The following is a 51,281-nucleotide window of genomic DNA, read 5'->3' as shown; positions in this document are numbered from 1 at the left end:
CGGACGCGGGATGGAGCAGTTTGGTAGCTCGTCGGGCTCATAACCCGAAGGTCGTCGGTTCAAATCCGGCTCCCGCAACCACATTACAGTTAAACGCGATAGCGGTTAACTTATGCGATACTAGCTCAGTTGGTAGAGCGCAACCTTGCCAAGGTTGAGGTCATCGGTTCGAACCCGATGTATCGCTCCAGCTTTCTTCTAAAAAAGCTAATAAGTACTTTAAACCTCTGTGTTTAAAGGCGACCACAAAGGTCACGCTCTTTCTTTAATGCTGCGAAGCATAATCCCCCAAAAAAGCAAATAATCCTCCATCATGGTGGATATTTTTTTGTCTTAAATTTTTCTTAGCAACTGAAATGCTAGTAAATATCAGGTCTCTGAAGCAGACACTTGAGGTTTTTCACATCTATAAACAGACTTATCCACAAAATGTTAGGTGTGGATAACTTGGTTGATAAAGTTGTTTCAGGCTTAATTCTTTACCTATCCCTAAAAGATCTTTCTTGTTTTCAATATATTAGATGAATTGCAGCGATCGTAACTTGTTGTTTTTTATCAAGTTGGATGCCTATCTTGGATTTAATAAAAGATCGTTAACTTGTTGTTTTTTGATCTTAATCATTTATCGGTACTGTGTTTAACTTTGCTCGGGTGTCGGAAGTTTACGAGAGTTCTGAATTTTTTCCACATTGTTAGAATTGAGAACAAGGTCAAACATTGTTCTAAAATTATGTGCAACGAGTTGTCTTAAATGTTGGACTGTTAGTGGGGGCTCGCTTGCCATATATTGGTATATAAAGCGTTAAGCGTCTCTTGGTAGTCCTTTCTCTACTATACGTATCAGTCTGTGCTTTTTGGTGGAGATTTTGCTGTTACTTTTTTGCACACAGCTATTTTTCTGCGTAGAGCTATCTTCTTGCACACTGCTAGCGTTGGGTAACTGCTGTAGTTGTTTATTCAAAGCCCACTCAATATGCACATCAAGCATTTCGTTTTTGCCTTGATGAGACTCCAGGGTTTCAATAATGCGTTGTTGAAATGGTGCATTGCCCATCGCAACAAAGATATTGCGTAACCACTGGGTGTGGCCGATACGTCTGATTGCTGAGCCTTCCATTTTCTTTAGGAAGGTTGCTTCGTCCCAACTTGAAAGTGAAACCAGATCGGCTTCTTGGAAATCTTCTCTGCGGTGAAAGTCTGTTTGCTCTGTGAGTTCGGCATGACGATTCCACGGGCAAACTAACTGACAATCATCGCAACCATAGATACGGTTACCAATGGCATCTCTATACTCTTCAGGGATCACACCATCATATTCAATGGTTAAGTACGAAATACATTTGCGCGCATCAACCACGCCATCAGCAATAATGGCACCCGTTGGGCAAGAAGTGATACATGCGGTGCATTTGCCGCACTCATCAACACTGGGTTCATCCGTGGGAAGAGGGATGTTAACTAACAGCTCCCCTAGAAAGAACCAAGAGCCAGCGTCTTTATCAAGAATTAATGAGTGTTTACCTGTCCAGCCCAACCCTGCTTTTTGAGCGAGTGGTCTTTCCAAAATGGGCGCTGAATCGACGAAAGGGCGTGAGTCTAAACCCTCGACCTCTTTTTCAATTCTTTGTCCTAGCTTTTTCAACTGGTTACGGAACAATTTGTGATAGTCGCGGCCTAAAGAATAGCGGCTGATGTAGCCTTGAGTGGTATCGCTTAGGTTAGAGGCGAACTGAGCTTCTGGTGGTAGGTAGTTCATTCGAGCGCTGATCACTCGAATTGTGCCTGGGTGAAGTTCATCAGGACGTGCACGCATCATCCCATGTCGAGCCATCCAATCCATTTCGCCGTGGTTGCCTGCATCTAGCCATGCTTGAAGAGGGGCTTCGTGTTCACTTAAATCAACATCGCAGATGCCAACTTTTTGAAAGCCCAGCTCTTTTCCCCAGATTTTAATTTTTTCAGCAAGATGGTCTAGATTCATGGCTTATTTCTTATTTTCTCTGTTTTACAATTAGAGATAAGGCTAATTAAAATTAGGTTCGGCAAAAATGGGGGCGGATCTTAACGGATCTTAGTGGTGTTGACCAGAACAGACGCGTTTTGAGCAGTATTTTTCATAGAACTTACACTTGAGTGCTTGTCTCCCAAAAGCATCACAGTTTACTATTCTTGTTCTTTTGATTTTTATATAGTCAACGATCGATTTTTAGAGAACGTATTCATGAGCACGAAACAATTTACTTTGAAAGATGAACAAGCAACGATTCAATTAGGAACGGAGCTTTCTAATCTTTGCTCACAGCAGACGACTATTTATCTGCATGGTGATCTTGGCGCAGGTAAAACGACTTTCAGTCGTGGCTTTGTAAAAGCACTTGGCCATCAAGGAAATGTAAAAAGCCCAACGTATACTCTAGTTGAACCTTATCAACTTGCAGATTGGCAGGTGTACCACTTTGACCTTTATCGCCTAGCCGATCCTGAAGAGTTAGAGTTTATGGGAATTCGTGACTATTTTACGCCGGATGCTATCTGTTTGGTTGAGTGGCCTGAGAAAGGTTATGGGATGCTACCAGAAGCCGATTTGGATATTGATATTCGTTACCAAGACGATCACCGTGTTGTTTCTTTAACCGCTAATAGTGAATACGGACAGCGCTTACTTAGTCAGTTGGAGTTATGTTGATTTCTAAACGCCTTATTTCAACAGTGGCCATGATGGCTGCTGTTTTTTCTATACTGTTTTCTTCACTTGTTTCTGCAAACTCACTGAAAAGTTTAAGGGTTTGGCCTTCTCCAGAAGAAACTCGTGTGGTTATCGACTTAAAATCAGAAGCGGACTTTAGCTATTTCACCCTGAGTAGCCCGAGTCGCTTAGTGGTTGATTTAAAAAATACCAGTCTTGCGACTAAGTTACCGGTCGAGGTGAAAGACAGCCCTGTTCTATCTAAGATTCGTAAGAGCTCACCGCCAGACAAAAACACCTATCGCTTGGTTTTTGAGTTAAAGAAGTCGTCTAAAGCAGAATTATTCAAACTGAGCCCGACCCCAGGTGGTCAGTATGGACACCGTTTGGTGATCGACTTACCTCATGGTGCGGCAAGTAAAGCGACATCGACACCGAGTAAGCCAACGGTAAGTAAGAACATTAATCAGGTTAAGCGCCAGAAAGATATTCTAATTGTGATTGATCCTGGCCACGGTGGTGAAGACCCAGGTTCGATTGGTCCTACGCGTAAATACGAAAAAGACGCGACTCTGAGTATTTCTAAGAAGTTAGCAGCTCAACTGAATGCGGTCCCGGGGATCAAAACTCGTATGACTCGTAATGCTGATTACTTTGTGAACCTGAATCGACGTGTTGCGATTGCTCGAGAGAATGAAGCTCACCTGTTGATCTCTATTCACGCCGACGCCTTTACGACGCCTCAACCAAGAGGTGGTTCAGTGTTTGTATTGAACACTCGACGCGCAAATACAGAGATCTCTCGTTGGATTGAGAATAAAGAGAAACAGTCTGAATTGCTTGGTGGTAGCGGTGCAGCGTTCACAAGCAATATTGATGATAAGAACGTAAACCAAACCCTGCTTGATTTGCAGTTTAGCCACTCTCAAAAAGAGGGCTACAAACTGGCAACGGCAATTCTGTCTGAAATGGGTAAGGTTGCGAAACTGCACAATAGCAAGCCGATTAACACCAGCTTAGCAGTATTACGTTCACCACAGATCCCATCAGTACTGGTAGAGACAGGTTTTATTTCGAATCCGACGGAAGAGAAGCTTCTTTTCCAACGTTCGCACCAAGATAAATTGGCACGAGCAGTGACTAAAGCGGTGGTTAAGTATTTGAAGGCTAACCCGCCTGAAGGGATTATCTTGTCTAACGCAACGTCATCAACGGGCAGCGTGAGCCAACATAAAGTCTCTCGTGGTGAGTCTTTGTCTGTGATTGCGAGCAAGTATGGTACGTCGACACAGACGTTGATGAAGTTCAACAATCTGAAATCGAGCAGCCTAGCAATTGGTCAAGTACTTAAGATTCCAGGCAGTGCTTCAACTTCATCATCAAGCAGTGCGGTTAAAACTAAGACCATCACTCACACGGTTAAGTCTGGAGAGTACCTAGGTAAGATCGCCAGCCGCTATAAAGTGTCGGTGGCTGATATTAAACGTGAGAACCGTTTGAAATCAGAGACGGTGAGAGTAGGCCAAAAGTTACGTATTACGGTTGAAGTTAAAGATGTTCCTCTGCGCAAACACAAAGTTGCAAGAGGTGATTACCTTGGCAAGATAGCTTCGAAATACGGCGTGAGCGTCAACAGCATTCGCCAAGCGAATAAGCTAAGATCTGACAGTCTAGCTATCGGCCAAGTGTTGATTATTCCTCACAAGTAGTCTTGGGAATGCTAAACAGCTTCAGGTATATCAATGATAAAAAATAAGAACTAGTGCAAACGTAGCAGCGTTTCCATCAATGGCAGTAAGGTAGCTATAAATATGACGATCAAAATACTGCCAGCTCGGTTAGCTAACCAAATCGCAGCGGGTGAGGTGGTAGAAAGACCCGCTTCTGTTGTAAAAGAGTTGGTTGAGAACAGTTTGGATTCTGGTGCGACACGTATCGATATTGATATCGAGAAAGGTGGCGCCAAGATGATCCGCGTTCGTGACAATGGTAAAGGCATCGTAAAAGATGAGCTTGCCTTGGCACTGAGTCGTCATGCTACCTCCAAAATCCACACTCTTGATGACCTAGAGGCGATCGTCAGCCTCGGTTTCCGTGGTGAAGCGCTGGCGAGTATTAGCTCGGTTGCGCGCTTAACCATGACGTCACGCCCTGCCACTCAAGATCAAGCTTGGGCAGCACACAGTGAAGGTCGTGATATGCAGGTAAAACTGCAGCCAGCAGCACACCCAATTGGTACTTCGGTTGAGGTGTTGGATCTGTTCTTCAATACACCAGCGCGCCGCAAATTCTTACGCACCGAGAAGACTGAATTCACCCATATTGATGAGTTGCTCAAGCGTATTGCATTAAGTCGCTTTGATGTGACGATCAACCTTCGTCATAACGGCAAGATGATTCGTCAGTACCGCGCTGCCAAGACAGAAGTTCAAGCAGAAAAGCGAATCGCTGCGGTATGTGGCAATCCTTTTGTTCGTCATATGCTTAAGATCGAACTTGAGCATCAAGGCCTAAAACTTCATGGCTGGATCACCACGCCAGAAGGAGCAAGACAACAAAGCGACCTGCAATACTGCTATGTGAATGGTCGTATGATGCGTGACAAGCTGATCAATCATGCGATTCGTCAAAGCTACGAAACCAGCCTGCGTCCAGACCAATTCGCGACGTATGTGTTGTTCATTGAACTCGACCCACATCAGGTGGACGTGAATGTCCACCCTGCAAAACATGAAGTGCGTTTTCATCAAGCGCGCCTTGTGCATGACTTTATTTACCAAGCATTGAGCGATGGTTTAGCGCAGAGCAAGCAGATCGATGCTGCACCAATCAATCAGTCGGCTTTTCATCAGTCAGAAGTGATTCATCATCAGCAAGATAGTACGAGCTCTGCAGTTGATGGTGTTGCAAGTTTCGCTGAGCCAGAAAGCGTAATGCCTAGCAGTTCGGATCAAACCCAAGTTTCGGATAGGGTGCGACACGCTATTGAGCAAACGCCTGCCTACCCGAGAAAAGCAGAATCAGAGCACGCTTTTGATAAGCCTCAACACAGCGTTAATGATGGTGGGCGACATTATGTTTCATCAATTAGCCCAAGCTCATCAACCAGTCCAAGTTCATCTGCTGGCCGCAGCTCGGCTACTAGTGACAGCAGTTTTACCGGTTCCTCTCGCCAAGAGTGGATAGAGTCTCGACCTGAACCTAAAAAAGAGAAAGAGCCACACCAACATCATGGTGAACCCGCGCCATCTAAGCGAGAAGTGAAAGCCTATAAAGAGCTTCTGAAAACGCCAGATTTTGATGAGCAAGTTGTACAGCCTTCACTTTCTCAAGAGCATGTGGCACCAGTAGAAACCAGAGACAACTTAGAAAATAAAGAAAATAAAGAAGCTAAGCCTGCTCAACAGAATCCTGTTCATTTAAAGCCAAGAGCACCTGTAACGGACTTGGGCAAAGCGGTCTCGATTGTGGAACGTCAGTATCTGGTAATGGGCAATAAGAACGGCAGTGTGCTGGTTTCCTTGGCTAAGGCTGAGTTATTGCGTGTTGTTGGTCAGCTTGATACTCGAGGTGGCGCGTTAAAAAGCCAACCGTTATTGGTTCCGTTATCTATCAAGCTTGGTAGCGAGCTGGTTGAGGTGGCGAAGGCGCTAAGTCAAACTCTGGCATTACTGGGGATTGAGCTTAAGGCGCGAAACAGCGAGGCGGTAATGGTGATGGGCGTGCCTTCTCCTTTAAGGCAGCAAAACTTACAAATTTTGATCCCAGATCTGTTATCTTACGCGGCTTCAATAAATGCCCAGGGTGCAGTGAAGCAACCTAATGACATGTTGTCAGCTTTGGTTAACTGGATCGGGATTCAAACCGCACAAGTAAAAAGCGACTACACTTTATCTGAAGCGGTTCAACTAGTTGGGGAACTAGAACAACTTTGGCATGGTCTACTTCCATTAGATGATCCAGAGTTTGTTAATCCTATCGACTTTTCAGCGACTATAGCCGCGTTTACGGTTTAATTTTTTCGCGACGACCTTTGTCTTTTTAGCTGAATACGTCGCGACACAAAGCCCTTTGCTAAAAAGCGCTAAAACAGAGAAGCAAATACAAAATATCATGACTGAAAAATTACCTTTAGCGTTGTTTTTAATGGGCCCAACGGCGTCAGGAAAAACAGATTTAGCTATCCGCTTACGTCAGAAATACCCTGTAGAGATCATCAGCGTCGATTCGGCATTGATCTACAAAGACATGGATATTGGTACCGCTAAACCGGATGCGGAAGAGCTTGAGCTCGCGCCTCATCGCTTGATTGATATTTTGGATCCAAGCGAAGCGTATTCTGCGGCAGATTTTCGTCGTGATGCGATCAATGAAATGAATAAGATTGTAGCGGAAGGCAAAATCCCGTTACTTGTTGGTGGCACAATGCTGTACTACAAAGCATTGTTGGAAGGTTTATCGCCATTACCAGCCGCGGATCAAGAGATTCGTAAGCAGATTGAAGCGGAATCTATCGAACAAGGTTGGCAGGCATTGCACGATCAATTAAGAGAGATAGATCCCGTATCCGCTGAAAGAATACACCCAAATGATCCACAAAGGCTTTCAAGGGCATTGGAAGTTTACCGAATTTCGGGTAAAACATTAACAGAGCTAACTCAAACGAAAGGCGATAGCCTGCCATTTCGTGTAAAACAATTTGCAATAGCTCCCAAGGAAAGGACTGAACTCCATCGCCGCATTGAGCTGCGTTTCGAGAAGATGATAGAAGCTGGGTTTGAAGATGAAATGAAGGCGTTGTACGCCAGAGAAGATCTTCACCCTGAACTGCCATCGATCCGATGCGTTGGTTATAGGCAGATGTGGGACTATTTAGACGGTAATTGTGATTTAGACGAAGCGGTTTTCCGTGGTGTCTGTGCAACCCGTCAGTTGGCCAAGCGACAAATCACCTGGTTGCGCAGTTGGGATGATTTAACTTGGTTAGATAGCGAAAACATTGATCAAGCGTTAGAAACTCTTTCAGATGCAATAGCATCTGATTAGTATTGCTGTGTATAATGTGATCGCTTTTGCGTGAATATACTCTGGAAAGGATCCGTTATTGAGGCTTTTAAAAATCACAGCCTTTCAATAACAACGGAGTTTTTTTATTCATTTAGCTCAGATGCAAAGGCCGCACCTTTTTGTGCACCACTAGCTAAATAATTACAACAAAATACAAATAAGGAAAATAAAATGGCTAAGGGGCAATCGCTACAAGACCCATTCCTAAATGCACTCCGTCGTGAGCGCATTCCAGTCTCTATCTATCTTGTTAACGGCATTAAGCTGCAAGGTCAGATCGAGTCTTTCGATCAATTCGTGATCTTATTGAAGAACACAGTAAACCAAATGGTTTACAAGCATGCGATTTCTACTGTGGTACCTGCTCGCGCAGTTAGTCACCACAGCGGCGAGCAACGCACGCCATCTGATCGTCCAGAGAAGACTGAAGATTAATCGTTCAATTTGTACAGCTTGCGCTGTAATAAGGAGTTGGTTGCTTGTTTGACCGTTATGAATCCGGCGAGCGAGCCGTACTTGTTCATATCAACTTCACGCAAGAGGGAGAATGGGAAGATCTAAGCGAATGTGAAATGCTGGTCTCCTCAGCGGGGGTAGAAACGCTACAAGTGATTACTGGTAGCCGACAATCCCCACTCCCTAAATACTACGTTGGAGAAGGTAAAGCCCTAGAAATCGCACAAGCTGTTCAGCTGACCGGTGCTGAAATTGTGATTTTTAACCACTCCCTCTCTCCTGCCCAAGAGCGCAACCTCGAGCAATTGTGTAAATGTCGTGTGATTGATCGCACGGGTTTGATCTTAGATATTTTTGCACAACGTGCGCGAACTCATGAAGGTAAGCTACAAGTTGAGCTCGCTCAGCTTCGTCATATCTCTACCCGATTGATTCGTGGTTGGACTCACCTTGAAAGGCAGAAAGGTGGTATTGGTCTTCGTGGTCCAGGTGAAACTCAACTGGAAACCGATCGACGTTTGTTGCGTGACCGTATAAAGGCAATACTACGTCGTTTAGCGAAAGTTGCTAAACAGCGTGAACAAGGACGACGTGCTCGTAATCGAGCTGAAATCCCAACAATTTCTTTGGTTGGTTATACCAACGCAGGGAAATCAACACTTTTCAATCGCATCACAAGTGCTGGTGTTTATGCGGCAGACCAACTGTTTGCAACCCTAGACCCAACACTACGTAAGATTGATTTGGCAGATGTCGGGCCTGCAATTCTCGCAGATACCGTAGGTTTTATCCGTCATCTACCACACGACTTGGTCGCTGCGTTCAAGGCAACATTACAAGAGACGCAGGAAGCTGACATTTTGTTACATGTTGTTGATGCCAGTGATGACCGTTTTCGTGAGAACATTCAGGCTGTTCATGAAGTATTAGAAGAAATCGATGCTCATGAAGTGCCAACCCTTGTAGTCATGAACAAAATTGACTGCATGGAAGACCAAAAACCTCGAATTGAAAGAGACGAAGAGGGCGCACCTCGCGCTGTTTGGGTTTCTGCAATGGAAGGAGAAGGTATTGAACTGCTGTTTGAAGCTTTAACTGAGCGTTTAGCTAGCCAGATGGTTCAATTCCGGTTGTGTATTCCACATCAACATCAGGGTCGCATTCGCAGCTTATTCTTCGAGATGAAATGTATTCAACAGGAAGAGTATGATGAAAATGGTAACTTGTTGATAGATATCCGAATGCAACAAATAGATTGGTCTAAACTTGAAAAAAGAGAAGGGGCGCTCTTAGGTGACTTTATCGTTACCAAAGAGACTGCTACAGTATAACGTCATATCAAATGATGGAGCTTTCTAATGGCGTGGAATGAGCCTGGAAATAACAACAACGGCGATAATAACGGCCGCGATAATGACCCTTGGGGTAATAAAAATAATCGCGGCGGCCGAGATCAAGGACCGCCAGATCTAGACGAAGTGTTTAATAAACTAAGTCAAAAGTTAGGTGGCAAGTTTGGTAAAAAGGGTGGCAACGGTAACGGGCCATCTATTGGTGGTGGCGGTGCAATTGGCTTTGGTGTCATTGCCGTTATTGCTATTGCTATCTGGTTCTTCGCTGGTTTCTACACCGTTGGCGAAGCAGAAAGAGCAGTAGTACTTCGACTGGGTCAGTTCGACCGTATAGAAGAACCTGGTCTTAACTGGCACCCACGCTTCATCGATGAAATCAGTGATGAGCAACTAGTAAACGTTCAAGCGATTCGTTCTCTACGTGCTGCTGGCACGATGCTAACGAAAGATGAAAACGTTGTGACCGTTGAAATGGGTGTTCAATACCGTGTTTCTGACCCATACAAGTACTTGTATCGTGTAACGAATGCAGACGACAGTTTACGTCAAGCAACCGATTCCGCGCTTCGTGCGGTAATTGGTGACTCACTAATGGATAGTATCCTGACAAGTGGTCGTCAGCAGATTCGTCAAAGCACTCAAGAAACGTTGAACCGTATTATTGATAGCTACGATATGGGTATTCTGATTGTTGATGTGAACTTCCAGTCAGCACGTCCACCTGAGCAAGTGAAAGATGCATTTGATGATGCTATCGCGGCTCGTGAGGATGAAGAGCGTTTCGAGCGTGAAGCTGAAGCTTACCGAAATGACATTCTTCCAAAAGCAACAGGTCGTGCTGAGCGTTTGAAGAAAGAAGCGGTGGGTTACTCAGAGCGCACAGTTAATGGTGCTCTAGGTCAAGTTGCTCAATTCGAGAAACTGCTACCTGAATACCAAGCTGCTCCTGAAGTAACACGTAACCGTATGTACCTAGATACAATGGAAAAAGTGTACTCAAGCACATCGAAAGTCCTGATTGATTCTGAATCAAGCGGTAACTTGCTATACCTACCAATTGATAAGCTAGGCGCACAAGGTGGTTCTCAGTCGGGCTCTCGCCCTGCAAAAGCATCATCAACTTACGATCAAATTGAGTTAGAAACTCAAGCGGATCCAAAGCCTAGCACTCAAACTCGTTCAGACAGTTCACGCCAAGGGAGATACTAATAATGCGTAAATTAATGATCCCTGTATTAGTTGTGACGATTGCCCTTCTATTGATGTCAGTGTTTGTGATTCAAGAAGGTGAGCGTGGCATGGTAATTCGTTTTGGTCGAGTTCTCGATGACAACGGCGTATCACGAATCTATGAACCAGGTCTGCACTTTAAACTACCGATGTTTGATCGCGTAAAAGTACTTGATGCTCGTATTCAAACGATGGATGGCCGTTCTGACCGTTTCGTAACATCAGAGAAAAAAGACGTTCTAATTGATACTTACGCAAAATGGCGTATTGCTGATTTTGGACGTTTCTATCTGAGTACCGGTGGCGGTAATATCATGACGGCAGAAGCACTTCTTGAGCGTAAAGTGACAGATGTTCTTCGTTCTGAAATTGGTTCTCGTGAAATTAAGCAGATCGTGTCAGGCCCTCGTAACAAGGACATCCTGCCAGACTCTGCTGATAGCGAAGTCGTCACAACGGTAGCGGCTGCAGAAGCACTAGAAGTTGATGGCGAACGCGATAAGATCATGGAAAACGTTTTGTCTGGAACGGCAGAAAGTGCGATGGCTGATTTAGGTGTTGAAGTTGTTGATTTTCGTATGAAGAAGATTAACCTTCCTGACGAAATCAGTGAATCTATCTACCGCCGTATGCGTGCAGAACGTGAATCGGTTGCTCGTAGACACCGTTCTCAAGGTCGTGAGAAAGCGGAAGTTATCCGTGCTCAAGCTGAGCTAGAAGTGGCAACAGTTCTTGCTGAAGCTGACCGTACAGCTCGAATCACTCGTGGTGATGCGGATGCAGAAGCAGCGAAGATCTACTCTGATGCGTTCAGCAAAGATCCTGAGTTCTACGGCTTCATGCGTTCATTGCAAGCTTATGAGACATCATTTAGCGATAAGAGCGACATTCTAGTACTGGATCCGAAGACTGACTTCTTCCAATACATGAATCAAGCAAGCGGCGCTCCAGCAAAATAAGCTGATGCGTTAGCGAATGCTTAGCTTAATAAGCAAAATACGTTAAAACTTAAAAGGCTCCCATTGTGGGAGCCTTTTTGTTTTCTATGATTTCTTTCAGGAGGAGACATGTTTGTGGATTCACTATTGGGGCGCGAGGGAAGGCGCTTAACAGAGTGGTACTTATAAACAGATTAGTACTTATAGAAACCTAGCGGTAGGTCATGAAAGCGATAACCGCTCCAGCCACCACAAGACAGCCTCCAATGCGGCGCAGTTGCGTGTCTGGTTGCTCGCTCAGTTGCGCGACCATGTTTCTCCAGCCATTGGGTGCAATCAAGGGGCCGAGCCCTTCCACAATAAGTACGAGCCCAATAGCGAGCCAAATTGATTGAGACATGGTTCTGCCTTTTGTCTGTAAAAAAGCAATGATATCAGTATCTTTACACATCTGCCCCCAGTTATGGCTGGTTTATTTTTGTACAGCGTTAACGTTTATGAACAAAAAGTGACTGCAAGAAGTGTGATTCAGTGCTAGAATCCATTTTTAATTAGCAACAGAAATTGGAAAGATGGGAAATAACGTAGTCGTTCTAGGCACCCAATGGGGTGATGAAGGTAAAGGTAAAATCGTTGACCTTTTAACTGAAGATGCAAAATACGTGGTTCGCTACCAAGGCGGTCACAATGCAGGTCACACACTTGTAATTGACGGTGAAAAAACCGTTCTTCACTTAATTCCATCAGGCATCCTACGTAATAACGTTAAATGTGTTATTGGTAACGGTGTAGTATTATCGCCTGACGCACTTCTAAAAGAAATGAAGCCTCTTGAAGATCGCGGTATTCCAGTACGTGAACGTCTTTTCATCTCTGAAGCTTGTCCTCTAATTCTTCCGTACCACATTGCAATCGACAACGCGCGTGAAATCGCTCGTGGCGCTAAAGCTATCGGTACAACGGGTCGTGGTATCGGTCCTGCTTACGAAGATAAAGTTGCTCGTCGCGGTCTACGCGTTGGCGACCTTTTCGATAAAGAAGCATTTGCTGAGAAGCTAAAAGAAGTGATGGAATTCCACAACTTCCAACTAGAGCACTTCTACAAAGCTGAAACAGTAAGCTACGAAGAAGTTCTTGAGCAAGCGATGAGCTACGCAGACATGTTAACTGCGATGGTTATCGACGTAACTGACGAACTAGACGCAGCACGTAAGCGCGGCGACAAGATCATGTTCGAAGGTGCTCAAGGTACGCTACTAGATATCGACCACGGTACTTACCCATACGTAACGTCTTCTAACACGACTGCTGGTGGTGTTGCTGCAGGTTCTGGTTTCGGTCCTCGTCACATCGGTTACATCCTTGGTATTACTAAGGCTTACTGTACTCGTGTTGGTTCAGGTCCATTCCCTACTGAGCTATACGATGGCCTTGAGAAGCAAGACCCAGTTGGTAAACACCTAGGCGATGTTGGTCACGAGTTTGGCGCAACAACTGGTCGTCTACGTCGTACTGGTTGGTTCGATGCTGTTGCTATGCGTCGTGCAATCCAAATCAACTCTCTATCTGGTATGTGTCTAACTAAACTAGACGTTCTAGATGGCCTAGAAGAACTAAAAATCTGTACTGGTTACAAGATGAAAGATGGTTCTATCCTAGAAGTTTCTCCAATGGCTGCTGAGTCATTCGAAGAAGCGACGCCAATCTACGAAACAATGCCTGGTTGGTCTGAAAACACATTTGGTGCTAAATCTATCGACGCGCTTCCACAAGCTGCTCTAGATTACATCAAGCGTATCGAAGACCTAACTGGCGTTCCAATTGATATCGTATCAACTGGCCCAGATCGTAACGAAACTATCATCAAGGTTCACCCATACGGCGCATAATGCCTGCTGAGTGATTACCAGGCACGAACAGTGCTTTGATAATAAAATAGTTTTCTAAAAGCCGACTTTATTAAGTCGGCTTTTTAATACCTGCAATTTAGCCGTTCACTCTTTGATGGTGATCTTTTAAGCGTCATCAGGCAAAATATTGCCCATTAGCGGCAAGTTTTGTCTAAAGCCGTCGGGGTTATTGCCGATACAGATATCATGGAAAGTGAAGTTCACACTGTTTTGTGCGTGTAGAAATCCTCTGCACCCCTCAATAGATAACTTTAGCGACAGATAATAGAGTGCAGGTATGAAGCTACGAATTGTGGCAGCTTCATTAATAATGGCGCTGAGCTCACCCTTGAGTCATGCTAATTTGGCTGATGTGGGAGAGCCCGTTCCAATATATACAGAAGCTGAACTGATTAATTTAATCGAGAATAATCAACACCTAGAGCGAGTGAAAGCTGATAAGTGCCAGTTAGTTGAAGATATCGTTGCTCGTGCAACGCGTATTAGCTTGCCTTCTTATGAGTTTTTATACGGTGATATGTTGGCTTGGGGCGTGTGTGTTCCACAAGATGTCGAGCTCGGCATTTACTATATGGAAAACGCGGCGCATCAAGGTTTACCGGCTGCACTAGAGCAGCTAGGTCGTTATTATTCTCGTGGAACCTTGGTTCAACAAGACAAAGAGCGCGCGATTCCGTATTTACGTGAAGCGGCCTCTATGGGTAATCTCAGTGCAAGCATTCACTTAGCGGAACTCTTGCTGCGTGATTACGGTAGCCCGTTAGATTATGAAGATGCTTACCGCTGGTTATACAACTCGGTGACTGCGGATGACAGGCAACACAAACGCATCACCGTGCTTCGTAGCGGTCTGGAACAGAGAATGCCGGACAATATTATCGCTCGAGCAAAACGTCGAGACGTGTTCTGGTAATTACGAATATTAATTAAGGTTAGATGGTGAACGACTGCACTCGTTAATCATCTAAAAAACTCGTATTAAAAAGGCCTCGCTGAGATTCATCAGCGAGGCTTTTTTTGATCTGAACGGAAAACCGTTTATCTAATTCGGTAGCGTTATTGAACCACCTCACCAGACTCAATCACCGTTTCACGAACAACCTTGGTGAAATCGAGTGCTTCTTGACGAATCTTATCTTCGTCTACCGTTAGCATGTCGCGATCTTGCATGATGATCTTGCCATCAACGATGGAGTGACGAACATTGCCTGAGTTAGCTGAGTACACCAGTGCTGAGTATGGGTTGTAGACTGGAACCATGTTTGGCGCCTTAGTATCGATCACTATGATGTCAGCCAGTTTGCCTGCTTCAAGAGAGCCGATCTTATCTTCCATGTGCAGCGCTTTTGCTGCACCCATGGTCGCCATGTCGATCACTTTGATCGGCGGCATCGCAGCACGATCTTTGTTAACTAGCTTGTGAACTTTAGCGACTTGGTTGAACTCATCAATGGTGCTCAGTGTGTTACCAGACATTGGGCCATCAGTACCTAAACCGATACGCACGTTCTCGTCATACATCTTAAGGGCAGGTGATACACCTTTTGCTGACTTGATGTTAGCACTCATGTTATGAGCCACGCCCATATCCGATTTCTTCACCAGTTCGATATCATGTTCGTCAACGAGGATCATGTGTGCACCCACCAAGTTCTTGTTGAGTGCGCCAATGCTGTCCATGTATTGAACCGGGGACAATCCATCAGAACGCTCTGCGATTTTCTCTTCTTCACGGTGTGATTCTGCAAGGTGAATCATTACTGGAACATCTAATTCTAGGGAGAGCTTAGATATTTTCTGCAGGATCTCTGTGGTGTTGGTGTAAGGCGCATGTGGGGCAAACGCTGGTGTGATGCGTGGGTGATCTTTGTATTCTTCAATGAAGTTCAACGCGTACTTAATGCCTTCTTCTGCGTTGGCCGCATCGGCGACTGGGAACTTAATCACCGTTTCACCTAGGATGGCACGCATACCGATCTTATCGACGGTTTTTGCGACTTCATCTTCGAAGTAGTACATGTCGGCGTAAGTGGTCACACCGCCTTTCACCATTTCAACGTTACCTAGGTTCGCACCAATGCGTACCATGTCTCGCGATACTAGCTTCTTCTCTAGCGGAAAGATGTAACGGTGCAGGCGATCTGGCACATCATCGGCTAACGAACGGAAAACTGTCATTGATACATGAGTATGGGTATTGATGAGACCTGGCATAACGATATCGCCATCAACGTCTAACACTTGCTTAGCTTGGTACTGCTTCTCTAGTGAAGCATCACCAACCGCAATGATTTTGTTGTCTTTGACCACAACAGTACCGCTTTCATAAACCGTTTTGTCTTGGTTCATGGTTAGAACCATCGCATCGGTAATCATCAGGTCAGCCTTTTCCATTGCCGAACTTGCGAATGGGAACAGCGCTAGGCTCGCCATAGCTGAAGCCAATAAAGTGCGTTTTAGTTTCATATCATACCCAGAACAGGAGTTGGTAAAGTGCGTGGATAATAGTGTATTTCATTCATGGCGCAAACGTTTGTTTTATCGTTTGCTTGAAATTTTGATGATAATCCACGTCTATGAAGCGATGTTTCACAAAGTGAAGATATGTATCAATCTGAGGTTATTTGAGTGTTTTCTAAAGCATATCTGTAGCTTACCCCTAGCATCAGATATACTAGGGGTATATACCTTCCTTGCTTAAGCAGGCCCGCCTATGTCAAAAAACACACCAACGTCAGAAAACACGACAGCGACAACCACTGTTGATCCTTTTGCCGACCGAGAGTCGAAAAATTACGATAACCCAGTACCAAGCCGAGAGTTCATTATTTCGTTTCTAACAGACGCGAATATTCCGATGAACCGCAACGATCTATTCGAAGCTTTGGGTCTTGCTGGAGAGGAACAATATGAAGGGCTGCGTCGTCGTTTGCGTGCAATGGAGCGTGATGGACAGCTTATCTTTACTCGTCGTCAGTGCTACGCATTGCCTGAGAAGATGGAACTGATCAAAGGCTATGTGATTGGTCATAAAGACGGTCATGGTTGGGTTCGCCCAGACGGCAGTGTGGGTAAAGACAATGATATCGTGCTGCCGCATCATCAGATGAAAACCATCATGCACGGTGATTACGTATTGGTTCAGCCTACTGACAACAGTAAGCGTGGCCGTCGTGAAGGTCGCTTGGTTCGTGTGCTTGAAGAGCGTAAAACGCCACTTGTTGGTCGCTTCTTCCTAGAGTACGGCCATTCTTACGTTGTTGCTGATGATTCGCGTATTAGTCACGACATCCAGATCCCTACTGAGCATAAAGGCGGTGCTCGAATGGGTAATGTGGTTGTGATTGAAATTACGGATCGCGGTGGTCGTTCTCGTAACATGATGGGGAAAGTAACCGAAGTTCTTGGTGAAAACATGGCGCCGGGTATGGAAACGCAGATTGCGATCCGTACTCACCAGATCCCACAAGAGTGGCCTGAAGCGGTAGATAAGCAAATCGAAAACCTAGGTGAGCATGTTCCTGAAGAAGCAAAAGAAGGACGTGTAGACCTGCGTAAACTGCCATTGGTTACCATTGATGGTGAAGATGCGCGTGACTTCGATGATGCGGTTTACTGTGAAGCGAAGAAAGGCGGCGGCTGGCGTCTATGGGTAGCGATTGCTGACGTAAGTTACTACGTTCGCCCAGATACCGCGCTAGACAAAGAAGCGATTAACCGTGGTAACTCGGTATACTTCCCGTCACAAGTCGTGCCAATGCTGCCAGAAGTGCTTTCAAATGGTTTGTGTTCATTGAACCCTCAGGTAGACCGTTTATGTATGGTGTGTGAGATGACTATCTCAGACAAAGGTAAACTGTCAGGCTACAAGCACTACGAAGCGGTAATGAATTCTCATGCTCGTCTTACTTATAACAAAGTAGGCGCGATCTTAGATGGCAATGAAGAATTACGTGAGCGTTACGAACCTGAAGTACCACATCTTGAAGAGCTTCATAAGATGTATAAGGTGCTTAAGAAAACGCGTGACGAACGTGGTGCGATTGAATTTGAAACGGTAGAAACTAAGTTTATCTTCAATGCGGATCGTAAGATCGACCGTATTGAACCAGTAATTCGTAACGATGCACACAAGATCATCGAAGAATGTATGATTCTTGCGAATATCGCATCGGCATCTTACGTAGAAAAAGCGAAAGAGCCTGCGCTGTACCGTGTTCACGAAACTCCGGGCGAAGAGCGCTTAATGGGCTTCAAGAGCTTTTTAAGTGAATTAGGTTTAACACTGGAAGGTGGTCTGTCGCCATCACCAGTAGACTATGCACAACTGATGCAACAGATTAATGAACGTGAAGATCGTGAATTAATCCAAACTATGCTGCTACGCTCAATGAAGCAAGCGGTATACAACGCGGATAACGCGGGTCACTTTGGTTTAGCTCTTAAACGCTATGCTCACTTTACCTCGCCAATTCGTCGTTACCCAGATTTGCTATTGCACCGTGCGATTAAGTACCTTATTGCGAAAGAAGAAGGTCGTAACAGCGAACGTTGGACGCCAACTGGTGGTTACCACTACACTTTCGATGATATGGACTTCTACGGCGAGCAGTGTTCAATGACTGAACGTCGTGCTGATGACGCAACGCGTGAAGTAAACGACTGGTTGAAGTGTGAATACATGCAAGACCATGTCGGTGAGGTGATGGATGGTGTGATTGCCAACGTGACTGGTTTTGGCTTCTTTGTTCGTCTAACTGAACTGCACATTGATGGCTTGGTACACATCTCAGCGCTAGCGAATGATTACTACCAATTTGATGCTGTTGGTCAGCGTCTAGTGGGTGAAAGCTCAGGTAATATCTACCGCTTGGGTGATTCGGTTAAAGTGAAGGTTTCTGCGGTTAATTTAGAAACTCGCCAAATCGACTTTGACTTAGAAGACACTGATCGTCAGCCGCGTGGCAAAGGCAAAACAGCCAAGAAGCGTGCAGCAGAAGCGATGAAAAAGGCGAAAAGCAAGAAGCGCTCAGCAGTGAAGAGTAATAAACCAGGTGTATCAGCGAAGCCTATGGTTGAGCCAACTAAGCGACCTGACGGAAGCAGCGAAGGCCCTGCTAAGAAGAAAAAGCCAGCGAATAAAACCGGTGCTGCTAAAGCTCGCGCTAAGAAAAAGCGTGCAGCAAGCCGTAAGCCAAAGGCTGATAACTCTTAAGACTGATAAATCTTAAGGCTAATAAGGCGCTCTGCTAATCAGGTTTAGCGCCTACTGATTTAGTGTGAAATGACTTTAATGCGAGAGTATCAGGCACAAGACGCATACTCTCGAAATGAACAACACAGAGGTGGACACATCGGCATTGATGTCATTCATCTCTGAGCAATAAGAGTAAGTTGAGACAATGAGTAACGAATTTATTTACGGTATTCACGCGGTGAAAGCCGTACTAGAAAAAGATCCTGCACGTTTTATCGAAGCGTATGTATTGAAAGGTCGCCAAGACGAGCGTCTTCTTCCATTACTGAACCAACTGCAACAGTTTGGTGTGTCGATTCAACAGATGGGTCGTAAGCCGTTGGATGAAAAAGCACAAGGTGCGAATCACCAAGGTCTTATTGCTAAGGTGAAGCCTGCTAAGCAGCTTAATGAAACTCACCTAGACGATATCCTAGCGCAGCACGAACAGCCTTTGCTGTTAGTTCTAGACGGCGTAACAGACCCTCATAACCTAGGCGCTTGTCTACGTAACGCGGATGCCGCAGGTGTCGCTGCTGTTATCGTACCTAAAGATCGCTCTTCGCCGTTAACAGCAACGGTAAGCAAGGTTGCATGTGGCGCAGCTGAAACGGTTCCTCTCGTGCGCGTAACCAACCTAGCTCGCACAATGCGTGCACTGCAAGAGCAGGGCGTATGGTTTGTGGGTACGGCAGGTGAAGCAACGCATGATATCTATCAAGCGAAGCTAACGGGTCCTCTTGCGGTAGTTATGGGTGCAGAAGGTGACGGTATGCGTCGTTTAACTCGTGAAACTTGCGATGATCTGATTAAGATTCCAATGGCAGGTAGCGTATCGAGCTTAAATGTTTCTGTGGCGTCGGGTATTTGCCTGTTCGAAGCGGTAAGACAGCGTTTAGCTCAGTAATGCGTTAACGCTGCTTTAAGTCTATGAATTTATTAGCGCTCACCACTTGCTGGTGGGCGTTTCTTTTTAGGCTGTTATAGCAAAATCCATCGGTTTGTCGGATGGCTAGATGGCGACAGAAAAACTGTTTCATTATTCACCAAATAGCGCTTGCCAATACCGGGTTCTTTCTATAACATTTGCCGTCCTTAAAACTCGGTCATTTATCTTTAGTTCCTTGCTTCCTCTGGACGACCGGGCCACTCGTGGAAGCTAATAATCCGTAAGGAGCAACCAAATGCGTCATTACGAAATCGTATTCATGGTTCACCCTGATCAAAGCGAGCAAGTTGCTGGCATGATCGAGCGTTACACTGGTTCTATCACTGAAGCTGGCGGTACTATCCACCGTCTAGAAGACTGGGGTCGTCGTCAAATGGCTTACCCAATCAACAAGCTTCACAAAGCTCACTACGTTCTTATGAACGTTGAAGCTGGTCAAGAAGTGATTGACGAGCTAGAAACTGCTTTCCGTTTCAACGATGCAGTTCTACGTAACATGATCATGCGCACTAAAGGCGCTGTGACTGAGCAATCTATTATGCTTAAGCAAAAAGAAGAGCGTGCAGAGCGTGCTCCTCGTCGCGAAGAGCGTACAGAAGCTAAACCAGAAGCAGCTGCTGAGTAATTCTTTTTTGGCTTAACGCCTTAAAAAATTCTCAACTTGTTTTAGGTCATTGATAGTTATTTCGATAATTGTGAAAGACCGCTTTACTAAATTTAAGATCAGGAGATAGCCCATGGCTCGTTTCTTCCGTCGTCGTAAATTCTGCCGTTTCACTGCAGAAGGCGTACAAGAGATTGACTACAAAGACGTAGCAACTCTTAAAAACTACATCACTGAAGCTGGTAAAATCGTACCTAGCCGTATCACTGGTACAAGCGCTAAGTATCAGCGTCAACTAGCTCGCGCTATCAAGCGTTCTCGTTACCTAGCTCTACTACCGTACACTGACAAGCATCAGTAATCGGTAATAGTTAATAATAGTTTAAGAGGACTAAGATAATGCAAGTTATTCTACTTGATAAGATCGGTAACCTAGGTGGCCTTGGCGACCAAGTAAACGTTAAATCTGGTTACGCTCGTAACTTCCTTATCCCACAGGGTAAAGCAGTTATGGCAACTAAAGACAACGTTGCTATGTTCGAAACTCGTCGTGCTGAACTAGAAGCTAAAGTTGCTGAGCAACTAGCTGCTGCTGAAGCTCGTGCAGAGAGCGTTAACACTCTAGAAGGCGTTACAATCGCTTCTAAAGCTGGTGACGAAGGTAAACTATTCGGTTCTATCGGTACTCGTGACATCGCTGACGCTATTACAGCGGCAGGTGTTGCAGTAGCTAAGAGCGAAGTACGCCTACCTGAAGGCGCTCTACGTAACATCGGCGAATTCGAAGTAAGCATCCAACTTCACTCTGAAGTTTTTGCTACTGCGAAAATCGCTATCGTTGCAGCTGAGTAATTTCAGTACCAAGACGAATTCTTTCTTTTGAAAGTTTTAAACACCAGCTTCGGCTGGTGTTTTTTTATGTCTGGAATATAGGAAAGTACAAGGAAGGGCTACAGTAGGTAAAAAGCTTACGGTGATCCATAAGCTGTTATTGCTGAACAAGTTGTTCTCAAGGTTAGAGGTGGCCTAAGATTAGAACTGGAAGAGCAAGTTGATCGATAGAACAGAGTCTTGTTTGCTTAAGCCTTCAGGCACTTTATCGTGGTACTGGCGAGAGTGAGCGATCTTCAGCGCGATATTGTCAGTAATATCGTTGATGGCTTCTAACTCAGTATCAAACTTTAGGTTACTGTGACCAGAGACAAGCGTCACGTCTGCCTTGAGCTGCAAATTCTTCAACACCTGCCATGACGTATTCACGTTGCCACGGAAAATTGCCTCTTCAACAATCTCTGGGAAGATGATGTCATCATCATCAATCTCATCAAGGTTCGGTTCTTGGTAACGAAAACCTGGTCCCACTTCGACTTCCAACACAAACTCTTCGGTATTCGAAAACTGGTAACCCAGACCACTCGAAATTGTGTAGTCCTTAAAGTAAGCACTGTATCTCGAGTCGACTCCTTTGAAACTGCCGTAAAGGTAGGTTTTAGGGCTTAACTTGTAGTCACTCTGAGCTGAGTAAGTCGATTGCCTTTTATCTTCTTCGCCATCTTTGTAGAGGTTGTAGTATTTCCATTCACCACTGGTTCTATGACGGCCAGCCGTGTACTCACCGTTCAGGCGTGCGTTAAGTGCTCGTGAATCAAAGTTACCAGTATGCGACTGATATCCAAATTCGACTTCCGTTTTTAGCGGGCTCGGCAGTTCTGTATCACTTGTATCACTCGGTGCGATATCCAACTCTTTTTCTTCAGGTGTCGGTGCAACGACGATCGGCTCAGCAGTAGGTTCTGAAACTACTATAGAGTCGAGGATTGCATCAACAGAGTCTTTAGCATCATCAGCTAAGGCCATCGGAGCGCTCAGGAGACCAGTGCTTAGAAGACCAGTGCTCAGAGCCAATAATTTGGACACGCATACCTCTAGTTATACAGTGAGTGAATGGCAGGATCGTAATGCTACCCTTGGTTAATTCCGTCAGCAATAGGTAAATTCTTCCTGAAGAATAAAACAAACTCATAGGATCGGATTACAAACGGATGTTCTTGGGTATAATGAACGATCATTATTAGTTATTGAGTGTAGTCATAGTGGATACCAAAAGTCAGAAATCAGCCAACGATCAGGTGGACGCCATCAAGGTCCCGCCACATTCATTAGAAGCTGAGCAATCTGTTATTGGCGGTTTGTTATTAGATAACGAACGCTGGGATACAGTTGCCGAAAAGGTTGTGGCCAAAGACTTTTATAGCCGTCCTCACCGTCTGATCTTTGAAGCGGTAAAGGATATCCTTGAAGAAAGTTCTCCTCTGGATCTTATTACACTCTCTGAACATTTAGAGCTGCGTGAGCAACTTGAAGAAGTGGGTGGCTTTGCTTACCTTGCTGACTTAGCGAAAAACACACCAAGTGCCGCAAACATCAATGCGTATGCGGATATCGTAGCGCAACGTGCACTTGTTCGTAGCCTGATTGGTGTCGCGAATGAGATTGCTGATTCTGGTTATGACCCTCAAGGTCGTACTTCGGAAGAGCTGGTTGATCTTGCTGAAAGTAAAGTCTTCGCGATTGCCGAAGGCCGTGCAAGTGAAAACGAAGGTCCACAAAACGTTGATAGCATTCTAGAGAAGACGCTAGAACGTATCGAGATCCTATACAAAACGCCGCAAGATGGTGTGACAGGTGTCGATACTGGCTTCAACGACCTCAACAAGAAAACAGCAGGTCTACAAGGCTCTGACTTAATTATTGTTGCTGCTCGTCCATCGATGGGTAAAACCACATTTGCGATGAACTTGTGTGAAAACGCGGCGATGAAGCAAGACAAACCGGTTTTAATCTTCTCGCTAGAGATGCCAGCCGAACAGCTGATGATGCGTATGCTTGCGTCACTTTCTCGCGTAGACCAAACCAAGATTCGTACTGGTCAGCTAGATGATGAAGATTGGGCTCGTATCTCGTCGAGTATGGGTATTCTGATGGATAAGAAGAATATGTATATCGATGACAGCTCGGGTCTAACGCCAACAGAAGTGCGTTCTCGTGCTCGACGTATCGCTCGTGAACACGATGGTATCTCTATGATCATGATAGATTACCTTCAATTAATGCGTGTACCTTCGTTATCTGATAACCGTACTCTTGAAATCGCCGAGATTTCTCGCTCATTGAAAGCGTTAGCAAAAGAGCTCAACGTTCCGGTTGTGGCACTTTCTCAGCTTAACCGTTCCTTAGAGCAACGTGCTGATAAGCGCCCAGTAAACTCGGATTTGCGTGAATCAGGTTCGATTGAGCAAGATGCCGATTTGATCATGTTCATCTATCGTGATGAGGTTTATAACCCAGATAGTTCCTTGAAAGGCATTGCTGAGATCATCCTTGGTAAGCAACGTAACGGTCCGATCGGTTCGGTTCGTCTTACGTTCCAAGGCCAACACTCCCGATTTGATAACTATGCAGGCCCTGCATTTGATGATGAGTAATCGCTAATGACTTACATGAAAGCGGCGACGGCGAGCATTGACTTAAACGCGCTCGAACATAACCTGAACCAGATAAAGTCGAAGGCTCCTCAGTGCAAGGTCATGTCTGTTGTGAAAGCCAATGGCTACGGACACGGCTTACTGCATATAGCCAAGCATTCAAAAAGCTCTGATGCTTTTGGTGTGGCGCGTATTGAAGAAGCGTTACAACTTCGTGCTGGTGGCATTGTTAAACCTATTTTGTTGCTGGAAGGATTTTACTCTTCGGGCGATTTGCCAATCTTGGTGACCAATAACATTCAAACGGTGGTGCATTGTGAAGAGCAATTAAGCGCGCTAGAGAATGCGGATTTGGAAACACCCGTTGTGGTATGGCTAAAAGTCGACAGTGGTATGCACCGATTAGGTGTTCGCCCTGAGCAATACCAAAACTTTGTTGAGCGTTTGCATCAATGTGCGAATGTTGCCAAACCTCTACGTTACATGAGCCACTTCGGTTGTGCTGATGAACTGGATAGAGCAACCACCGTTGAACAGACAGAGCTTTTCTTGTCGCTTACTGAAGGTTGTGAAGGGGAGCGTTCACTTGCTGCCTCTGCGGGTTTACTCGCTTGGCCAGATAGCCACCTTGATTGGGTTCGTCCGGGAATCATATCTTACGGTGTCTCTCCGTTTGTTGATAAATCAGCGCAAGAGCTTGGATTTTTGCCTGTGATGACCCTGACCTCACACCTAATTGCCGTTCGCGATGTGAAAGCCGGTGAAAGTGTGGGTTATGGCGGAAACTGGACCAGTGAACGTGATACCAAGGTTGGTGTTATCGCGATTGGTTATGGTGATGGTTATCCTCGTACTGCACCTAACGGCACTCCAGTGTTCGTTAACGGTCGAAAAGTACCGATCGCAGGACGTGTATCAATGGACATGCTAACGGTTGATCTAGGCCCTGATGCGGCAGATAAAGTCGGCGATGAAGCGACTCTGTGGGGTAAAGATTTACCTTCAGAAGAAGTGGCTGAACATATCGGCACTATCGCTTACGAGTTAGTCACTAAGCTGACTTCGCGTGTTGCGATGGAATATGTGAAGTAATCATGGATCTTGATAAGTAAATTATGTTCAAGCGAACGACTCGAAACTGGCTAATGTCTGCAATGACATTACTCGGTGTCAGCTTTTCTTCTTCCGCTGCGAGTGAAGAAAAAGATTCAGCTTTTGTCCCTTTCTACTTCAGCACCGAAACCATGGGTAACACCTTTGGGGTTGCGGGTGTCGCAAAGGGTGTTTGGCAACCTCAAGCCGCTCTGTTTGGTATGGCACTCTATTCAGACAAAGACAGTTACGTCGGTTTTCTATCGGCTTTTAACTATGCCTTGTCTGAGAACGTATTGTTTAGCACTCAGATGTATCAAGCGCGCTTCAACGACAACCCGTATTACATTGGTTCTCAAGGCGATAATGATTCATCTATCGATGACAAAACCATTGCTGATGGCTTAGAGCAAAACTATCAGTTTGAGTTTAAGTATTTGCTACCTTGGGGCAACGTTGCAGAACACGGTTTACTCGGTGCTTTTCAGCCAATCAAAGATGTGAGCTTTGCTTCGCCAATCGAATCGGGTGTCAGTTCGATTCTATTTACGCCTTTTTATACTGCTCGTGAGTTGGAAGGTTTAAATAATACCGAGGAGGCAACAGGCTTTAGTTTGGCGTTTGATTGGGATAACCGTGATAGCACACGCAACCCGACCAGAGGTTCTCACACTAACCTTGAGTTCACCACTGGCGCAGAGAGTTGGTCTAACGATGACTTGTGGCTTAAGTGGACCTTCCAAAATAGCCAGTACTTTGCTTTAGGTCCTTTAGGGGACTTATTCGATCAACAAGTTTTAGCATTCGATTTCTATACCGCTGACACGCCAACGTGGGATAACTGCTCTGGGCAAGATTGTGCTCGCCCACCAGAAACGGAGCAAGCTCGATTGGGTGGCTTGTATCGTTTACGAGGTTATACCGGAGGTCGTTATCACGGTCGCTCTGCAGTTCATTATTCTGCTGAGTACCGAGTACTTCCTGACTGGCAGCCACTCGGTGATATTCCGCTGATCAACTACTACGACCTGCCTTGGTGGCAATGGGTCGCATTCGCCGAAGTAGGGCGTGTGGCTGATGAGTACGATATCAAAGAATTGCACACCGATATGAAATGGAGCTTAGGCGGCGCGGTTCGTTTTCAAGTGGAAGGCATTGTTGTTCGTGCAGAATTAGCGCGAGGCGGTGATGAAGGAACCTTTAGGGTTATGATAAACCAGCCCTTCTAAACCTTTCGGCCTACAGTAGGCCAAATACTATTTTTATAAGAGTGGTCGTGGAAACACACCACTCTTTTTTATTAACAAGATATTGTTTTTATTAAGGAGATCTTGTTTTCAAGCAGTCTACTCACCTTGCATCGTAGCAATCACAGTTCGGCTTCCACCACAATCTCGGTGCTCTCCTAAGTAAATACCCTGCCATGTTCCTAAAGCTAAACGACCATTGCTAATTGGTATTGTCACACTGGTGCCAAGTGTCGATGCTTTAATGTGGGCAGGCATGTCATCATCACCTTCATAGGTGTGTCTGTAGTAGGGCGCTCGCTCTGGGACAAACTTATTAAAGTGCGACTCCATATCGGTACGGACGGTAGGATCAGCGTTCTCGTTTAGCGTGAGGCTGGCAGAGGTATGTTGGATAAAAAGATGTAATAAACCAACAGATAGAGAATTGATATCGTGTATCTGTTGTTCAATTTCATCAGTAATGAGATGAAATCCACGCTTTCTTGCATTTAGGTGTATAGTCTTCTGAATCCACATACGCCATCCTTTATAATGTGTTTGGAAAAAAAGTGGTTTAACGCTATCTTTTGAACTTGAATTTATCAGCTATCGCTCACATTTAATTATGTTAGAGCCTGAGTCAGCATCGATCTCTCTATCAGGAAATCGAATCCTGATTTATCTCAAGGTACAGCTCTTCATATGCGGCATAATACGTCGTGAAAAAAAATTACAAAGAATCTTTCAGTGGTGACGCGGTTTGGTCATCACAGAAAAATATAAACTTTCGCCTAATCGGGGGTTCTATTCATCACCCAGGTGACGTTTAGAATAAAACCTACAGTAACATCGGGATAGATACCATGTTGAAAAATATCAACCCAACGCAAACACAAGCGTGGAAAGCTCTAACGGCACATTTTGAGTCTGCTCAAGATATGGATATGAAAGAGCTGTTTGCTCAAGATGCAAAGCGTTTCGAGAGCTTTTCTACTCGTTTCGGTTCTGACATCTTAGTGGATTACTCTAAGAACCTTATCGATGCTGAAACTATGCAGCACCTATTTGCTCTTGCGAACGAGACTGAAGTTAAGTCTGCAATCGAAGCAATGTTCGGCGGTGATGCAATCAACAAGACTGAAGGTCGTTCAGTACTTCACACTGCTCTACGTAACCGTAGCGACAACCCAGTAATGGTTGATGGCAAAGACGTAATGCCAGCAGTGAACGCAGTACTAGCAAAAATGGAACTGTTCACGCACCGCATCGTTTCTGGTGAGTGGAAAGGTTACACAGGTAAAGAGATCACTGATGTTGTAAACATCGGTATCGGCGGTTCGGATCTTGGTCCATACATGGTGACTGAAGCACTAACGCCATACAAAACTCGCCTAAACATGCACTTCGTTTCTAACGTAGATGGCACTCACATCGTTGAGACACTTAAGCCTCTTAACCCAGAAACAACGCTATTCTTAGTGGCATCTAAAACATTCACGACTCAAGAAACAATGACTAACGCGCACTCTGCACGTGATTGGTTCTTGGCTGAAGCGGGTGACAACGCACACGTAGCTAAACACTTCGCAGCACTATCAACTAACGCAACTGCGGTCGCTGAGTTTGGTATTGATACTGACAACATGTTCGAATTCTGGGACTGGGTTGGTGGTCGTTACTCACTATGGTCTGCAATCGGTCTTTCTATCTCACTATCTGTTGGCTTCGATAACTTCGTTGAGCTACTAGAAGGTGCTCACGAGATGGATAACCACTTTGCTTCAACTGAGTTTGAAAGCAACATTCCAGTAATCCTTGCGCTTATCGGTATTTGGTATAACAACTTCCACGGCGCTGAGTCAGAAGCAATTCTACCTTACGACCAGTACATGCACCGTTTTGCAGCTTACTTCCAGCAAGGCAACATGGAATCAAACGGTAAGTTTGTAGACCGTGAAGGCAACCCGGTAGAGTACCAAACAGGTCCTATCATCTGGGGCGAACCTGGTACAAACGGTCAGCATGCTTTCTACCAACTGATTCACCAAGGCACTAAGCTGATCCCATCAGACTTTATTGCTCCTGCTATCAGCCACAACCCAGCATCTGATCACCACCAGAAGTTGATGTCTAATTTCTTTGCTCAAACTGAAGCACTAGCATTCGGTAAGACAAAAGAGACAGTGGAAGCTGAATTCCTAGCGGCTGGCAAAACAGCTGAAGAAGTGGCTGAGCTTGTACCTTTCAAAGTATTTGAAGGTAACCGTCCAACGAACTCTATTCTTGTTAAGCAAATCAACCCTCGCTCTTTAGGTAACCTAATCGCGATGTACGAGCACAAGATCTTCGTTCAAGGCGTTATCTGGAACATCTTCAGCTTCGACCAATGGGGTGTAGAACTTGGTAAGCAACTAGCAAACCAAATTCTTCCAGAGCTTGCTGACGATGCTCAAGTAACGTCTCACGACAGCTCAACAAACGGTCTAATCAACGCATTTAAAGCGCTTAAAGCTTAATTGAGTTGATAGCACCAAAAAAACGCCAACCTTCGGGTTGGCGCTTTTGTATCTGTATAGCAAGCATTGGTTAAATCGCAGGTAATAAAAAAGGCTGGCATGATGCCAACCTTCTTTGAGTTGATACTCAGTACTGCTAGAAATAAACAGCTGTTATTCGAAACAGATCTCGATGAAAGCATTACCCCATTGAGATGAGAAAGGCATGATGATGATTGCCCCATCACACTTGTGACGAATCGTATGACCTTTACCGGAAACCACGATTGGTGTTGCCATATCGAAGTCAAAACCGCTTTCCGCAAGAATACGTTTCGCACCGCCAGTCACCATGTTAGTGATTTCACCCACCATATCGGTCACTTCTTCGTTGAGGCCGTTTGGTCGTTCACCAAGCATGTTTTCCATGATTTCGAGAGCGAGACCTTCATCAAAGGTGATCGACATAGAGCCACGAGATTGTGTACCCACCATACCAATTAGGCCGGATACATCACCACGAGCGATTTCATCTTTCTTAACTCTCGGTTTTTGTGGCTTCAATTCTAGAGAAGCCATCGTTTTTAATACGTTCATCAAAGAAGCTAAAAACGGGTTTACAAATTCAGCGCGCATAATGTTCTTCTATAATCTTATTCTTTCATCTCGGAGGAGCAAGATTGGCAAATGCCATGCGATTCAATGACATGATTCGTCAATTGAAAGCCATGCTTCTCAGCGTTACTGGCGAGTAGGGTGACAAGCGCATCGTCCTGCAGTTCTATCACAGTGCCACATTTATCGCAGATCAGTAGTTGGGAGAAATGTTTGTTGGCATTGCAAGAGCAGCAGCATATGAAGCTATTGGTTGACTCAACTCTGTGAATGAAACCTTGTTCCAACAAGAAATCCAAAGCGCGATATACTGTAGGTGGCTTGGCTTGCGGTTCACTGACTTTCAACTGCTCTAATAATTCATAAGCACTGGAGGCTTTTTTATTAGAGAGGATGAGCTCAAACACTCGCTTTCTTTGAGGTGTTAATCTAACGCCTCGCGATGCGCATATCCCTTCAACTTGCTCTATTAATGTGTGGTCCAAATTTTTCACCATTCAATCGGACATCCCTAATCAAACCTTATTTCTAGGTTACTACGTTTTGGGAGCCAATGATTTCTATTAAAGTCAGGTACAGAGCGTATTGTGACCCACGACTTTGAATAAGACAAGGTAACTCAAAATGACAGTGTGACTCAAGGCATAACTGATTAATGAGGTTGAATTAGAGATCTGGTGAATAGGTTTAAATAAAAAATGTGAGGTAAAGTTCATATAGCACAAACTGGGCATAGCATTTACAATAGCCGACCTTGCCTTTGCTGGGTATTCCAGCATATTTTTTTGACTCGCTACCAGGGTACTTTACCATGACACATTCATGTAGATTGTCTGTCGCTCCAATGCTCGATTGGATTGATTAAGCAGCCTTAGCAAGGGCTGAGCTAGTTTGAGGGGTACTATAGGAGTACCGCACTCAATAAATACTTCTACGCGTTACATTCTTTGTCCTGACCAAACCACTTCGCCAATAATCTGAAAATCTTCATTTTTAAGATCATCTTTGAGTAGTTCCCAGTTTTCGTATGTAGGGTTATCGCTAACCACTTTGATTATTTTTGGCATGAACTGGAGTCTCTTAACCATCAATTGGCCATCGAAACGAAAAACGTAAACACCGTCTCCAGAAAACTCGTCAACCTTATGAACCATCACTAATGCTTGGTTCTTTAACGTTGGAGCCATGCTGTCGCCTCTAACAGGCATCAAGAAAACTTCATTAGGGTTTACACCAATACTTTTGCTAATGAATTTCTCACTAAAGACAATCTCAGTCGATTCTTCATACCTTTCTACAAGTGCACCATGTCCGGCACTAACTTCCACATCGTAAAAATTTAGAGTGACATATCCTTTTGGCGTCCCAAAACCGTCTCGCTCTTGTGCTATCTCTTCAGCTTTTAAAAAAATATTTTCAGGTATTTTTTCGCGTGATCGCCATGTCCGAACTGTCGATGGTGATACACCTAAAGCCTTTGATAAATCAGTGATTTTTGCTGTTTTTGTTAGCTGCTTAAGTTCTGTGATTTGTTCATCAATAGTTTTCAAAGGGCACCTCTATTAAAATAAAAGCGTTGCAATAGCGTCTCATCGTTAATATTATTCAATCGCTTTAGGGACGATTAGGACGGTTTTGAATCGCTTAGAGTCTCATTTTGTTGCTTAGATAATAGATTAATAGGTGAGCTATGAATACAAACTTTGCGTTATTAGCCCGTTTCGGAAACCCTACGGTCGAGTTGAAACAAGTCAGCCAAGAGTTTTTTGGAATCACTTCACGAACAGCTGAGCAAAGAGCGAAAGCTTGTGATTTTCCTGTTCCTACTTTCAAGTTGCGCGATTCAGAACGCAGCCCATCGTTAATTAAGATAGAAGACCTAGCAGCCTACATCGATAAACGTCACTCGGAAGCCAAGCAGGATTGGCTTTCAGTCAACGGGTAGGTGATTGCTATGAAAGTATCTGACCCTATCCACCTACCTTGTCCAGATATGGCAGGCATGGAAAACCCAGACCCTAAAAAATTGCAGCGTTCTCAGGTGTTTCTTCAAAAGCTGCGTGAGAAACATGGAATCAAGAAGCCCGTCAAAAGAAAACCAAGACCGATGAATTACCAGTGCACTGAAAGTGCATGTGCAGGGTGGTGATATGAGTCGTAACGCGAAGTATGAAGCAGCTAAGAAAGAACAAGGGCTTAAGAAGATCACGTTATGGGTTCCAGAAGATAGAGAAAGCGAGTTTCACATGTTGGCAAAAGCATGTTGTGAGTTTCGTCATTTCACTTTCAATACCCTCCGAGATACCAAGTCAGGCAAGTACGTTTCTTTAGAGCATTTATAACCCGTCACTGGTGACAGAATGAATCACTTATATGAGCCGCAAGGCGATCGTGAAATAACGAATATCTTGAGCCCACACGATGTGGGCTATGTAACTGCTTTGGCGCAAGATGTTGCGACAACTGAAAAAAATATAGCCGCTATCGAGAGCGGTTTTTTTAGTGCTCCAAATTCTGATTGGATGGAAAGTGAGCAAAACAAGCTGCATGCAATGGAGCAAGTTCACTTTCATAGAACGAAAGAATCTGCGGAAACTTGGCAGTTAGTTCAAGACGGGAAACTAACGTTAATCACCCCTGAGTATTTCAATAAAACTAAGCGCGGAGCGCACGCCGTAGGCGTGGGAACACTAGGCTTGTCAAAGGGCGGCAAAGTCCGACACGACAAAAGACGCCACTTGGATCGCTTTACTACCCGCTCACGCCGCCTAAAACCGCGCTCAAAGAGCCAAAGTGTTCATGTTGAGTCACAGCACTACGGAATTGAACAAAATGCGCCACAAGTCGGATGGGTGCGAGATAAAGACCGAAATCGTCTTGATTACATCCCAAAAGGGCAAAGTCGAGCTTACTTGCTTAAGCGAGAGTGGGCTCAACAGGTGAAATTGCAAGTCACTTACCACCCAAGTCCAAGCGATGCGCCGCAATCACCAACGGGTGAGCGTTTCACTGAAAAGTTGAGTTCAAACGCAGTTAAGAAAATCTTTGAGGCGGGGGCGTATGTCGCTACTTGCCATGGTGGTTTTACTACGTTTCTGACCTTAACTTTTACCGAAGAACAGCGAAAGCATTTGTTCGGCGGTGAAGCGCTGACCGATGAGGGTTTAGCGTATTGCCCCATTCAAACCACCATAGGCAAAGAAGTATCTCGTTTTCTAGATGGCCTTAAAAAAATGTATCAGCGCGGCTTTGAATATCAACCATCAGAGGTGGGTGAGCTTTCACTTACTGACAAAGTGGTTGTGCAGGGTAATCAAGGGCGACCATTGAAAGCTATCTGGAGAACGAAAGACGAAAACAAGCAGATTCGAACGCATATCCAAGAGCTACACGGAGCAACTAAAAAGCCTTTCGACTTTCATTATGTTTGGGTTGCTGAATGCCCCGCGAATGAAAACGGTGAGCCGAATCCACACGTTCATATTTTATTGAATTACCACGTACCAAAAGAACATTTTCAAGGGTGGGCAAAACGTGTTGAACGGCTTTGGGGTCATGGCATGGCAAATCTTCAACGCATTCAGCATAAAGACGCGGCGGCGGGTTACCTGATCAAGGCGATCGGTTATGCCGCGAAAGGTAGCAACGCTGACCAAGGTTTAATTAAAGGTAATCGCTATAACATCGCCCGTTGTAGTCGCGCCCCTGAGTGGGAGGCTCTCGCGAGTTTCGATGTTTCTAATATGACGGGAATTATCAAAGAGTGCGGGTATCGATTAGAGCAATGGAAAGCACCGATTAAGCGGGATATTGCTCGAAAGCAACTCAAATTAAATGAGGCTAAAAAGGCCGCAGATATAAATAAAAAACAACGCAAGTTTGATGCCGTTGGCAAGCTCAATCGGTTAATGAAAAAACTCGGTAGCGAAGTTAGAGAAGAGAAAGAGCGCTTGAGCAGTCGCGGCGTATTTGCCAGTTCGGATAATCAATTTTCTATCAGTTTTGAGGGGGAGACTTGTGAGCAAAAGGCCAATCAATTTTTAGAGTGGGCGGCAGGGGCTCGCGGTTGGAGTATGACGACTGAGGATGCGTATTTAGATGATATACGCCTTGAAGCAAAAGACCGCTACCGCCAAGCCTTTCAACGTTGGCAAGTCAATCAGGCCAATTGGTTAAGTCTGCTCAATCAGGATTTGCCACCAATACCACCTTACGAAATTCAACAAGAGCTACTCGGTCAGGCCATGAACGAAGTAGAGCAATATTATCAACAACAGGTAATCCAATGACGGAAAAAACACTGCAAAGCGAAACAACCCGTTTGCTTAATGAAATGGATTCGGAATCGCAAGCATATAAGCCCCCAATGGGATTTGGTTTTATCAAACCTTGGTTAGTGAAAACTATCTGGCTTTTTAAAGCCTTTAATCAACGTCTAGACGCATTAGAAAAGGAAAACAGCTAATGGAAAATGAAACCCAAATATTAGGTTATGTGCAATGCCGAACTTGCTCACAACCGAAAGCGATTAAGCAAGGCAAAGGAAAACGCGCGGCGTTTGTTCATGGCCGTTGTGAATGTGGGCCTGATACGCGAACGGGCAAAGCGGCTCAAGCCGAAATGAAAGCGTTTAAATCCTTGGAAGAAGTTCAGGCAGATATCGAAGCAATCAATAACCCTGTTGTGGAAGCACAACCAATGGCAATTGAACCGGAAAAAGAAACGGAATCTAAACCAAAAAATGAGACTGAGCCAAAGCCAATAACAACCGTTAAATGCGTTGGTATTGGTGCGGTGCTTGGCTTGTTCTTCGGTGGTGTAATCAAAACAATAAAAGTGGTGGCGTAAATGGAACAAACAGAACAACTAGACCAAATCGAAATTGAAGAACTAGAGCAGCATGACGAAAGTGAAGAGCTTGCTTTGTTGGCCGAACTTGGCGAAGAAGATTTCGACCCTTCCCAATCCGAACAAAAAACCGATGCTAAACAAGCAGCACTATTGGCAGGCGAAGCAACGGCAAGTGCGGTTCTTGGCGTGACAGAGCAAATGCTAAAACAATTCGGTCACCAAGAATTTTCTTTTGATGCTGAACAAGCTCAAAGCGTTGCAAGTGCAGCCGCTCCGTTGTTCGTTAAATATGGCGGTGAACTTCCACCGTGGTTAGCTCATTACAAAGAAGAACTGTCATTTGTGATCGCAGCTGGCGCACTCGGTTTTACTTCGTTTAACCAAATCCGAACCCTTAAAGCGATTGATGAAGCGAAAGAGGTAAACCCTCAAGAGACGGAATCAGAGGGAAAAGAGGAAGTGCAATAAATGCAACCAATTAACCCAAATAATGCCCTTAAGAATGGTCACGTGTTTGCGGTTGGTATGAGCGGCAGCGGTAAAACCTCTGCCGCCAAAAAGCTGTTTATCAAATCTACCGACCAAGTAGCCATGTTTGATCCAATGGGCGACTACAGCGGAAAGCTAGCAGGGCGAGTGGTGCGTGGTTATTCCAGTATTAAGGAGTTTGCCGCCGCACTGATTGCAGGGCGCAAAACAAAGCAGGGCTTTAAGATTGCGTATCAACCAACTCATGAAACCACATCAAAGGACTTCGATAAGTTTTGTCAGGTCGTTTGGGCTATGGGGAACGGAAAGCACACCAAGCCATTAAAAATTATTTGTGAAGAGGTGGCCGAGCATAGTGAAAATGCAGGTAAAGCAGTTGGCTATCATGGAAAGATATTGCGCTTAGGCAGGAAGTTTAACCTACACACTATCAACCTGTTTCAACGTGGTCAGGAAGTCTCGAAGACCATTATTGATAACTGTCAGCATGCTTGTGTGATGATGCAAAAGACCAAAGCCAGTGCGACCTATTTGGAAAAAATGACCGGAATCCCTGCTGATGCGATCGAGCAACTCGACCCGCTTGAGTATCTACTGCAAGACGGGAAAGCATTCAAAAAGGGCGTTATCCGGTGGTAGTTTGTGATTCAAGTCTCATTTAAACCAAACCTAAACCAAATAAGTATTAGGAATCCAAACCAAATCATTTGTTTAAGTAAAGGCCGTCCAATGTTGGGCGGTCTTTTTTATAGGAAAACAAATGGCAGGTTTTACACCAAAAAAATTAGCAGTCATTGCTGTGCTAGCAGGCATTGTGGCAGCGGGTGTTGTTTGGGCTTCAAACAACGTTGATGCTGTTGAAGACCAAATCGGTTAAGGGAGTTAGTTACTATGTCTACTCCAACTAAACTGAACTCTTTTACGGGTACGGGCTACGGTGAGAAAGCTACGTTAACCATCCCGATTGGTCCTACGTACGATGAGATTTTTCTCGAAACCAATCTTAGTGCGGCTCAACTTCGACGCGTAACCATCAGCTTGAATGCGGATGAAATTATCGTTCTTGATGGTGAGCTGATTAAAAAGATTGAAGCGTACAAAGGTCTTGCTCAAACGGATGGTTTTTTCACAATTCCATTAGCTGATATTTCTGCAAAAACTAAGAACGGGGTTCGTTACACGGGTCTTGTGACTGAAGCAGGTGACAATATCACTCTGGAAGTTGAGATTGCAGATTCTACTCAAGACAACGCGCCTGCTATCAAGCTTCAAGCGTGGGCAACAGTGTCAGCGCGTCAGCCTGCTCGTGTTGTTATCCCACAAATCAAAAAGCAGACGATGCAAGCAAGCTCAACAGAAAATGAGTTTCTTGATCTCGTTTCTGGCCCTCTTCATTTAGTGCGCCGCATGCACTTCATGAGTGATCAAATCCACTCTCTACAAATCTATCGTGATTTCGTGAAAGTGCATGATTCAAGCCGTGCGCTTGAAGATATGCGCGCCAAACGAAACCGCCGTTTTTGGCAGGCGGGTTGTTACCACTTTGACCCAATCATGCGCGGCTTTTATATCGATGAGCTGTTTCCTACGGCGCATGGTTCAGAGCTGAAATTTACGGTGAAAACCAATAAGCCTGTTGGCTCAATTCCAATCATTGTTGAGTCGGTGCTCGTTGTTCGCCCTGACTTAGTGTAGGGGGTGACTATTGGCTTTTTGGGATGACTTAACGGACTTCGGTTCTGGTCTGCTTGATGACGTTGGCGAGGGAATGGGCAACTTGATTGATGTCGCGACCAAAGACGACTCATCGAAAAATGCAGGCACAACGCAACAGCCACAACAGACAGTGAAAGATAACCACGGCAACGCGGTTACGGGTTCCTCTCTACAAAGTAACGACAAAACCCTTTTGTATGTGGGCGGTGGTATTGGTGCTGCGGTGCTTTTACTTGGTCTTATCGTGGTTTTGAAAAACTAACAGGAGGAAGAGTTATGCCATTAATTGTGGTTCTTCCTCTGTTAGCGGGTGGTCTTGGTTTTGGTGCGGGTTTCTGGTCTGGAAGTAGCGCAACCAAGCTATTAAAAATCGGTGCCATTGGTGGCGGTTGCTATGTGACTTATCGAGTCATTAAGGGGAACAAATGATACCAGGTATCGGTGGTGGTTTGAGTGCAGGCGGTTCTATGCCAATCAGTGCCGGAGGCGGCGCAGCTGGACCAAGTGAAGCAACGGGCACCAATTCAATTGGCGGGATTCGAAATGGTGCGATCAACTTTGGTGGTAGTGCGGGGCAAAAGCTTGCGCAAAACATACCGTTTGTGTTGTTAGCTGTTGGCATTGCGTGGGTGGCGTTTAAGAAATGAATTTTATGTTGATTAGACCCACTCGCGCAGATATTGCCGCTCAGTTTTCGCTAATTAAATCCGCGTTCAATGGGGTGTCACAAGCTAAGGCTGAATTTGATTTTTGCTGTGATGCGGTGAAAACAAAACGAGCCAGTTTTTATCACTTGAAAGGGGTAGGCGTTTCGGTTCGCTTTGTAGGCTTCGTCACCAGTGACAATGATTATTTGATTCTAGCAATGACAGGTAAGGGGCTAGTGAAAGCTGCACCTTGCATCATTGAAGCAGTGAAATCTCAAGGGTATCGCTCAATCAAATATCACACGGTTCGCCGTGGCATGGTGCGAATACTTGAGCGTTTCGGTTTTTCGGTTTCGGGTAAGTCAGGCCGTGAGTCTGTTTTATCCCTTGTTTTGGAGAATGACTAATGGGCGGAGGTGGTAGCAGTTCAAGTAAGAACGTAACCAACACCACGAACACGAGCGGCACCAGTGCCATTAGTGGGGATAACCTTGGTGTCGTTCTCTCTGGCATAAATGGCAACGTTGGCAATATATCTATGACTGATCACGGCTCAGTAAAAGCCGCGTCAGAAATAGCGAAACGGGCAATGGATAGCAATAGTGCCGCAATGGATAAAGCAGCGCGTTTAGGTTCGGATGCACTCCGCGCTAATGAACATGCGGTGGATGAGTCGTTTGATTTTGGTCGTGATGCGATCAAGTCAAACGAGAACGTCAGCAAAGAGGCGCTCAAGTTAAACGGCCAGATTGCCTCTGACTCGATTAAGGCAAATAAAGACTCGTTGAAATCGGCACTGGATAACGGTCAAGAATCGTTATCTAAGGCGTTTGTCTTTGGTGAGAAAGCGTTAGAAAACAGCCGTCGAACTAGTGAAAAGGCGTTAGACAATATGCGCTCGAACAGCGCGGATACAACGTCAGCCATTAAGTCTATGGCAGCACAATCGGGAGAAAACGCCCGAGCTGCTTTGGCTATGGCAGAAAACACCGCATCACGCAGTCAAACGGGTAGCTCTGGTGATATCAGCAAGGTGGCAATTGCTGTTGCTATTTCTTTTGCTATCGCAGGCGTTGCTCTTGCGTTTAAGGGGGACTAGATGAAAGCGATAACTTTAGAACCTAGTGCAGTAAAGCGTTTTGGTGTCGGTTCGGCTCTTTTACTGATAGTCCGTGAAGCTCAGGAATATTTGTACGTCCGAAGCGATAACGGCGAAAAAATTCGTGTAGATGCAGGCGATACGTTAGACGTTTCAAGCTTTAAAGAGCTTGAGATATCTAACCCGCACACTGCGCCTATCCGCGTTGTGTATCAGCTAACTAAGCAGGACTTAAAAACAACACCGCCTGCTCAAGTGAAATTCGCTGAATCTATGGCTATCAGTGAAGTGCGATCAGTTGTCACGACCCGACAAGAGATTGCACAACGCTTTATTAGCCGTGACCACATTCTTATTCAGCCAAACAACAAAGTTCGTTTAGTGAATGCTTCGGTTACACGACTAGAAGCGATTATTCAGAACATCAGTGATGCAGAAGCCGAGGCGATGCTCGGTGACTCGCATGTTTCTGCTGTAGTGGGATTACCCGTTTTAGGTGATCGCACGGCACCTGCAGGAATCACACTGACGGGAGGCGGTGAACTGTGGGCGTATAACAACAGCAATACACCATTAAAACTGGCACTGATGGAGGTTCACCGATGAGCCACTTCATGCCACGTCGAGCGGTCGTGACATACGACCCGCTCACCGAACACTTAAAGAACCTAAAACCTGAACAGGTAGACGCGTTGGAAATGATACGCGGCGTATACAGCAATCAGGTATCACTAAGCTCGGCGGTAGTCTCATTACAACGCCACGCTTTCAATTCAGATAATGACGTTCACGAACTGGCCGACAGTGTTGCAGCTAATACGTTGCCACGCCTGCAGAACGTAGCGGAAGAAATGGAGAAAGAACTCAATGAGTGATTTTACGGCAATCGGGCAACTGGTGACCGAAGCCCGAAACCTACTAGATAGCATCAAGGGTGGTGCTATTCGAACGATGCAGAACAGCTTTGATACTGCAATGAGTGGATTTACCCATACGTTTAATTCGAAACTATCCGGTTATCAAGGCCAAATGAACACTGTTACTAAGGCCGTGATGGAAGTGATTAACGGAGTGAACGTTTATCACGTAGCAGGAAAGAAGATGTACACCATCAAACATACAGTTGCTAATGGTGGTTACAAGAAAGATGCGAATTTAGACCCCGATTACCCAAACGTAGCTGATCCTACAATCCCTCCTACATATTTTAATTTGATTGAATTTGTAGGCCATAGCACTGGTAGTGGTGACTTGTTCAGAGTGGAGTTTTACCAAACTCACCGAGGCATGAATCATGGTGGCTATGTTGAGCATTTTGTTTTCACAGGTTCAACTTCTCATGATTCGGTTTCCGGTTATTTGGAAGTTAAAAAAACAACTGCTCGCGGTGGTATTTGTCTCTTTGTTTCTCAACCAAAAGGTGATCGTGAGATAGCTATCACCAAAGAAATGGAAGGGCAGATTATTCCAATTAGTCTTCGTGACATTGGTCAGCGTTATGACAATGGAATTGCTCGTTTAACCCTGAAAGTAGACACCCGACACCAAGCGGGAGCAACTCGCCAATTTTGTATTAATGGTGAATACACATCTAGTAAAGGTCGCCCACCTGTTTCGCTAGTTAACGATAAACCAGTTAATTGGAGTAAGTAATTATGGATGAAGTCACTCAAGAATTTACAACTATTGAGCTTGTTTCTATGACTCGATGGACTGAAGTTCGTGCTATTCGTGATGCCAAATTAAAGGCAGCAGATAAGCTTTTGGAAACCTCTATTGATCAGGGGGTAGATGAAACCTTATTTCGCCAGTATCGCCAAGCTCTACGCGATATCCCTCAAACGTTTACTAATCCGGAAGATGTGGTATGGCCTCAAAAACCATCATTGCCGCAAGCGTCTTCATAATTGGGGGGCTAGCCTACATGACATATAGAAAAACTCTGCCGCGTGGTGTGCGTAATAACAACCCGCTAAATATTCGTGAGTCCAAAGGTGATCGCACTCAGTGGGATGGTGAGCATCTACTTGACCTAGATAAAAGCTTCGAAGAGTTCAAGCATCCGGTTTATGGCTTTCGAGCGGGGGCGCGTGTTCTTCGTAGCTACTCACGACAAGGCTTTCAAACCTTAAGCGAAATGATAAACCGCTTCGCTCCGTCAGTGGAGAACGACACCGAGCTATACATCAAACACGTTAGCGAGTGGACGGGCATCGGTCGTAATCAGGTTGTCGATGTGAACAACAACGAACAGCTAGCTAAGCTATTACATGCAATGAGTCGTAAAGAAGTCGGGAGCTATTACGGTTTAAGCATGGCGCGTGAAGGGGTTGCCATGGCATGACCAAAGAAGACTACAAAAAAATAGCTATTACCGTAGTAGGTGGCGTTCTCGCCGCCTACACCATCAAGTATTTACGACAGAGCAAATTATTATGAAAAGCTTACTAGAAAAAATCGGTATCGACCTTGACCAACCATCAACCAAAAAGGGTTTAGCGTTACTTGGCGCGGGAGCTGCTTTGGTAGCTGGTCACCCTGAACTTATCACTGCTAGCGTATCGGCAGACGGTGTTCAATTCGGTGGCATTATTGGCGCAAGTGCTCCAATAGTATTTGGCCTATGGGAAACCCTACGCAATGAGTTCAAGTAATGGCAGAGTATCAAACATTAATAATCGCCGTTGTTAGTGCCTTGTCTAGCGGTGTCGGTGTGGGTATCACACTCAAAACCGATGTTAAGTGGCTGCGCTTGATGATGGAAAAGATGGATGAGCGTTTGACACGACTTGAAAGTAAAAGCCCAAACTGAGAGTGCTTTGTTCGAAGTAGAGGTCTCGTCGTGATTAAGTTGATTTGGTAAATGTTGTAGGCAAGGCTTGAATTATATACAAATGCTACCATATACGCGGGTAAGCAATTTATATTATGGCGAGTGAGGTATAACAATGGATTCATTTATCAAGCTAATTAAAGCAATAAAGCCTAATCAATTTTACTTGATCGGAAGCACTTTGGTTGCCGGAGGACTTGCTGGTAGCTCATCTCCATTTTGGTATCCATTGGTTGAGGATGTGATAAGAAGCACTCTTAACCTAGCATCAAAGTCTGATGTATATAGTGCATCTCCTACTACCGTGTGGTTGTCAATATTTACCATGGTTTTGGGAGTTGCTGTGATTGTAGTAAATCGTTACTTCGAGTATCAAGAGCAGGTACTAAGCGCGAAAGCAGATAACGTTGTAAGATTGAGGCCTGAGCCTAACCCCAGAGCATTTGAAGCTGATACTGGTGGCGAAATAGTAATTAATGGCGGAAAAATAAAGAACTACGAGGCCGTTGCCAAGGCATCCACTCAAGGTGTTATAAAAATCAATGAAACTGATGTGGAAAGGTAAATGAAAAAATATCCTATCAACTGTTCGAACTGCGGACTAAAGATCACTATGCTGCTCCCGACAAGGCCTAGTCGATGTCCTGAATGTCGTGAATATTTTGGATTTTACGATGTTGATGATGGTAACCAAGATGATTTTGGTATTCGGATCAGTGACAGTTTTACAAGTGGTGGGAGTAAGTACATTCACGCTGAGGGAGAGTGTTCCATAGAAACTCATAACGATGTGGTGATGGATGTTGACACTGTTGTCACCGCTATTAAGGGGGCTAAAGTGGAAATGAACAACCCTACTATTGATAAGAAGCCTGAGTTTCCTGATGCATTGGATTACAAAGGTGTCGAGATTAGCCCGCCTAAAGTATTTATACTTCAAACGATCGTTAACGATGTTATTGGTGCAGAACAGACTTTGTCTATGCCTTATAGTGAAATCAAAACTTTTTTTAGAGTGGTAGTTAACCGGATCCACAGTGGCTTGGTTTTTGGCCTTAACGGTGGAGCTTTAACTGGTATTAGATGTTTGTATTCTGATGGCCATCATTCTTTAGAAATAATTGATACTGATGGCCAGATAACCGATGAAGGTATAGAGCTACTCAAATTTGTAGCGACAAGAAATCAAGAGAGTAACTAAACTTTAGTTTTCTTGTGTAAATTTTGCGGGAACAATTGCGTATATACCTGCCATAAAATATTCAAATTCCTATGACCTGTTACTTGGGCTACTTCTTCAATTGAGTAGCCCTTTTCAAACAAGCGACTTGCACCCTCTCTTCTTAGGTCGTGATACCTCAAATCCTCAATACCCAATTCGTTCCTTACTCTTTGAAAGCCTGCGCTAACACTTCGTGAGTTGTATGGGAAAATAAGTTCGCCTTTGTTTGGTTGCTTTAGTGCGATCTCAAATGACTCACCAAGCAACGGCACAATCATGTGATTACCTTCTTTCTTCCTTGGGTCTTTTCTATCTCTAACGAGTATTGTTTTATGTTCTTGGTTGAGGTCTTCCCAACGCAGTTTGCACACTTCACCAATTCGCATACAAGTAAGAATGCTGAACTCTAGAATGTCAGTGAATGGGATTCGAGTTGTGCCGTTTGGCCGGAAAGATTCACGTTGTTCTAACCCAAGCTTTAAGCGTTTCAATTCTTCGGAAGTTGGGCGGCGTGTTCGTTTCTGGCTCTTACCGACTAACCCCATATCAATCAGAACGGGTACGGCTTCATCAAATATCTGGTGATTGGTGTCGATGTTGAAGACAGGCTTAGATTTTTTCATTACAGAACGTAGGTAAGCAATATCATGATAAATCGTTGCGGGTTTGGCTCCTGCGCCTCTTCGGTTTTTACAGTGCTCGATTAAGTCGCTAGTTCGTAGCTGATTACTCTCAACTTGGGCGATATCGCAATCTCTAAGCATCTTAATCACATAGCGTTTTGTTCGGCCTGTATTGTCCCAAAGGTCACGCTCGGCCATGAACAAATCGAGGAGTACCGAAAGGGGGACTGTTTTTGGCTGATTGAGTACCCCTTGAGCCTCTAGTTCAGCTACCCTTTTTTTACCGAAAGCTTTAGCGAGTGCTTTCTTTTTTAGAGTTTTGCTTTCCCTGTGTATAATGCGCGAATTCTTTTTAACGATGATTGTTACCTTGAACCTTGGTTCACCGCTTTTTAGCTTTCTGGTCTCGATGGTATAACTTGCCATTGTCCAACTCCTAAAGGGGTACTTGAGGGGTACTACAGGAAGTAATTCCGTTTAATTCTAGGTAATTCACTGTATGTTTGTACAGTATTAATTGAGACTGAATCATGACAAACACTAATAAAACCAGTAAATACGCTAGTAACCGACTTTCTGTTGCACCCATGCTCGATTGGACTGACCGCCACTGTCGTTACTTTCACCGTTTGCTTTCTCAGCAGACTCTTCTGTACACGGAAATGGTAACAACGGGCGCGATCTTACATGGTAAGGGCGACTTCCTAGAATATAACGAGCAAGAACATCCTCTTGCACTTCAACTCGGTGGTTCAAACCCGGTTGATCTTGCTGCTTGTGCCAAGCTTGCTGGTGAACGCGGTTATGATGAAGTGAATCTTAACGTAGGTTGCCCTTCAGACCGAGTTCAGAATGGTCGATTTGGTGCATGCTTGATGGCTGAGCCCGAGTTGGTGGCAGATTGTGTTTCAGCGATGAAAGAAGTCACTGATATTCCAATTACCGTGAAAACGCGTATCGGTATCGATGAGCAAGACTCTTATGAGTTTCTAACTAAGTTTGTTTCGACGGTTTCTGAAAAAGGTGGCTGTGAGCAATTTACTATTCACGCGCGTAAAGCGTGGTTGAGTGGCCTTAGCCCGAAAGAGAACCGTGAGATCCCACCGCTAGATTACGATCGTGCATACCAAATCAAGAAAGATTTCTCTGATCTGGTGATTGCCGTGAATGGTGGCATTACGACTCTTGAGCAAACTAAGGAGCACTTGCAACACCTTGATGGTGTGATGATTGGTCGTGAGGCTTACCATAGCCCATTTATTTTGGCTGAAGTTGATCAACAGATCTTTGGTTTAGACACACCAATTAAGAAGCGCTCACAGGTTGTCGAAGAGATGTACCCGTACATCGAGCGTGAACTTTCAAATGGCGCAAGTTTAGGTCACATCTCTCGTCACATGCTTGGTTTGTTTCAAAGCATGCCTGGTGCAAGACAATGGCGTCGCTACATCAGTGAAAACGCACATAAGAAAGGTGCAGGTATTGAAGTGATGCAAACAGCATTGGCTAAGATCCCTAAAGAGCTAAATGTTTAAGCTCCCTCTAAGTTAAAAACTTAAGGTTAAATTCGCCACTAGAGGCTAAATTTACCACTGTAAGTTTCTGAAAAGCCACGCATGAAGATGTGTGGCTTTTTATTTATCTGATAAATAAGGGTTTTATTGGTTTGGCACACTTGGTATGGAAGCTGCAATGTTAGAAAGTAGGAAAGATAGGTCATTAACTCATTAGGGAGACCATTATGTTTGAATTAATCTTTGTTCTTATTTTCGTCGCAACTCTACTTGTCACTGGTATCACGTTTATGACGGTATTGGCTGCAACCGGAGTAGCGTTATTAGTCATGTTGGTCTTAGGTATGATGGGGGTCGTGTTTAAGTTACTGCCTTGGTTGATCGTGATTGCAATCGGTGTGTGGTTTTTCAAAAACTTTGTACACAGTTCTAACCAAAGACGTTACTAAGGTCATGGTGTCGTCAAATCTTTGATCGTCAGCGGTTTATCGTTTGAGAATTTAAGATGTGTGATAGAATTTTCCCCAATAATCTATGAATGTGCATACAATTAGCACAACGATATGGAATTGGAGCTATCTCAAATGAATAAAATGCCATTAATTGCTTTAGTGGGAATGCTATCTTTAAGCTCGGCAGTGTCTGCTGAAGAAGAGTTTTCTTACACGGCTAAAGTCGGTGCCGATATGTGGTGGGGAAGTACAAAGCTAAACGAAGTTAGACAAGATGATGACTCTAACTCACCTTCGTTGTATTTCGCATTTGAGCATAATGCCCCGATGCTACCAAACGCTAGCTTTCGCTATACTTCTGTTGATGCAGATTCATTGGCTTTCGATAAGTACGATTACACCTTCTATTACACGTTGTTAGATCACAAGCTGATGAACTTCGATGCGGGTGTGGCGTTTACTCAATACTCAAACTCGAATTACATTGAACCAAAAGCAACAGGTGCGAAAACATCGACGTTTGATGAGTTCACGTGGAGCTTCTACGGTAACGCAGAGATCAATGTGCCGGACACCAACTTCGATATCATTGGTACGATGGAGTTCGGTGATAGCAGTGGTATTAAGAGCACTGACTTGATGGCGGGTGTTCAGTACCGAATCCCTGTATCAGAATCTGAAATTGCCCTGCGTGGTGGTTACCGTGTTATCGATTTAGATTCGGATGAGTTCTTTAGCTCAGAACTAGGTAAGAGCTTTGTTATGGTCGATGGCTGGTTTGCTGGTGCTGAAGTGCGCTTCTAGGCCATATAAAGCAAATTTAGAGCGAATTTTAAGAACGCCACTTTATTAAGTGGCGTTTTTTATATCTATTGGTTACTTGAGTATATATCTTTCTGGAATTAGTTAGCACATTCATCACTTTCGACCATCCTTAATACAGAGAGCCAATTTGCGTCTATTCTTATAAGGTCTATGTAGTGAGGTCAAAGCAAGGGATGGAATATGACACTCAATGAATTGAGAAATTTATATAGAGAAAACCTGTTAGTTGAAGCGATCATAGAGCCCTCAATTCAAGAAGGGTCTTGGGTTGTGGAGTTTCGCCATATGGGGGGTGGCTTCGTTCTGCTTACTGATGTTCATGGTGAAGAATGTCATTACGCGGATTTAGACTTGGCATCTAAATCGGCAATGGCGGTTGGCTTTCAGCAAGTACGCATTGAAAACCAGTAAGACAATTTACGTTTCAATCGGTTTTTACTTCCAAAAAGTTATAAAACATACTTTTCTATTCTTTCTTGTTATTAAAAGGAGTGGTTAATCTATCGTCACGCAATGATTAGGGATGTCGTGACCATGTCTTTAAATAAGAAAGAGTCTTCACAAAATAATAATGCACAGTCTGGGGCTAATGAGTTACCTGGGCTAGCAGCACCACTTAATGACCAACAATTGGGTCATCTTCAGCAAACTGTTTCTGAACTGTCTTCACAACAACTGGCATGGGTCAGTGGTTACCTTTGGGGAGTGAGCCAAGCTCAGCCTGTCGGTGCTGCTGCGCCAATCGCTCAAGCGGCCGCTGCAGTAGCGGCTAAGCCAGCGGGTAAGCTCAGCATTATCTTCGCTTCTCAAACCGGTAATGCTAAAGGCGTCGCTGAATCGCTAGAGGCAGAAGCAAAAGCCTTAGGTATCGCCGTCGAGCTTTTCGATGCGAGTGATTATAAAGGTAAGAACCTAGCCAAAGAGACACACGTCATTTTCGTCGCTTCAACCAATGGTGAGGGCGAAGCCCCTGATAACGCGATTGAGTTGCATGAATTCCTTCAATCGAAGAAAGCGCCAAAATTATCAAACCTACAATACGGTGTGATTGGTTTAGGTGACTCAAGCTATGAGTTCTTCTGCCAAACGGCTAAAGACTTCGATAACTTCCTCGCTAAGCTTGGTGCGAAATCGTTTGTCGATCGCCTTGATTGTGATGTTGATTACGAAGAGTCAGCAACGGAATGGCGCGCTAAAGCGTTATCACAAGTTCAAGAAACGCTATCGACAGGTGCCGAGGCTGATATCGTTCAGTTACCAGTAGGCCAAGCAGCTGCCGGTCATTCGCAATACACCAAACAAAATCCATATACAGCGACACTATTAACCAGTCAAAAGATCACGGGTCGTGACTCGGGTAAAGATGTTCGTCATATCGAGATTGATCTTGATGAGTCGGGCATTACCTACCAACCCGGCGATGCGCTAGGCGTATGGTATGAAAACAGTTCAGAACTCGCAAATCAGATTCTTTCTAAGGTTGGGTTATCGGGTATCGAAAGTGTCGATGTCGATGGTGAGAATCTATCTATCCATAGTGCGCTAGTGAGTAAATTTGAGATTACCACTTCAAACCCTCAACTTGTGACTAAGTTTGCTGAGTTATCGGGCAGCAAGAAGTTAATCAAGCTGGTGGAAGATAAAGACAAGCTTCGTGAATACGCGGGTAATACTCAAGTTGTCGATGTTTTAGCTGAGAAGAAAACTAAGCTATCGGCTGATGAGTTAATTGGCCTGTTACGTAAGCTGACACCGCGTCTCTATTCTATTGCATCAAGCCAAGCAGAAGTAGATGAAGAAGTTCACTTGACGGTTGGTTTGGTTGAATACCAAAAAGGCGAAGAGTCTCGTTTAGGCGGAGCTTCTAGCTTCTTAGCTCAACGTCTTGAAGAGGGTGGTGAAGTGAAGGTGTTTGTAGAGAACAACAATAACTTCAAGCTACCACAAGACGACAATACACCAATCATCATGGTCGGCCCGGGTACCGGTATCGCACCGTTCCGCAGTTTTGTTCAAGAGCGTGAAAACAATGATGCTGAAGGAAAAAGCTGGTTGTTCTTTGGTGACCGTACCTTTACTCAAGATTTCTTATACCAAGTTGAATGGCAAAAGTACCTCAAGTCTGGCGCGCTAACTAAGCTCGATGTTGCCTTTAGCCGTGACCAAAAAGAAAAGGTTTATGTTCAGGACCGTTTAATCGAACAAGCAGAGCAGGTGTGGCAATGGCTGCAAGAGGGCGCGTACCTCTATGTCTGTGGCGATGCGACTCGAATGGCTAAAGATGTTCATGAAGCGTTAGTTTCGATAGCGGAAAAGCATGGCAACCAGAGCCGCGAGCAAGCTGAACAATATATTAATGATTTACGTAAAGCGAAACGTTACCAAAGGGATGTGTACTAATGAGCAAGCAAGTAATAGAGCAAGAAGTGCTAGGTCAAGTACTTGGACCTTTGGCTGACAATGAGCGTCTTAAGCGTGAAAGTAATAACCTACGCGGTACGATTGAACAAGATCTCCAAGACCGCATAACAGGTGGCTTTACTGCTGATAACTTCCAGTTGATTCGTTTCCACGGTATGTATCAACAAGACGACCGTGATATTCGTAACGAACGTACCAAGCAAAAGCTCGAACCGTTACACAACGTAATGCTTCGTGCGCGTATGCCTGGTGGCATCATCACTCCAAAGCAGTGGTTGGCGATTGATAAGTTCGCAGACGAAAGCACCTCTTACGGTTCAATTCGTCTAACAACACGTCAAACGTTTCAGTTCCACGGTGTGTTGAAGCCGAACATTAAGTTGATGCACCAAACGCTCAATAACATTGGCATTGATTCCATTGCGACAGCGGGTGATGTAAACCGAAATGTTCTGTGTACGACAAACCCAGTTGAATCTGAACTTCATCAAGAAGCTTACGAGTGGGCGAAAAAGATCAGTGAACATCTATTACCGAAGACTCGTGCTTATGCAGAAATCTGGTTAGATGGTGAAAAACTAGAAACAACGGATGAAGAACCTATCCTTGGTAGCAACTACCTACCGCGTAAGTTCAAGACGACGGTTGTCATTCCTCCGCAAAATGATGTGGACGTCCATGCTAACGATCTTAACTTTGTTGCTATTGCTGAAGACGGAAAGCTGGTGGGCTTTAATGTGTTAGTCGGTGGCGGTCTTGCTATGACACATGGTGATACCTCTACTTATGCACGTAAAGCTGACGACTTTGGTTTTGTGCCATTAGATAAAACGTTAGATGTAGCAGCGGCGGTGGTAACGACTCAGCGTGACTGGGGTAACCGTTCAAACCGTAAGAATGCAAAAACCAAATACACACTAGACCGTGTTGGTATTGATGTATTCAAAGCAGAAGTAGAAAAGCGTGCAGGCGTAGAATTTTCTGAAAGCCGTCCTTATGAGTTTACTGGCCGTGGTGATCGCATTGGTTGGGCGGAAGGCATTGATGGTAAGCACCACTTGGCGTTATTCATCGAGAATGGTCGTTTACTTGATTTTCCGGGTAAAGCTCTGAAAACAGGTGTTGCTGAAATAGCGAAGATCCACAAAGGTGACTTCCGCATGACAGCGAACCAAAACCTAATTGTTGCAGGTGTACCTAAGAGCCAAAAGGCAAAAATTGAAAAGCTGGCACGTCAATACGGTCTGATGGATGATGCCGTTTCCGAGCAGCGTAAAAACTCAATGGCTTGTGTGGCATTCCCAACATGTCCTTTAGCAATGGCTGAAGCTGAGCGTTTTCTTCCTGAGTTTGTAACGGATGTTGAAGACATTCTGAAGAAACATGGATTACCAGAAGAAGATAACATCATCCTTCGAATCACAGGTTGTCCAAACGGTTGTGGTCGTGCAATGTTGGCTGAGCTTGGTTTAGTCGGCAAGGCTCCGGGGCGTTACAACATGCACTTAGGTGGCAACAAAGCCGGAACTCGTATCCCTAAGATGTATAAAGAGAACATCACATCAGCTCAGATCTTAGAAGAGATTGATGCGCTGGTGGGACGTTGGGCTACAGAACGCAACGACAAAGAAGGGTTCGGTGATTTTACAATCCGAGCTGGCATCATCGAAGAGGTGATCATTTCCAAGAGGGATCTGCATGCATAATTCTGTCGCTTCAAAACTGAAGTTAGCAGAGCTACTCGCATTGACTAAGACGGAGCAAATACTTCGTCTTGGACAAATCAACGCAGAGTTAGAGCAGCTAACCGCATTAGAAAGAGTTAAGTGGGCTTTAGATAATTTAGAAGGGACACATGTTGTGTCTTCTAGTTTCGGAATCCAAGCAGCATTGATGTTGCACCTAGTGACCCAAGCAAAACCAGATATTCCGGTTATTTTGACTGACACAGGGTATCTATTTCCGGAGACCTATCGCTTTATTGATGAGTTAAGTCAGAAGTTGACTCTAAACCTTCAAGTCTTTCGCGCCCAACAGAGCCCTAATTGGCAAGAAGCGCAATATGGGAAATTGTGGGAGCAAGGTCTAGAAGGGATAGAGAAGTACAACAAGCTTAATAAAGTTGAACCGATGAGAAGAGCGTTGGATGAGCTCGAGGCTGGGACATGGTTTTCTGGGTTGAGAAGAGAGCAATCTCAATCGCGTGCAAACTTGCCTATCTTATCTATCCAAAATGGTGTGTTTAAGTTCTTGCCAGTAATTGATTGGACAAATAAAGATGTTCATTATTACTTAGAAGAGCATGGTCTCAGTTATCACCCACTTCGTGAGCAGGGGTACCTTTCTGTTGGAGATACTCATACTACTAAGAAATGGGAACCGGGTATGACTGAAGAAGAAACCCGTTTTAATGGTCTAAAACGAGAATGTGGTCTCCATGAAGACGATGGAGAGCAATATGGCTCTGGGATTTAGACTCATTGCCATTTAAAAAGCTGCCATAAGGCAGCTTTTTTGTTTTCTAGGGTGAAAATTAGAGCAATTGTGGATAAGTCTGTGGTTATTCTGTAAGTACTTTGTAGTTAAACTTGCACAAATAAGGCTTTGAGTGTTTATTCGTCATCTAACCGTTATTTTTACATTTTCCTTTAATAAACACTTGCCAATGTGAGGAACATCTCTATAATGCCGCCTCACTGACACGGCAGACGCCACAAGGCTTCAGCACAGAATGTTAGTAAGGCAACTAGCTTTAAGCGATAATTCGCTTCTACTTTTAGAAAGTAGGAATTAATTCCAAATAAGTGTTTGACACTGAGAATTAAATCGCTAGAATGGCCGCCTCTTCCGAAGTGATGTAAGTCACAACGAAGAGAAGCTCTTTAATAATTTAAACCTATCAATCTGTGTGGGCACTCGTTGATGAATATCAAAACGTTTTATCTTCCCTTTTTTAAAGAGAAGTAAAACAGATTCCTCGGAATCAAATTTGGTTTCAATGAACTGAGTGACCAATACGAATAACTACTTTCTCTTGTAGAAAGAAGGTATTTGGCACAGTCAATTCATTATCTTTCTGTTGGAAAGGTAATAGCTTTAGAATTACTTTTTGTAGTTTTGAAGTCAGTATTCATTGAGCCGACAAAATCTTAAATTGAAGAGTTTGATCATGGCTCAGATTGAACGCTGGCGGCAGGCCTAACACATGCAAGTCGAGCGGAAACGACACTAACAATCCTTCGGGT

58 protein-coding genes and 2 tRNA genes are annotated in these 51,281 nt (G+C 44.6%); 51 read left to right on the top strand and 9 right to left on the bottom strand.

What is annotated here, in order from left to right:
- Nucleotides 1-4 precede the first annotated feature (4 nt).
- Both F0229_RS18765 and F0229_RS18760 read left to right on the top strand, forming a co-directional pair.
- Nucleotides 5-81: transfer RNA gene (locus F0229_RS18765), tRNA-Met, on the top strand.
- A gap of 33 nt (nt 82-114) precedes the next feature.
- A tRNA-Gly gene (locus F0229_RS18760) sits at nt 115-190 on the top strand.
- Between the two features lie 612 nt (nt 191-802).
- Here the strand turns inward: F0229_RS18760 and queG are convergent.
- On the bottom strand, nt 803-1,981 hold the full coding sequence (gene queG / locus F0229_RS18755; protein WP_017059922.1) for a tRNA epoxyqueuosine(34) reductase QueG: 1,179 nt from the start codon (nt 1,979-1,981) through the stop codon (nt 803-805).
- A gap of 240 nt (nt 1,982-2,221) precedes the next feature.
- On the opposite strand from queG, the gene tsaE reads away from it, so the two are divergent.
- The 8 genes from tsaE (at nt 2,222) to hflC (ending at nt 11,750) form a co-directional block, all read left to right on the top strand.
- A complete protein-coding gene (gene tsaE, locus F0229_RS18750; protein ID WP_017059923.1) occupies nt 2,222-2,686 on the top strand; it encodes a tRNA (adenosine(37)-N6)-threonylcarbamoyltransferase complex ATPase subunit type 1 TsaE in 465 nt (154 codons plus the stop codon).
- Nucleotides 2,680-4,395, top strand: coding sequence for an N-acetylmuramoyl-L-alanine amidase (locus F0229_RS18745; protein WP_017067933.1), 1,716 nt, complete (start codon nt 2,680-2,682; stop codon nt 4,393-4,395). Before tsaE ends, F0229_RS18745 begins: the two co-directional genes overlap by 7 nt.
- Nucleotides 4,396-4,497: 102 nt before the next feature.
- A complete protein-coding gene (gene mutL / locus F0229_RS18740) occupies nt 4,498-6,702 on the top strand; it encodes a DNA mismatch repair endonuclease MutL (RefSeq protein ID WP_171733449.1) in 2,205 nt (734 codons plus the stop codon).
- Nucleotides 6,703-6,799: 97 nt separating this feature from the next.
- The gene (gene miaA / locus F0229_RS18735; RefSeq protein WP_017059926.1) at nt 6,800-7,732 is read left to right on the top strand and encodes a tRNA (adenosine(37)-N6)-dimethylallyltransferase MiaA; all 933 of its coding nucleotides are present in this window, start codon (nt 6,800-6,802) and stop codon (nt 7,730-7,732) included.
- 192 nt (nt 7,733-7,924) lie between these two features.
- A complete protein-coding gene (gene hfq / locus F0229_RS18730) occupies nt 7,925-8,188 on the top strand; it encodes an RNA chaperone Hfq (protein WP_017059927.1) in 264 nt (87 codons plus the stop codon).
- 44 nt (nt 8,189-8,232) lie between these two features.
- Nucleotides 8,233-9,540 (top strand): ribosome rescue GTPase HflX, encoded by a 1,308-nt coding sequence (hflX, locus tag F0229_RS18725; protein WP_017059928.1) that lies wholly within the window; start codon nt 8,233-8,235, stop codon nt 9,538-9,540.
- Between the two features lie 27 nt (nt 9,541-9,567).
- Nucleotides 9,568-10,770: an FtsH protease activity modulator HflK gene (gene hflK / locus F0229_RS18720; RefSeq protein ID WP_017063176.1), complete on the top strand. Its 1,203-nt coding sequence runs from the start codon at nt 9,568-9,570 to the stop codon at nt 10,768-10,770.
- Nucleotides 10,771-10,772: 2 nt separating this feature from the next.
- Nucleotides 10,773-11,750 (top strand): protease modulator HflC, encoded by a 978-nt coding sequence (hflC, locus tag F0229_RS18715; RefSeq protein WP_017059930.1) that lies wholly within the window; start codon nt 10,773-10,775, stop codon nt 11,748-11,750.
- 190 nt (nt 11,751-11,940) lie between these two features.
- Here hflC and F0229_RS18710 read toward each other — a convergent pair whose 3' ends face one another.
- Entirely contained in the window at nt 11,941-12,129 is a 189-nt protein-coding gene (locus F0229_RS18710) for a DUF2065 domain-containing protein (RefSeq protein WP_010434105.1), read from the bottom strand.
- Nucleotides 12,130-12,301: 172 nt separating this feature from the next.
- Here F0229_RS18710 and F0229_RS18705 point away from each other — a divergent pair, with 172 nt between their 5' ends.
- Both F0229_RS18705 and F0229_RS18700 read left to right on the top strand, forming a co-directional pair.
- Entirely contained in the window at nt 12,302-13,618 is a 1,317-nt protein-coding gene (locus tag F0229_RS18705) for an adenylosuccinate synthase (protein WP_010434108.1), read from the top strand.
- A 298-nt stretch (nt 13,619-13,916) separates the two neighbouring features.
- A complete protein-coding gene (locus F0229_RS18700) occupies nt 13,917-14,552 on the top strand; it encodes a tetratricopeptide repeat protein (RefSeq protein ID WP_171733448.1) in 636 nt (211 codons plus the stop codon).
- Between the two features lie 143 nt (nt 14,553-14,695).
- Here F0229_RS18700 and F0229_RS18695 read toward each other — a convergent pair whose 3' ends face one another.
- The gene (locus F0229_RS18695) at nt 14,696-16,105 is read right to left on the bottom strand and encodes an amidohydrolase (RefSeq protein ID WP_017065627.1); all 1,410 of its coding nucleotides are present in this window, start codon (nt 16,103-16,105) and stop codon (nt 14,696-14,698) included.
- A 247-nt stretch (nt 16,106-16,352) separates the two neighbouring features.
- Between F0229_RS18695 and rnr the strand changes: the two genes are divergently transcribed.
- The 5 genes from rnr (at nt 16,353) to rplI (ending at nt 21,280) form a co-directional block, all read left to right on the top strand.
- Nucleotides 16,353-18,854, top strand: coding sequence for a ribonuclease R (gene rnr, locus F0229_RS18690; RefSeq protein WP_017063179.1), 2,502 nt, complete (start codon nt 16,353-16,355; stop codon nt 18,852-18,854).
- Nucleotides 18,855-19,041: 187 nt separating this feature from the next.
- Nucleotides 19,042-19,782 carry a 23S rRNA (guanosine(2251)-2'-O)-methyltransferase RlmB gene (gene rlmB, locus F0229_RS18685; RefSeq protein WP_017063180.1) on the top strand — a complete coding sequence of 247 codons (741 nt, stop codon included), beginning with the start codon at nt 19,042-19,044 and terminating at the stop codon, nt 19,780-19,782.
- 277 nt (nt 19,783-20,059) lie between these two features.
- Entirely contained in the window at nt 20,060-20,449 is a 390-nt protein-coding gene (gene rpsF / locus F0229_RS18680) for a 30S ribosomal protein S6 (protein WP_004741278.1), read from the top strand.
- Nucleotides 20,450-20,561: 112 nt separating this feature from the next.
- Nucleotides 20,562-20,789 (top strand): 30S ribosomal protein S18, encoded by a 228-nt coding sequence (gene rpsR, locus F0229_RS18675; protein ID WP_000090472.1) that lies wholly within the window; start codon nt 20,562-20,564, stop codon nt 20,787-20,789.
- 38 nt (nt 20,790-20,827) lie between these two features.
- Nucleotides 20,828-21,280 (top strand): 50S ribosomal protein L9, encoded by a 453-nt coding sequence (gene rplI / locus F0229_RS18670; protein WP_010434182.1) that lies wholly within the window; start codon nt 20,828-20,830, stop codon nt 21,278-21,280.
- Between the two features lie 180 nt (nt 21,281-21,460).
- Here the strand turns inward: rplI and F0229_RS18665 are convergent, their stop codons facing one another.
- A complete protein-coding gene (locus tag F0229_RS18665) occupies nt 21,461-22,345 on the bottom strand; it encodes a DUF481 domain-containing protein (protein WP_171733447.1) in 885 nt (294 codons plus the stop codon).
- A 176-nt stretch (nt 22,346-22,521) separates the two neighbouring features.
- On the opposite strand from F0229_RS18665, the gene F0229_RS18660 reads away from it, so the two are divergent.
- From F0229_RS18660 to F0229_RS18650, 3 genes are read left to right on the top strand one after another with little or no spacing between them, the layout of a single operon-like run.
- Nucleotides 22,522-23,913 carry a replicative DNA helicase gene (locus F0229_RS18660; RefSeq protein ID WP_016767560.1) on the top strand — a complete coding sequence of 464 codons (1,392 nt, stop codon included), beginning with the start codon at nt 22,522-22,524 and terminating at the stop codon, nt 23,911-23,913.
- Between the two features lie 6 nt (nt 23,914-23,919).
- Nucleotides 23,920-25,005: an alanine racemase gene (gene alr, locus F0229_RS18655; RefSeq protein WP_017065624.1), complete on the top strand. Its 1,086-nt coding sequence runs from the start codon at nt 23,920-23,922 to the stop codon at nt 25,003-25,005.
- A gap of 23 nt (nt 25,006-25,028) precedes the next feature.
- Nucleotides 25,029-26,234, top strand: a complete 1,206-nt coding sequence (locus tag F0229_RS18650; protein ID WP_171733446.1) for a BamA/TamA family outer membrane protein — start codon at nt 25,029-25,031, stop codon at nt 26,232-26,234.
- 117 nt (nt 26,235-26,351) lie between these two features.
- Here F0229_RS18650 and F0229_RS18645 read toward each other — a convergent pair whose 3' ends face one another.
- Nucleotides 26,352-26,771 carry a secondary thiamine-phosphate synthase enzyme YjbQ gene (locus tag F0229_RS18645; RefSeq protein WP_017059938.1) on the bottom strand — a complete coding sequence of 140 codons (420 nt, stop codon included), beginning with the start codon at nt 26,769-26,771 and terminating at the stop codon, nt 26,352-26,354.
- 326 nt (nt 26,772-27,097) lie between these two features.
- Between F0229_RS18645 and pgi the strand changes: the two genes are divergently transcribed.
- On the top strand, nt 27,098-28,750 hold the full coding sequence (gene pgi / locus F0229_RS18640) for a glucose-6-phosphate isomerase (protein ID WP_017632690.1): 1,653 nt from the start codon (nt 27,098-27,100) through the stop codon (nt 28,748-28,750).
- 153 nt (nt 28,751-28,903) lie between these two features.
- Here pgi and F0229_RS18635 read toward each other — a convergent pair whose 3' ends face one another.
- From F0229_RS18635 to F0229_RS18625, 3 genes are all read right to left on the bottom strand, one after another.
- Nucleotides 28,904-29,365, bottom strand: coding sequence for a chemotaxis protein CheX (locus F0229_RS18635; protein ID WP_017059940.1), 462 nt, complete (start codon nt 29,363-29,365; stop codon nt 28,904-28,906).
- Nucleotides 29,366-29,382: 17 nt separating this feature from the next.
- Nucleotides 29,383-29,841, bottom strand: coding sequence for a zinc uptake transcriptional repressor Zur (zur, locus tag F0229_RS18630; protein WP_017059941.1), 459 nt, complete (start codon nt 29,839-29,841; stop codon nt 29,383-29,385).
- Between the two features lie 441 nt (nt 29,842-30,282).
- A complete protein-coding gene (locus F0229_RS18625) occupies nt 30,283-30,894 on the bottom strand; it encodes a S24 family peptidase (protein ID WP_171733445.1) in 612 nt (203 codons plus the stop codon).
- Nucleotides 30,895-31,034: 140 nt separating this feature from the next.
- Between F0229_RS18625 and F0229_RS18620 the strand changes: the two genes are divergently transcribed.
- The 23 genes from F0229_RS18620 to F0229_RS18510 all read left to right on the top strand — a co-directional run bounded on the left by F0229_RS18620 (nt 31,035) and on the right by F0229_RS18510 (nt 42,180).
- Nucleotides 31,035-31,289, top strand: a complete 255-nt coding sequence (locus F0229_RS18620; protein ID WP_048662769.1) for a pyocin activator PrtN family protein — start codon at nt 31,035-31,037, stop codon at nt 31,287-31,289.
- Nucleotides 31,290-31,298: 9 nt separating this feature from the next.
- Complete coding sequence (locus tag F0229_RS18615) at nt 31,299-31,493, top strand: hypothetical protein (protein ID WP_171733444.1); 195 nt, start codon at nt 31,299-31,301, stop codon at nt 31,491-31,493.
- Nucleotide 31,494: 1 nt separating this feature from the next.
- Nucleotides 31,495-31,686, top strand: coding sequence for a hypothetical protein (locus F0229_RS18610; protein WP_019825622.1), 192 nt, complete (start codon nt 31,495-31,497; stop codon nt 31,684-31,686).
- 18 nt (nt 31,687-31,704) lie between these two features.
- Nucleotides 31,705-33,633: a hypothetical protein gene (locus tag F0229_RS18605; RefSeq protein ID WP_171733443.1), complete on the top strand. Its 1,929-nt coding sequence runs from the start codon at nt 31,705-31,707 to the stop codon at nt 33,631-33,633.
- The gene (locus tag F0229_RS18600; RefSeq protein WP_171733442.1) at nt 33,630-33,809 is read left to right on the top strand and encodes a hypothetical protein; all 180 of its coding nucleotides are present in this window, start codon (nt 33,630-33,632) and stop codon (nt 33,807-33,809) included. Before F0229_RS18605 ends, F0229_RS18600 begins: the two co-directional genes overlap by 4 nt.
- Entirely contained in the window at nt 33,809-34,192 is a 384-nt protein-coding gene (locus F0229_RS18595) for a hypothetical protein (RefSeq protein WP_132764202.1), read from the top strand. The genes F0229_RS18600 and F0229_RS18595 overlap by 1 nt, the downstream gene beginning before the upstream one ends.
- Nucleotides 34,193-34,663 (top strand): hypothetical protein, encoded by a 471-nt coding sequence (locus F0229_RS18590; protein WP_171733441.1) that lies wholly within the window; start codon nt 34,193-34,195, stop codon nt 34,661-34,663.
- Nucleotides 34,664-35,323, top strand: a complete 660-nt coding sequence (locus F0229_RS18585; protein ID WP_102315762.1) for an ATPase — start codon at nt 34,664-34,666, stop codon at nt 35,321-35,323.
- A 252-nt stretch (nt 35,324-35,575) separates the two neighbouring features.
- Entirely contained in the window at nt 35,576-36,379 is an 804-nt protein-coding gene (locus tag F0229_RS18580; RefSeq protein WP_102467441.1) for a major capsid protein P2, read from the top strand.
- A 10-nt stretch (nt 36,380-36,389) separates the two neighbouring features.
- On the top strand, nt 36,390-36,662 hold the full coding sequence (locus F0229_RS18575; RefSeq protein ID WP_016783618.1) for a hypothetical protein: 273 nt from the start codon (nt 36,390-36,392) through the stop codon (nt 36,660-36,662).
- 14 nt (nt 36,663-36,676) lie between these two features.
- Nucleotides 36,677-36,829 (top strand): hypothetical protein, encoded by a 153-nt coding sequence (locus F0229_RS18570; RefSeq protein ID WP_171733440.1) that lies wholly within the window; start codon nt 36,677-36,679, stop codon nt 36,827-36,829.
- Nucleotides 36,826-37,047, top strand: a complete 222-nt coding sequence (locus F0229_RS18565; RefSeq protein WP_016783620.1) for a hypothetical protein — start codon at nt 36,826-36,828, stop codon at nt 37,045-37,047. Before F0229_RS18570 ends, F0229_RS18565 begins: the two co-directional genes overlap by 4 nt.
- A 5-nt stretch (nt 37,048-37,052) precedes the next feature.
- Nucleotides 37,053-37,454: a hypothetical protein gene (locus F0229_RS18560; RefSeq protein ID WP_017071467.1), complete on the top strand. Its 402-nt coding sequence runs from the start codon at nt 37,053-37,055 to the stop codon at nt 37,452-37,454.
- Nucleotides 37,454-38,146, top strand: a complete 693-nt coding sequence (locus tag F0229_RS18555; RefSeq protein ID WP_171733439.1) for a hypothetical protein — start codon at nt 37,454-37,456, stop codon at nt 38,144-38,146. Before F0229_RS18560 ends, F0229_RS18555 begins: the two co-directional genes overlap by 1 nt.
- Nucleotides 38,147-38,752 carry a hypothetical protein gene (locus F0229_RS18550; RefSeq protein ID WP_171733438.1) on the top strand — a complete coding sequence of 202 codons (606 nt, stop codon included), beginning with the start codon at nt 38,147-38,149 and terminating at the stop codon, nt 38,750-38,752.
- Nucleotides 38,749-39,021 (top strand): hypothetical protein, encoded by a 273-nt coding sequence (locus F0229_RS18545; protein ID WP_171733437.1) that lies wholly within the window; start codon nt 38,749-38,751, stop codon nt 39,019-39,021. The genes F0229_RS18550 and F0229_RS18545 overlap by 4 nt, the downstream gene beginning before the upstream one ends.
- Nucleotides 39,014-39,799: a hypothetical protein gene (locus tag F0229_RS18540; protein ID WP_171733429.1), complete on the top strand. Its 786-nt coding sequence runs from the start codon at nt 39,014-39,016 to the stop codon at nt 39,797-39,799. The genes F0229_RS18545 and F0229_RS18540 overlap by 8 nt, the downstream gene beginning before the upstream one ends.
- Before the next feature lie 47 nt (nt 39,800-39,846).
- Nucleotides 39,847-40,053 (top strand): phage tail assembly chaperone, encoded by a 207-nt coding sequence (locus F0229_RS18535; RefSeq protein ID WP_253821008.1) that lies wholly within the window; start codon nt 39,847-39,849, stop codon nt 40,051-40,053.
- 17 nt (nt 40,054-40,070) lie between these two features.
- Nucleotides 40,071-40,490 (top strand): virion protein, encoded by a 420-nt coding sequence (locus F0229_RS18530; RefSeq protein ID WP_016787872.1) that lies wholly within the window; start codon nt 40,071-40,073, stop codon nt 40,488-40,490.
- A 91-nt stretch (nt 40,491-40,581) separates the two neighbouring features.
- Complete coding sequence (locus F0229_RS18525; RefSeq protein WP_059021649.1) at nt 40,582-40,800, top strand: hypothetical protein; 219 nt, start codon at nt 40,582-40,584, stop codon at nt 40,798-40,800.
- A complete protein-coding gene (locus F0229_RS18520; protein ID WP_170968685.1) occupies nt 40,800-40,958 on the top strand; it encodes a hypothetical protein in 159 nt (52 codons plus the stop codon). Before F0229_RS18525 ends, F0229_RS18520 begins: the two co-directional genes overlap by 1 nt.
- 136 nt (nt 40,959-41,094) lie before the next feature.
- Nucleotides 41,095-41,544 (top strand): hypothetical protein, encoded by a 450-nt coding sequence (locus tag F0229_RS18515; RefSeq protein WP_171733435.1) that lies wholly within the window; start codon nt 41,095-41,097, stop codon nt 41,542-41,544.
- On the top strand, nt 41,545-42,180 hold the full coding sequence (locus F0229_RS18510) for a hypothetical protein (protein ID WP_136994630.1): 636 nt from the start codon (nt 41,545-41,547) through the stop codon (nt 42,178-42,180).
- On the opposite strand, the gene F0229_RS18505 is transcribed toward F0229_RS18510, so the two are convergent.
- Nucleotides 42,177-43,250: a site-specific integrase gene (locus tag F0229_RS18505; protein ID WP_171733434.1), complete on the bottom strand. Its 1,074-nt coding sequence runs from the start codon at nt 43,248-43,250 to the stop codon at nt 42,177-42,179. The genes F0229_RS18510 and F0229_RS18505 overlap by 4 nt on opposite strands.
- A gap of 104 nt (nt 43,251-43,354) precedes the next feature.
- Between F0229_RS18505 and dusA the strand changes: the two genes are divergently transcribed.
- From dusA to F0229_RS18470, 7 genes are all read left to right on the top strand, one after another.
- The gene (gene dusA, locus F0229_RS18500; RefSeq protein WP_171733433.1) at nt 43,355-44,359 is read left to right on the top strand and encodes a tRNA dihydrouridine(20/20a) synthase DusA; all 1,005 of its coding nucleotides are present in this window, start codon (nt 43,355-43,357) and stop codon (nt 44,357-44,359) included.
- A gap of 206 nt (nt 44,360-44,565) precedes the next feature.
- Nucleotides 44,566-44,787: an envelope stress response protein PspG gene (gene pspG / locus F0229_RS18495; protein WP_017059950.1), complete on the top strand. Its 222-nt coding sequence runs from the start codon at nt 44,566-44,568 to the stop codon at nt 44,785-44,787.
- A gap of 135 nt (nt 44,788-44,922) precedes the next feature.
- Nucleotides 44,923-45,594, top strand: coding sequence for a TIGR04219 family outer membrane beta-barrel protein (locus tag F0229_RS18490; RefSeq protein WP_171733432.1), 672 nt, complete (start codon nt 44,923-44,925; stop codon nt 45,592-45,594).
- A gap of 201 nt (nt 45,595-45,795) precedes the next feature.
- Nucleotides 45,796-46,026 carry a hypothetical protein gene (locus F0229_RS18485; RefSeq protein ID WP_004735813.1) on the top strand — a complete coding sequence of 77 codons (231 nt, stop codon included), beginning with the start codon at nt 45,796-45,798 and terminating at the stop codon, nt 46,024-46,026.
- Between the two features lie 123 nt (nt 46,027-46,149).
- Nucleotides 46,150-48,015, top strand: a complete 1,866-nt coding sequence (locus F0229_RS18480) for an assimilatory sulfite reductase (NADPH) flavoprotein subunit (protein WP_017059952.1) — start codon at nt 46,150-46,152, stop codon at nt 48,013-48,015.
- A complete protein-coding gene (gene cysI / locus F0229_RS18475; protein ID WP_171733431.1) occupies nt 48,015-49,742 on the top strand; it encodes an assimilatory sulfite reductase (NADPH) hemoprotein subunit in 1,728 nt (575 codons plus the stop codon). The genes F0229_RS18480 and cysI overlap by 1 nt, the downstream gene beginning before the upstream one ends.
- Nucleotides 49,735-50,511 (top strand): phosphoadenylyl-sulfate reductase, encoded by a 777-nt coding sequence (locus tag F0229_RS18470; protein ID WP_171733430.1) that lies wholly within the window; start codon nt 49,735-49,737, stop codon nt 50,509-50,511. Before cysI ends, F0229_RS18470 begins: the two co-directional genes overlap by 8 nt.
- Nucleotides 50,512-51,281: the final 770 nt, after the last annotated feature.

The organism is Vibrio sp. AIC-3 (genome assembly GCF_013114515.1).
GTDB lineage: Bacteria > Pseudomonadota > Gammaproteobacteria > Enterobacterales > Vibrionaceae > Vibrio > Vibrio crassostreae_C.
This window is presented reverse-complemented; position numbering and strand designations above follow the sequence as displayed.

Excerpts from the sequence above, each read along its gene's own strand:
- queG (WP_017059922.1), bottom strand. The coding sequence starts at position 1,981 with ATGAATCTAGACCATCTTGCTGAAAAAATTAAAATCTGGGGAAAAGAG.
- tsaE (WP_017059923.1), top strand. The coding sequence starts at position 2,222 with ATGAGCACGAAACAATTTACTTTGAAAGATGAACAAGCAACGATTCAA.
- F0229_RS18745 (WP_017067933.1), top strand. The coding sequence starts at position 2,680 with ATGTTGATTTCTAAACGCCTTATTTCAACAGTGGCCATGATGGCTGCT.
- mutL (WP_171733449.1), top strand. The coding sequence starts at position 4,498 with ATGACGATCAAAATACTGCCAGCTCGGTTAGCTAACCAAATCGCAGCG.
- miaA (WP_017059926.1), top strand. The coding sequence starts at position 6,800 with ATGACTGAAAAATTACCTTTAGCGTTGTTTTTAATGGGCCCAACGGCG.
- hfq (WP_017059927.1), top strand. The coding sequence starts at position 7,925 with ATGGCTAAGGGGCAATCGCTACAAGACCCATTCCTAAATGCACTCCGT.
- hflK (WP_017063176.1), top strand. The coding sequence starts at position 9,568 with ATGGCGTGGAATGAGCCTGGAAATAACAACAACGGCGATAATAACGGC.
- hflC (WP_017059930.1), top strand. The coding sequence starts at position 10,773 with ATGCGTAAATTAATGATCCCTGTATTAGTTGTGACGATTGCCCTTCTA.
- F0229_RS18710 (WP_010434105.1), bottom strand. The coding sequence starts at position 12,129 with ATGTCTCAATCAATTTGGCTCGCTATTGGGCTCGTACTTATTGTGGAA.
- F0229_RS18705 (WP_010434108.1), top strand. The coding sequence starts at position 12,302 with ATGGGAAATAACGTAGTCGTTCTAGGCACCCAATGGGGTGATGAAGGT.
- F0229_RS18700 (WP_171733448.1), top strand. The coding sequence starts at position 13,917 with ATGAAGCTACGAATTGTGGCAGCTTCATTAATAATGGCGCTGAGCTCA.
- F0229_RS18695 (WP_017065627.1), bottom strand. The coding sequence starts at position 16,105 with ATGAAACTAAAACGCACTTTATTGGCTTCAGCTATGGCGAGCCTAGCG.
- rnr (WP_017063179.1), top strand. The coding sequence starts at position 16,353 with ATGTCAAAAAACACACCAACGTCAGAAAACACGACAGCGACAACCACT.
- rlmB (WP_017063180.1), top strand. The coding sequence starts at position 19,042 with ATGAGTAACGAATTTATTTACGGTATTCACGCGGTGAAAGCCGTACTA.
- rpsF (WP_004741278.1), top strand. The coding sequence starts at position 20,060 with ATGCGTCATTACGAAATCGTATTCATGGTTCACCCTGATCAAAGCGAG.
- rpsR (WP_000090472.1), top strand. The coding sequence starts at position 20,562 with ATGGCTCGTTTCTTCCGTCGTCGTAAATTCTGCCGTTTCACTGCAGAA.
- rplI (WP_010434182.1), top strand. The coding sequence starts at position 20,828 with ATGCAAGTTATTCTACTTGATAAGATCGGTAACCTAGGTGGCCTTGGC.
- alr (WP_017065624.1), top strand. The coding sequence starts at position 23,920 with ATGACTTACATGAAAGCGGCGACGGCGAGCATTGACTTAAACGCGCTC.
- F0229_RS18650 (WP_171733446.1), top strand. The coding sequence starts at position 25,029 with ATGTTCAAGCGAACGACTCGAAACTGGCTAATGTCTGCAATGACATTA.
- F0229_RS18645 (WP_017059938.1), bottom strand. The coding sequence starts at position 26,771 with ATGTGGATTCAGAAGACTATACACCTAAATGCAAGAAAGCGTGGATTT.
- pgi (WP_017632690.1), top strand. The coding sequence starts at position 27,098 with ATGTTGAAAAATATCAACCCAACGCAAACACAAGCGTGGAAAGCTCTA.
- F0229_RS18635 (WP_017059940.1), bottom strand. The coding sequence starts at position 29,365 with ATGCGCGCTGAATTTGTAAACCCGTTTTTAGCTTCTTTGATGAACGTA.
- zur (WP_017059941.1), bottom strand. The coding sequence starts at position 29,841 with ATGGTGAAAAATTTGGACCACACATTAATAGAGCAAGTTGAAGGGATA.
- F0229_RS18620 (WP_048662769.1), top strand. The coding sequence starts at position 31,035 with ATGAATACAAACTTTGCGTTATTAGCCCGTTTCGGAAACCCTACGGTC.
- F0229_RS18615 (WP_171733444.1), top strand. The coding sequence starts at position 31,299 with ATGAAAGTATCTGACCCTATCCACCTACCTTGTCCAGATATGGCAGGC.
- F0229_RS18610 (WP_019825622.1), top strand. The coding sequence starts at position 31,495 with ATGAGTCGTAACGCGAAGTATGAAGCAGCTAAGAAAGAACAAGGGCTT.
- F0229_RS18605 (WP_171733443.1), top strand. The coding sequence starts at position 31,705 with ATGAATCACTTATATGAGCCGCAAGGCGATCGTGAAATAACGAATATC.
- F0229_RS18600 (WP_171733442.1), top strand. The coding sequence starts at position 33,630 with ATGACGGAAAAAACACTGCAAAGCGAAACAACCCGTTTGCTTAATGAA.
- F0229_RS18595 (WP_132764202.1), top strand. The coding sequence starts at position 33,809 with ATGGAAAATGAAACCCAAATATTAGGTTATGTGCAATGCCGAACTTGC.
- F0229_RS18590 (WP_171733441.1), top strand. The coding sequence starts at position 34,193 with ATGGAACAAACAGAACAACTAGACCAAATCGAAATTGAAGAACTAGAG.
- F0229_RS18585 (WP_102315762.1), top strand. The coding sequence starts at position 34,664 with ATGCAACCAATTAACCCAAATAATGCCCTTAAGAATGGTCACGTGTTT.
- F0229_RS18580 (WP_102467441.1), top strand. The coding sequence starts at position 35,576 with ATGTCTACTCCAACTAAACTGAACTCTTTTACGGGTACGGGCTACGGT.
- F0229_RS18570 (WP_171733440.1), top strand. The coding sequence starts at position 36,677 with ATGCCATTAATTGTGGTTCTTCCTCTGTTAGCGGGTGGTCTTGGTTTT.
- F0229_RS18565 (WP_016783620.1), top strand. The coding sequence starts at position 36,826 with ATGATACCAGGTATCGGTGGTGGTTTGAGTGCAGGCGGTTCTATGCCA.
- F0229_RS18560 (WP_017071467.1), top strand. The coding sequence starts at position 37,053 with ATGTTGATTAGACCCACTCGCGCAGATATTGCCGCTCAGTTTTCGCTA.
- F0229_RS18555 (WP_171733439.1), top strand. The coding sequence starts at position 37,454 with ATGGGCGGAGGTGGTAGCAGTTCAAGTAAGAACGTAACCAACACCACG.
- F0229_RS18550 (WP_171733438.1), top strand. The coding sequence starts at position 38,147 with ATGAAAGCGATAACTTTAGAACCTAGTGCAGTAAAGCGTTTTGGTGTC.
- F0229_RS18545 (WP_171733437.1), top strand. The coding sequence starts at position 38,749 with ATGAGCCACTTCATGCCACGTCGAGCGGTCGTGACATACGACCCGCTC.
- F0229_RS18540 (WP_171733429.1), top strand. The coding sequence starts at position 39,014 with ATGAGTGATTTTACGGCAATCGGGCAACTGGTGACCGAAGCCCGAAAC.
- F0229_RS18535 (WP_253821008.1), top strand. The coding sequence starts at position 39,847 with ATGACTCGATGGACTGAAGTTCGTGCTATTCGTGATGCCAAATTAAAG.
- F0229_RS18530 (WP_016787872.1), top strand. The coding sequence starts at position 40,071 with ATGACATATAGAAAAACTCTGCCGCGTGGTGTGCGTAATAACAACCCG.
- F0229_RS18525 (WP_059021649.1), top strand. The coding sequence starts at position 40,582 with ATGAAAAGCTTACTAGAAAAAATCGGTATCGACCTTGACCAACCATCA.
- F0229_RS18520 (WP_170968685.1), top strand. The coding sequence starts at position 40,800 with ATGGCAGAGTATCAAACATTAATAATCGCCGTTGTTAGTGCCTTGTCT.
- F0229_RS18515 (WP_171733435.1), top strand. The coding sequence starts at position 41,095 with ATGGATTCATTTATCAAGCTAATTAAAGCAATAAAGCCTAATCAATTT.
- F0229_RS18510 (WP_136994630.1), top strand. The coding sequence starts at position 41,545 with ATGAAAAAATATCCTATCAACTGTTCGAACTGCGGACTAAAGATCACT.
- F0229_RS18505 (WP_171733434.1), bottom strand. The coding sequence starts at position 43,250 with ATGGCAAGTTATACCATCGAGACCAGAAAGCTAAAAAGCGGTGAACCA.
- dusA (WP_171733433.1), top strand. The coding sequence starts at position 43,355 with ATGACAAACACTAATAAAACCAGTAAATACGCTAGTAACCGACTTTCT.
- pspG (WP_017059950.1), top strand. The coding sequence starts at position 44,566 with ATGTTTGAATTAATCTTTGTTCTTATTTTCGTCGCAACTCTACTTGTC.
- F0229_RS18490 (WP_171733432.1), top strand. The coding sequence starts at position 44,923 with ATGAATAAAATGCCATTAATTGCTTTAGTGGGAATGCTATCTTTAAGC.
- F0229_RS18485 (WP_004735813.1), top strand. The coding sequence starts at position 45,796 with ATGACACTCAATGAATTGAGAAATTTATATAGAGAAAACCTGTTAGTT.
- F0229_RS18480 (WP_017059952.1), top strand. The coding sequence starts at position 46,150 with ATGTCTTTAAATAAGAAAGAGTCTTCACAAAATAATAATGCACAGTCT.
- cysI (WP_171733431.1), top strand. The coding sequence starts at position 48,015 with ATGAGCAAGCAAGTAATAGAGCAAGAAGTGCTAGGTCAAGTACTTGGA.
- F0229_RS18470 (WP_171733430.1), top strand. The coding sequence starts at position 49,735 with ATGCATAATTCTGTCGCTTCAAAACTGAAGTTAGCAGAGCTACTCGCA.